The organism is Pseudomonas sp. S3_B08 (assembly GCF_054667725.1).
Window position 1 is genome coordinate 1,867,049 of sequence record NZ_CP162750.1, and the last position, 55,914, is coordinate 1,922,962.

Annotated in this window: 55 protein-coding genes, 1 tRNA gene and 1 pseudogene (2 of these 57 only partly in view); 37 read left to right on the forward strand and 20 right to left on the reverse strand. The window is 58.5% G+C overall.

Features of this window, described 5'->3' with window-relative positions; all coding sequences use genetic code 11:
* The 3 genes from AB4N73_RS08610 to AB4N73_RS08620 form a co-directional block, all read left to right on the forward strand.
* Positions 1-258, forward strand: partial view of a FecR domain-containing protein gene (locus AB4N73_RS08610; protein ID WP_460143262.1) — the end only. 693 nt of this gene lie to the left of the window's left edge; only the last 258 of its 951 coding nucleotides appear in the window; its start codon lies off the left edge, out of view; its stop codon occupies positions 256-258.
* A gap of 66 nt (positions 259-324) precedes the next feature.
* On the forward strand, positions 325-2,727 hold the full coding sequence (locus tag AB4N73_RS08615; protein ID WP_460143263.1) for a TonB-dependent siderophore receptor: 2,403 nt from the start codon (positions 325-327) through the stop codon (positions 2,725-2,727).
* Positions 2,728-2,830: 103 nt separating this feature from the next.
* Entirely contained in the window at positions 2,831-3,346 is a 516-nt protein-coding gene (locus AB4N73_RS08620) for a cupin domain-containing protein (protein WP_460143264.1), read from the forward strand.
* Positions 3,347-3,536: 190 nt separating this feature from the next.
* Here AB4N73_RS08620 and AB4N73_RS08625 read toward each other — a convergent pair whose 3' ends face one another.
* From AB4N73_RS08625 to AB4N73_RS08640, 4 genes are all read right to left on the reverse strand, one after another.
* Positions 3,537-5,858 carry a hypothetical protein gene (locus AB4N73_RS08625; protein ID WP_460143265.1) on the reverse strand — a complete coding sequence of 774 codons (2,322 nt, stop codon included), beginning with the start codon at positions 5,856-5,858 and terminating at the stop codon, positions 3,537-3,539.
* Between the two features lie 25 nt (positions 5,859-5,883).
* Positions 5,884-5,958: transfer RNA gene (locus AB4N73_RS08630), tRNA-Lys, on the reverse strand.
* A gap of 224 nt (positions 5,959-6,182) precedes the next feature.
* A complete protein-coding gene (locus tag AB4N73_RS08635) occupies positions 6,183-6,896 on the reverse strand; it encodes a nuclease domain-containing protein (protein ID WP_460143266.1) in 714 nt (237 codons plus the stop codon).
* On the reverse strand, positions 6,790-7,047 hold the full coding sequence (locus AB4N73_RS08640) for a DUF2357 domain-containing protein (protein WP_353956547.1): 258 nt from the start codon (positions 7,045-7,047) through the stop codon (positions 6,790-6,792). Before AB4N73_RS08640 ends, AB4N73_RS08635 begins: the two co-directional genes overlap by 107 nt.
* A gap of 215 nt (positions 7,048-7,262) precedes the next feature.
* Between AB4N73_RS08640 and AB4N73_RS08645 the strand changes: the two genes are divergently transcribed.
* Both AB4N73_RS08645 and AB4N73_RS08650 read left to right on the forward strand, forming a co-directional pair.
* Positions 7,263-7,610: a helix-turn-helix domain-containing protein gene (locus AB4N73_RS08645; RefSeq protein WP_052392211.1), complete on the forward strand. Its 348-nt coding sequence runs from the start codon at positions 7,263-7,265 to the stop codon at positions 7,608-7,610.
* A gap of 126 nt (positions 7,611-7,736) precedes the next feature.
* On the forward strand, positions 7,737-8,849 hold the full coding sequence (locus AB4N73_RS08650; RefSeq protein ID WP_236168815.1) for a hypothetical protein: 1,113 nt from the start codon (positions 7,737-7,739) through the stop codon (positions 8,847-8,849).
* Between the two features lie 120 nt (positions 8,850-8,969).
* On the opposite strand, the gene AB4N73_RS08655 is transcribed toward AB4N73_RS08650, so the two are convergent.
* On the reverse strand, positions 8,970-9,596 hold the full coding sequence (locus AB4N73_RS08655; protein WP_236168814.1) for a dTMP kinase: 627 nt from the start codon (positions 9,594-9,596) through the stop codon (positions 8,970-8,972).
* Between the two features lie 102 nt (positions 9,597-9,698).
* Between AB4N73_RS08655 and AB4N73_RS08660 the strand changes: the two genes are divergently transcribed.
* From AB4N73_RS08660 to AB4N73_RS08705, 10 genes and pseudogenes are all read left to right on the forward strand, one after another.
* Positions 9,699-10,760: an SDR family oxidoreductase gene (locus tag AB4N73_RS08660; protein ID WP_460143267.1), complete on the forward strand. Its 1,062-nt coding sequence runs from the start codon at positions 9,699-9,701 to the stop codon at positions 10,758-10,760.
* A gap of 374 nt (positions 10,761-11,134) precedes the next feature.
* On the forward strand, positions 11,135-11,650 hold the full coding sequence (locus AB4N73_RS08665; protein WP_256809809.1) for an HvfX family Cu-binding RiPP maturation protein: 516 nt from the start codon (positions 11,135-11,137) through the stop codon (positions 11,648-11,650).
* A gap of 61 nt (positions 11,651-11,711) precedes the next feature.
* A complete protein-coding gene (locus AB4N73_RS08670) occupies positions 11,712-12,131 on the forward strand; it encodes an organic hydroperoxide resistance protein (RefSeq protein ID WP_460143268.1) in 420 nt (139 codons plus the stop codon).
* Between the two features lie 113 nt (positions 12,132-12,244).
* Positions 12,245-13,129: an HvfB family MNIO-type RiPP peptide maturase gene (locus AB4N73_RS08675; protein WP_460143269.1), complete on the forward strand. Its 885-nt coding sequence runs from the start codon at positions 12,245-12,247 to the stop codon at positions 13,127-13,129.
* Entirely contained in the window at positions 13,122-13,913 is a 792-nt protein-coding gene (locus tag AB4N73_RS08680) for an HvfC family RiPP maturation protein (RefSeq protein ID WP_460143270.1), read from the forward strand. The genes AB4N73_RS08675 and AB4N73_RS08680 overlap by 8 nt, the downstream gene beginning before the upstream one ends.
* Before the next feature lie 252 nt (positions 13,914-14,165).
* Positions 14,166-14,633 (forward strand): HvfA family oxazolone/thioamide-modified RiPP metallophore, encoded by a 468-nt coding sequence (locus AB4N73_RS08685; RefSeq protein ID WP_041480354.1) that lies wholly within the window; start codon positions 14,166-14,168, stop codon positions 14,631-14,633.
* A gap of 210 nt (positions 14,634-14,843) precedes the next feature.
* Positions 14,844-15,059 (forward strand): tautomerase family protein, encoded by a 216-nt coding sequence (locus AB4N73_RS08690; RefSeq protein WP_024012974.1) that lies wholly within the window; start codon positions 14,844-14,846, stop codon positions 15,057-15,059.
* Positions 15,056-15,712 carry a DsbA family oxidoreductase gene (locus AB4N73_RS08695; RefSeq protein WP_236168809.1) on the forward strand — a complete coding sequence of 219 codons (657 nt, stop codon included), beginning with the start codon at positions 15,056-15,058 and terminating at the stop codon, positions 15,710-15,712. Before AB4N73_RS08690 ends, AB4N73_RS08695 begins: the two co-directional genes overlap by 4 nt.
* A gap of 97 nt (positions 15,713-15,809) precedes the next feature.
* Positions 15,810-16,838 carry a D-cysteine desulfhydrase family protein gene (locus AB4N73_RS08700; RefSeq protein ID WP_236168808.1) on the forward strand — a complete coding sequence of 343 codons (1,029 nt, stop codon included), beginning with the start codon at positions 15,810-15,812 and terminating at the stop codon, positions 16,836-16,838.
* An 84-nt stretch (positions 16,839-16,922) separates the two neighbouring features.
* Positions 16,923-17,553: pseudogene (locus AB4N73_RS08705) on the forward strand (cysteine hydrolase family protein).
* A gap of 186 nt (positions 17,554-17,739) precedes the next feature.
* Here AB4N73_RS08705 and AB4N73_RS08710 read toward each other — a convergent pair.
* Entirely contained in the window at positions 17,740-18,621 is an 882-nt protein-coding gene (locus AB4N73_RS08710) for a LysR family transcriptional regulator (RefSeq protein ID WP_460143271.1), read from the reverse strand.
* A 108-nt stretch (positions 18,622-18,729) separates the two neighbouring features.
* On the opposite strand from AB4N73_RS08710, the gene AB4N73_RS08715 reads away from it, so the two are divergent.
* Positions 18,730-19,731 carry a zinc-dependent alcohol dehydrogenase family protein gene (locus AB4N73_RS08715; RefSeq protein WP_460143272.1) on the forward strand — a complete coding sequence of 334 codons (1,002 nt, stop codon included), beginning with the start codon at positions 18,730-18,732 and terminating at the stop codon, positions 19,729-19,731.
* 273 nt (positions 19,732-20,004) lie between these two features.
* Here the strand turns inward: AB4N73_RS08715 and AB4N73_RS08720 are convergent, their stop codons facing one another.
* The gene (locus AB4N73_RS08720) at positions 20,005-20,841 is read right to left on the reverse strand and encodes an MliC family protein (RefSeq protein WP_460143273.1); all 837 of its coding nucleotides are present in this window, start codon (positions 20,839-20,841) and stop codon (positions 20,005-20,007) included.
* Between the two features lie 365 nt (positions 20,842-21,206).
* Here AB4N73_RS08720 and AB4N73_RS08725 point away from each other — a divergent pair, with 365 nt between their 5' ends.
* From AB4N73_RS08725 to AB4N73_RS08740, 4 genes are all read left to right on the forward strand, one after another.
* The gene (locus tag AB4N73_RS08725; protein WP_460143274.1) at positions 21,207-22,343 is read left to right on the forward strand and encodes an NAD(P)/FAD-dependent oxidoreductase; all 1,137 of its coding nucleotides are present in this window, start codon (positions 21,207-21,209) and stop codon (positions 22,341-22,343) included.
* A 222-nt stretch (positions 22,344-22,565) separates the two neighbouring features.
* Positions 22,566-23,084 (forward strand): sigma-70 family RNA polymerase sigma factor, encoded by a 519-nt coding sequence (locus AB4N73_RS08730; RefSeq protein ID WP_460143275.1) that lies wholly within the window; start codon positions 22,566-22,568, stop codon positions 23,082-23,084.
* Complete coding sequence (locus AB4N73_RS08735; RefSeq protein WP_460143276.1) at positions 23,071-24,051, forward strand: FecR domain-containing protein; 981 nt, start codon at positions 23,071-23,073, stop codon at positions 24,049-24,051. The genes AB4N73_RS08730 and AB4N73_RS08735 overlap by 14 nt, the downstream gene beginning before the upstream one ends.
* Positions 24,052-24,172: 121 nt before the next feature.
* Positions 24,173-26,563, forward strand: a complete 2,391-nt coding sequence (locus AB4N73_RS08740; RefSeq protein WP_460143277.1) for a TonB-dependent siderophore receptor — start codon at positions 24,173-24,175, stop codon at positions 26,561-26,563.
* Between the two features lie 71 nt (positions 26,564-26,634).
* Here the strand turns inward: AB4N73_RS08740 and AB4N73_RS08745 are convergent, their stop codons facing one another.
* A complete protein-coding gene (locus AB4N73_RS08745; RefSeq protein ID WP_122507382.1) occupies positions 26,635-27,015 on the reverse strand; it encodes a hypothetical protein in 381 nt (126 codons plus the stop codon).
* Positions 27,016-27,425: 410 nt separating this feature from the next.
* Here AB4N73_RS08745 and AB4N73_RS08750 point away from each other — a divergent pair, with 410 nt between their 5' ends.
* The gene (locus AB4N73_RS08750) at positions 27,426-27,911 is read left to right on the forward strand and encodes a DUF6130 family protein (protein WP_252867629.1); all 486 of its coding nucleotides are present in this window, start codon (positions 27,426-27,428) and stop codon (positions 27,909-27,911) included.
* 58 nt (positions 27,912-27,969) lie between these two features.
* Here the strand turns inward: AB4N73_RS08750 and AB4N73_RS08755 are convergent, their stop codons facing one another.
* From AB4N73_RS08755 to AB4N73_RS08765, 3 genes are all read right to left on the reverse strand, one after another.
* Positions 27,970-29,424: a TrkH family potassium uptake protein gene (locus AB4N73_RS08755; RefSeq protein WP_252867630.1), complete on the reverse strand. Its 1,455-nt coding sequence runs from the start codon at positions 29,422-29,424 to the stop codon at positions 27,970-27,972.
* Positions 29,425-29,708: 284 nt separating this feature from the next.
* The gene (locus AB4N73_RS08760; RefSeq protein WP_122706234.1) at positions 29,709-29,999 is read right to left on the reverse strand and encodes a hypothetical protein; all 291 of its coding nucleotides are present in this window, start codon (positions 29,997-29,999) and stop codon (positions 29,709-29,711) included.
* Positions 29,996-30,814 carry an NAD(P)H-dependent oxidoreductase gene (locus AB4N73_RS08765; protein WP_252867631.1) on the reverse strand — a complete coding sequence of 273 codons (819 nt, stop codon included), beginning with the start codon at positions 30,812-30,814 and terminating at the stop codon, positions 29,996-29,998. Before AB4N73_RS08765 ends, AB4N73_RS08760 begins: the two co-directional genes overlap by 4 nt.
* Before the next feature lie 89 nt (positions 30,815-30,903).
* Here AB4N73_RS08765 and AB4N73_RS08770 point away from each other — a divergent pair, with 89 nt between their 5' ends.
* The gene (locus tag AB4N73_RS08770) at positions 30,904-31,863 is read left to right on the forward strand and encodes a LysR family transcriptional regulator (protein ID WP_050977893.1); all 960 of its coding nucleotides are present in this window, start codon (positions 30,904-30,906) and stop codon (positions 31,861-31,863) included.
* 169 nt (positions 31,864-32,032) lie between these two features.
* On the opposite strand, the gene AB4N73_RS08775 is transcribed toward AB4N73_RS08770, so the two are convergent.
* A complete protein-coding gene (locus tag AB4N73_RS08775; RefSeq protein WP_130927275.1) occupies positions 32,033-32,344 on the reverse strand; it encodes a hypothetical protein in 312 nt (103 codons plus the stop codon).
* Between the two features lie 353 nt (positions 32,345-32,697).
* Here AB4N73_RS08775 and folE point away from each other — a divergent pair, with 353 nt between their 5' ends.
* From folE to AB4N73_RS08800, 5 genes are all read left to right on the forward strand, one after another.
* Positions 32,698-33,255, forward strand: coding sequence for a GTP cyclohydrolase I FolE (folE, locus tag AB4N73_RS08780; RefSeq protein ID WP_136493318.1), 558 nt, complete (start codon positions 32,698-32,700; stop codon positions 33,253-33,255).
* A gap of 45 nt (positions 33,256-33,300) precedes the next feature.
* A complete protein-coding gene (locus AB4N73_RS08785; RefSeq protein ID WP_122746185.1) occupies positions 33,301-33,843 on the forward strand; it encodes a DUF3833 domain-containing protein in 543 nt (180 codons plus the stop codon).
* Positions 33,840-34,550, forward strand: coding sequence for an SDR family oxidoreductase (locus AB4N73_RS08790; RefSeq protein WP_125927069.1), 711 nt, complete (start codon positions 33,840-33,842; stop codon positions 34,548-34,550). Before AB4N73_RS08785 ends, AB4N73_RS08790 begins: the two co-directional genes overlap by 4 nt.
* Before the next feature lie 14 nt (positions 34,551-34,564).
* A complete protein-coding gene (locus AB4N73_RS08795) occupies positions 34,565-34,870 on the forward strand; it encodes a DUF6482 family protein (RefSeq protein ID WP_016774774.1) in 306 nt (101 codons plus the stop codon).
* Positions 34,871-34,996: 126 nt separating this feature from the next.
* On the forward strand, positions 34,997-35,800 hold the full coding sequence (locus AB4N73_RS08800; RefSeq protein ID WP_110645324.1) for a DUF1206 domain-containing protein: 804 nt from the start codon (positions 34,997-34,999) through the stop codon (positions 35,798-35,800).
* Positions 35,801-35,842: 42 nt separating this feature from the next.
* Here AB4N73_RS08800 and AB4N73_RS08805 read toward each other — a convergent pair whose 3' ends face one another.
* Positions 35,843-37,135 carry an Nramp family divalent metal transporter gene (locus tag AB4N73_RS08805; RefSeq protein WP_460143583.1) on the reverse strand — a complete coding sequence of 431 codons (1,293 nt, stop codon included), beginning with the start codon at positions 37,133-37,135 and terminating at the stop codon, positions 35,843-35,845.
* A 278-nt stretch (positions 37,136-37,413) separates the two neighbouring features.
* Between AB4N73_RS08805 and AB4N73_RS08810 the strand changes: the two genes are divergently transcribed.
* Positions 37,414-38,544, forward strand: coding sequence for a lactonase family protein (locus tag AB4N73_RS08810; RefSeq protein WP_460143278.1), 1,131 nt, complete (start codon positions 37,414-37,416; stop codon positions 38,542-38,544).
* A 118-nt stretch (positions 38,545-38,662) separates the two neighbouring features.
* A complete protein-coding gene (locus AB4N73_RS08815) occupies positions 38,663-39,904 on the forward strand; it encodes an MFS transporter (RefSeq protein ID WP_460143279.1) in 1,242 nt (413 codons plus the stop codon).
* A 1-nt stretch (position 39,905) separates the two neighbouring features.
* Here the strand turns inward: AB4N73_RS08815 and AB4N73_RS08820 are convergent, their stop codons facing one another.
* Entirely contained in the window at positions 39,906-40,133 is a 228-nt protein-coding gene (locus AB4N73_RS08820) for a DUF2790 domain-containing protein (RefSeq protein WP_258706714.1), read from the reverse strand.
* A 30-nt stretch (positions 40,134-40,163) separates the two neighbouring features.
* On the reverse strand, positions 40,164-40,739 hold the full coding sequence (gene rclC, locus AB4N73_RS08825) for a reactive chlorine resistance membrane protein RclC (RefSeq protein WP_252886228.1): 576 nt from the start codon (positions 40,737-40,739) through the stop codon (positions 40,164-40,166).
* A gap of 125 nt (positions 40,740-40,864) precedes the next feature.
* Between rclC and AB4N73_RS08830 the strand changes: the two genes are divergently transcribed.
* Both AB4N73_RS08830 and AB4N73_RS08835 read left to right on the forward strand, forming a co-directional pair.
* Positions 40,865-41,770, forward strand: a complete 906-nt coding sequence (locus AB4N73_RS08830; RefSeq protein ID WP_056786101.1) for an AraC family transcriptional regulator — start codon at positions 40,865-40,867, stop codon at positions 41,768-41,770.
* A 155-nt stretch (positions 41,771-41,925) separates the two neighbouring features.
* Entirely contained in the window at positions 41,926-42,702 is a 777-nt protein-coding gene (locus AB4N73_RS08835) for an alpha/beta fold hydrolase (protein ID WP_252884245.1), read from the forward strand.
* A 27-nt stretch (positions 42,703-42,729) separates the two neighbouring features.
* On the opposite strand, the gene AB4N73_RS08840 is transcribed toward AB4N73_RS08835, so the two are convergent.
* Positions 42,730-43,650 (reverse strand): LysR family transcriptional regulator, encoded by a 921-nt coding sequence (locus tag AB4N73_RS08840; RefSeq protein WP_252884246.1) that lies wholly within the window; start codon positions 43,648-43,650, stop codon positions 42,730-42,732.
* A gap of 370 nt (positions 43,651-44,020) precedes the next feature.
* Positions 44,021-44,650 carry a glutathione S-transferase family protein gene (locus AB4N73_RS08845; RefSeq protein WP_252886230.1) on the reverse strand — a complete coding sequence of 210 codons (630 nt, stop codon included), beginning with the start codon at positions 44,648-44,650 and terminating at the stop codon, positions 44,021-44,023.
* Between the two features lie 284 nt (positions 44,651-44,934).
* Between AB4N73_RS08845 and AB4N73_RS08850 the strand changes: the two genes are divergently transcribed.
* Together AB4N73_RS08850 and AB4N73_RS08855 are read left to right on the forward strand one after the other, a co-directional pair.
* Complete coding sequence (locus tag AB4N73_RS08850) at positions 44,935-46,986, forward strand: 2Fe-2S iron-sulfur cluster-binding protein (RefSeq protein WP_310216071.1); 2,052 nt, start codon at positions 44,935-44,937, stop codon at positions 46,984-46,986.
* A gap of 18 nt (positions 46,987-47,004) precedes the next feature.
* A complete protein-coding gene (locus tag AB4N73_RS08855; RefSeq protein WP_041480326.1) occupies positions 47,005-47,217 on the forward strand; it encodes a hypothetical protein in 213 nt (70 codons plus the stop codon).
* On the opposite strand, the gene gabP is transcribed toward AB4N73_RS08855, so the two are convergent.
* Together gabP and AB4N73_RS08865 are read right to left on the reverse strand one after the other, a co-directional pair.
* Entirely contained in the window at positions 47,214-48,620 is a 1,407-nt protein-coding gene (gabP, locus tag AB4N73_RS08860; RefSeq protein WP_460095367.1) for a GABA permease, read from the reverse strand. The genes AB4N73_RS08855 and gabP overlap by 4 nt on opposite strands.
* 235 nt (positions 48,621-48,855) lie before the next feature.
* Positions 48,856-50,982: a TonB-dependent siderophore receptor gene (locus AB4N73_RS08865; RefSeq protein ID WP_460143280.1), complete on the reverse strand. Its 2,127-nt coding sequence runs from the start codon at positions 50,980-50,982 to the stop codon at positions 48,856-48,858.
* 266 nt (positions 50,983-51,248) lie between these two features.
* Between AB4N73_RS08865 and paoC the strand changes: the two genes are divergently transcribed.
* Complete coding sequence (gene paoC, locus AB4N73_RS08870; protein WP_460143281.1) at positions 51,249-53,459, forward strand: aldehyde oxidoreductase molybdenum-binding subunit PaoC; 2,211 nt, start codon at positions 51,249-51,251, stop codon at positions 53,457-53,459.
* A 25-nt stretch (positions 53,460-53,484) separates the two neighbouring features.
* Positions 53,485-53,817, forward strand: a complete 333-nt coding sequence (locus AB4N73_RS08875; protein WP_041480322.1) for a hypothetical protein — start codon at positions 53,485-53,487, stop codon at positions 53,815-53,817.
* Positions 53,818-54,108: 291 nt separating this feature from the next.
* Here the strand turns inward: AB4N73_RS08875 and AB4N73_RS08880 are convergent, their stop codons facing one another.
* Positions 54,109-54,693 (reverse strand): TetR/AcrR family transcriptional regulator, encoded by a 585-nt coding sequence (locus AB4N73_RS08880; RefSeq protein WP_460143282.1) that lies wholly within the window; start codon positions 54,691-54,693, stop codon positions 54,109-54,111.
* A 211-nt stretch (positions 54,694-54,904) separates the two neighbouring features.
* Between AB4N73_RS08880 and AB4N73_RS08885 the strand changes: the two genes are divergently transcribed.
* Both AB4N73_RS08885 and AB4N73_RS08890 read left to right on the forward strand, forming a co-directional pair.
* Complete coding sequence (locus AB4N73_RS08885) at positions 54,905-55,582, forward strand: type 1 glutamine amidotransferase domain-containing protein (protein WP_460143283.1); 678 nt, start codon at positions 54,905-54,907, stop codon at positions 55,580-55,582.
* A gap of 102 nt (positions 55,583-55,684) precedes the next feature.
* Positions 55,685-55,914 carry the beginning of an alkene reductase gene (locus AB4N73_RS08890; protein WP_122880591.1) on the forward strand. The gene runs 892 nt beyond the window's last position, so 230 of the gene's 1,122 nt are visible here — the first part of the coding sequence; its start codon is at positions 55,685-55,687; its stop codon lies off the right edge, out of view.

Genomic DNA, 55,914 nt, shown 5'->3' on the forward strand with positions numbered 1-55,914 from the left:
TTGATGCCCGGTTGGCGCGACGGTGTGGTGATGGCGCAAAACCAGCCGCTGGGTGATTTCCTCCGCGAGCTGAGTCGCTACCGCTCGGGCGTGCTGCGCTGGGATCCGGCGCTGGAATCGCTGCGCGTCACTGGCAGCTTTCGCGTCGACGATACCGATCAAGTGCTGGCACTGCTGGCAGCCAGTTTGCCCGTCGATGTGCATACGCGAACGCGATTTTGGGTGTCACTGGTACCGCGTGCAGAAAAAACTGGCTGAAGCCTGTCCCTTTTTTCGCCTCACTGGTCATTCCAGGCAAGTGAACAAAATCGAGAGCTTCTTCCAATGCCCGCAGTATTTCCAGGTCGTTTGCGTCCGTTGTTGCAGTTGAGCCTTTTGCTGAGCCTGAGTGCCAGCCCCGTGTTGATCCAATCGAGCTGGGCCGACGATGGCAGTCGCCGCAGTTATCAGGTGCCGGCCGGTAGTCTGAGTACAGCGCTGACGCGCTTCGCCGGTCTCGCCGGCGTCAATCTGTCGGTGGATCCGGCACTGGTCAGCGGCCGCAACAGCAATGGTTTGTCCGGTGAATATGGCGTGGAGGAGGGGTTCAGCCGGTTGTTGCTGGGTTCGGGTTTGCAGCTGCAACCGGTCGGCGATCAGGCTTATACGCTGGTGCCCGCAGCGCAAGGCAGCACCTTGCAACTTGCGCCGACATCCATTCTCGGCGCGAGCGGTTCAGCGGATGCCGACGTGTTTGCTGGCGGTCAGGTCGCGCGGCGTGGCTCGCAAGGGTTGTTGGGTTCCAGGGATTTCATGGAAACCCCGTTCAGCATGACCACCTACACCAGCGAAACGGTGAAAAACCAACAGGCGCGCACGCTCGGCGATCTGATCAGTACCGACCCTTCGGTACGCGCCACCAACCCGGCCGGTGGCCGCTATGAGCAATTCACCATTCGTGGTTTCAGCTTGTTCAACAGTGATGTTGCCTACAACGGCCTCTACGGTGTGTTGCCGACTTACACCATCGACATGGAAATGGCCGATCGCGTCGACATCCTCAAAGGCCCGAGCCAATTGATCAACGGGATTTCGCCACGGGGCAGTGTAGGAGGGGGGATCAACGTCGTGCCGAAACGCGCGACCGACAAGCCGATCACCTCGCTGACAGCCAATTACGCCTCGAACAATCAAGTCGGCGGCGCGGTGGATGTCGGACGGCGTTTTGGCGAAGACAATCAATTCGGGGTGCGCTTCAACGGGGTCAAACAGTCCGGTGATACAGAATGGGATCATCAGAGTGTCGATCGCGACATGGCAGTACTCGGTCTGGATTTCCGTGGTGAACGCTTGCGACTTTCCACCGATATCGGCCACACCGAACGCGACACCGACGCACCGCAGGAACGCGTGCAAGTCGCGACCAACGCCAAGGTGCCGAACGCCAATGATGTGCGCGACAACTATGCGCAACCCTGGAGCCGGGCGCGAACCAAAGACACTTTCGGCACGCTCAACGGCGAGTTCGATGTCAGCGATTCGGTCATGCTGTATGGCGGCGTCGGCGCACGCAAAAGCAATCACGACTTCTTGCGCCACGCGGTGTCGGTGACCAATGACGCCGGCGACTTCAGCGTCCAGCCGCGCGACTTCACTCGCGACGAAAACGTTCGCACGGCTACCGCTGGGGTGCGTAACTGGTTCCAGACCGGACCTGTCAGCCATGAAGTGAACCTGGCGGCCAACTACTTTTATATGGACTTCGAAAACGGCGGCGCCCGTTACGCAGCCGGGCGCAGCAATCTCTACGACCCGGTGGAAATAGCCAGACCCGGCACGCCGACCCGCAATGACGCCAAGGTCTATACCGAGAACCGCTTCAGCGGCGTGGCGTTGTCCGACACGCTTGGCTTCTTCGACGATCGCCTGTTGCTGACTTTGGGGGCGCGCTGGCAGCGAGTCAAAGTCGATGACTGGAGCGACGGCATCAAGGGCGACACGGCTTACGATGAGGAAAAAGTCTCGCCGTCGGGCGGCATTCTGTTCAAGGCGACGGACAAACTCTCGCTGTACGCCAACTACATGGAAGGCCTCAGCCAAGGCAAAATCGCGCCATCGACATCTATCAACGAAGACGAAATCTTCCCGCCATTCATCAGCCGTCAGGTTGAAGTCGGCGCCAAGTACGACGCGGGCTCATACGCCCTGACGGCAGCGGTGTTCCGCATCAAACAACCTGCCTACGAAACCAATGCGACCACACGAGTCTTCGGCCCGAACGGCAAACGCGAAAACAACGGCGTAGAACTGAGCGTGTTTGGCGAACCGCTGAAGGGCTTCCGATTGCTGGGCGGTGTGATGTACATCGATAGCGAACTGACCCACACCACCAACGGCACATTCGACGGCAACCGCGCACCGGCGACACCGAAATACAACGTCAACCTCGGCGCGGAGTGGGATGTGCCGACTGTGCAGGGTTTGACATTGACCAGTCGTGCGATCTATTCGAGTTCGCAGTATCTGGATCAGGCGAACGACAAGGAAATCGACTCTTGGGAACGATTCGATGTAGGCACGCGCTATGCTTTCAAGCTGGACGAGAAAACGATCACCTTGCGCGCCAATGTCGAAAACGTGCTGGATAAACGCTATTGGAGCTCGGCGGGTGCATCGGATGATAGTGAGCCGGGGTTGACGCTTTCTACGCCGAGGACGTATCTGCTGTCGGCGGCGGTAGACTTCTAACGGAGCAGGGTAAGTGCGTCGATCGTCGTCGAAAATACGTTAACTACACTAAATGACCGTTTAGTTGAGCTAACAAAAAACCGTACCTGCAACGGAGAAGGCCATGATTCAGCGCAAGCCGAATGCTACAGATGTGATTGCTGCGCTGAATCTACAGCCCCATGTCGAGGGCGGTTATTACCGCAGAACCTATCAAGCCGATCACCGTGCCTGCCTCGAAACGCAGCAAGGCACGCGATATCTGCTGACCTCGATCTACTATCTGCTCACTGAGCAATCGCCGGCGGGCCAGTTTCATTTCAACCAATCCGACATCCTGCATTATTTTCAGTTGGGCGACGCCATCGAATACAACCTGATCTACGCCGACGGCTCACTGCAAACGCTGGTGATGGGCAGCGATGTTTTGGCTGGTCAGCAACTGCAATTGCACGTACCGGGTGGAATCTGGAAAGCCTCTCGATTGCTGGAAGGCTCGAATGGCTTTGGCTTGATCAGCGAAGCGGTTTCGCCTGGGTTTGATTTCGCGGACATGGAAGTCGGTAATCGCGCAAAACTCACGGCACAGTATCCGCAGCATGGAGCGCTGATTGAAATGCTTACGCGCGGTGAAGATTGAGAGTTGTAGATTGGGACAAATGCAGTTTGCAGGGAAAGCTGGTTTTGAAGCGACCGCGCAGATTCAAATCTCTCGGGCAACCACGCTAACCCTGTAACATCTTGTTACGTGTAATGTATATTATGTTAAATCGTGGATGCGAACGGCCTCAGGCTTTAGATATCAGATCCACCACTCCCAACCTCTCAGTCTAAGCAACGCCATTCGTTTGCAGCTTCAACAACCAATGTCTCTCGGTAGTCCATCCGATAAAAACCTGAGCACCTTCGCTTGCTTGGCGAGCCTCGGTCAACGGTGCACCAGAAGCCGCTACTCGCAATCCTCTAATCGCCGGCAGGAACCTTTCACGAAATGCACTAGGCTGAACCGCGAAATGAGCTTCGATACGTTCAATCGCGAAACGCATTTCTGCCTCATCAAGCATCGCTAGATAAAAGACCATTTGCCGCCAGGCATAAGCCGTATTTTTGATCACCACTAGGCTGGAGTGATAAAACCGCAACTTCATCTGCTGGCGTACGCATATCCATCTGAAGCATTCCTCGGCCATCGAAGCCAGGCGATGCTGCAACAGCGCCTTCAACCCGAGCTCACCAAACAACAGCGCAAGGTTTTGCGTCGTCAGGATCTGTTGTTGCTCGATGATTTTCCCGTTAGTCGCCGGTCGCCATGTCCCCAGGCCCGCATCAGCCCGCTGGGAGCACAATCTGGCCAATGCGTCCCTGGAACTAGCGTCAGGTCTGGAGAACCTTTTCCGCCTGGATTTCGGTTGATCAGGAAGCATCGCCAATTGGCTTGCATCAATGTCGTAGTAATTGGCGTATAGCGTGCCACCTGTCAAAGATGCTGCCTGCCTGGCAGCTCTTATGTACTTGTTCGAGAAAGCGCCCATGAAAATGTCCGAGGCGACCTCTTCCACAAAAGGCAGATCCAGCTTGGCCATCGCACCAAGCGCAGCAAATTCCTGAATGAGTTTGTTGGGCAGGATCGCTTGAGGAAAAGCGCAAAGAGTCATTGCTGCGGATTGGATCAGGGACTGTTTCGCTGCCTCAGCGACCACCGCGTCCGTTTCTCGCTGGTCCTCAACAGCCGCCACCCACGGCAATTCATTCATCCTGACCTGACTTTCCAGATCCAACAGCAACAATGAGCGGCGTTGTCGAAAGGCGCGATAGGTTGCTACAGAGAGCATCCGCAGCGACATATCGCGAAATCCTGCACTGCAGATCTCAGCCGTTATCGCTGGCAGCAGCCGCGCCACGGTATCCCCGGATGTAATCAATCCCTTATCGATCAACTCGGCAATTGTGCCCGTTCGACACAGCTCGACGCGTCGACGAATATCAGTAGGAATGCCGATACCTGTTAACAGCGAATATGCGGTCGCTTCTTCGCAGGTAACGGGTTGCAGCAGAGATGAAAAGTCGGAAACTCCGTCCGAACCGGGATACCTGCTCAGACGTGCGGCAACCGCTTTAGCAAATAGATGGTGCCCGGGTGAGGACACGTGACTGCGTTGAGACTCTCTGTGCTTTTGATGAGATTCGGATTCGGGATGACCATGCTTGCGTACGAAATCGTCGACGATCCTGCGAATTCGTCCGACTTGCCGTCCCGTAAGCGACGCCGCATCGCTAGCGCAACTCCCCAGCAATGCAAACAACTCCCCTGCCCGATCCCTTGAGCTTTCAGCTTCACCTGAAGCGCTGGGGCAAGAAGCATCGAACTGCCGCTTCAGAATATTCGCCTGCTCAAACCAGCCCTCGGGGTACCGGCGACAAGGCCAATCATCCTGATACGTCAAAAGGAAAAGCGACACCGCCGCATCGTAGAGCGGCAAGCGAGTCTCGACGACATGTTTTTGCGCTGCCAGACGCGTCTGTGCTGGGCGGTTTGAAAGCACGGTTCTGACATCACCGACAGTAAAAACCTGCACTTGCCCTGCTGAAAGCGGCGAACCGTCAGAAGCCATCGGAAAGAATCGCAGCTCTTCAAAGAAAGGCGCTATCGCTTCAACCAGGTCCCATGCGTTCTCTGTACGTTGTTGGCCCAGCAACCAGGCCACCGTCAGCAGTGCAGCTTCTTCTGGCACCTCGATTCGATAATCCCCGCTCGCCAGCTTCGTTTGCAGTACCTCAATCCCCTCCTCCGTAAGGTGCCAAGTGTTGAGATCGAGTCGCTCGAAGCCAGGACGGATACCAGGAATCGAAGCAGCCAAATGTCGCTCGTACTCGGTCAGTGCGCCACCGGCCATGTACTGCCCAGTGGCGAAACCTCCCGTGACGACTTCCAGCGTGACCCACTCAGGCACATCCGCGAATGGAGTTCGTGAGCCATACGACGCAGATCCCTGCAATATGTGCTCGATTACATTGCGCCAGCGCTCGATGCGCTTGCTCGTCTGTCCGTTATCGTCGAGGCCCGATGCAGCGAGTGCCCGAGACAGTTGAAAGGCTGCATAGCCGGCACCTATGCCGGCATTCGCATTCGATTCCCTATCGTCCCTGAGCATGAGTCCTTCCGAGCCTGCGATGTTGTGGGTCCGGGGGCTGGATTCGAACCAGCGCCCACCCGGTTAAGAGCCGAGTGTTCTACCGCTGAACTACCCCGGAACAGAGCGCGGATTGTCCACCAGCGCTGAACGATTGTGAAGATCGAAAACATTGCCGCTTGTGAACCTGAACGTAATCAGGTGATCTCGGGAAGAGTCGTCAAGACCAGCGCAGTTTGATCGAGTCCTTTGCACCGGCGTCGCGAACCAATACGCCTGGAGCCCGACGACTTTATTTCGGGTTGCGGGATTGTCAGCGAGTTTAGCGCTACTGTGCGTAATCGATTACTTCGCCGTTCCAATAGCAATTGTACGGGCTGGAGCGGCCGCGATTGGTATTGCACTCAGAATTCGTTTGAGTTCGATCCCCAGTGCCTCCCCTTCTGATTCTGCACTGATTTGCCAGGCTCCGACCCCATAGTCCGCATGATAGGTCGGGCTGATAAGCGCCGTTACTTTGTCTGCCCTAGGTATCAGCAGCAATGAAACGTCAGGCTTGATGCCCTTCCACTGGAGACTGTCGTGATAAATGTGCGCTGACTCCATTGCATCCAGGACGCTGGCGCGGGCGCTGCGATACTTCGCATCGAAAACCAAGAAGCGCTTCGTCGAAGGCGAGTCCAACGTCACGACGATGTCCGGATATCGCTCTCGCGATAAGCTTTGAAAACCGCGATGCGCAGGTTGATCAATCGCTGGGCATCGGACTTGGTAACATGCCTCAACGGTCACATCAGCCGCTATTCCCCGCCACACGATTTCTTTTAAACCCATCGATCGATATTCACGACTCCAGACGAGTTCAGGAAACTGACGTTGCAGCTGTGAGACTACAGTTACAAAGCACCACCGCTCATAAACCTCCCATGTTGGGCTGACCCACAGCGTCTCATCAGGATCCTTTCCCAACCAACCTGAACGCAACGCGTACCAACCAAACCGATAAGCTCGCGCGTATGCAGACGGATGCGGAGTCCAACCGCTTGACCGTGTGCGCACTCACCGACGTGCGATCACTCTTCAAGGTTGTTAACGGCCGCTGAGATATCTGTTTGAGCGCGCGGTGAAACCGATCCCCATAGCGCCTCAGCCTCGCAAACCAAGTCGTTGGCTGGCGCTCAGGCCATAATCGCTCGAACCAGAAAATCACCTTGGCCGGACACCTACCTGAGCTCTCAGTCGGCAAAGTTCATATCACTGCACATGAGTTCGTCTTTAGCATGGACGAGAGCAATCGTTGGCGCGCTGCCATGTGCCTCTCACCACACTCGATTCGCTCTTGGGGGCTTCACCCGCCTTAAACCCGGAGAGGCTGCGGACTTCTGAAGCTTTCGATGCCTCTCCGAGTAAAGGACGAAGAAAGATATGGAAATGCATGGCATCAAAAGCTACGGCGAGAGACTTCAGTTCGCATATACCCTTCGTGGGTTTCCAAAACTCTACGCGCTGTCACACCGAATCGGTGTGACGGACAGCGCCCTCAGTCGGTGGTTTCGTTCAGAGCCAATCAGTATGGAGAACTTCGCCAAGCTGTGCGTCGAGCTGAACGTCAATGCCGATTGGCTTCTGCTCGGCCGTGGACAGCACTCGCTCGGCGCCATGCATGACGCGCCGCATCGCAAAACGCTCGCGGACGTGATTGAAAGAATGGCCGACAACGATGTTCGTAACCTCGCCAAGTTTCTTGATGAAGTGACTACTCCAGCACCTTGAGCGCCACGCAATATTTTCAGGGCAATTCGTGAGCCCTGCTCAACCGACTGAGCTTCACGAAGGGGCCGATATTGATAACTTCTAGATGCCCAAGCAATGACGCCTGGGTATGAGCTGGAGATCATCATGTGCACTAAGGAATCTGCAAAAGCTGATGTAGAAGTGAAGTTCGAGTCCCAGAAAACGTTCAGCCTTTTCGGTCGGAACATCTCAACTTGCCAAGCGGCCCTGGGGGCTGGTGCTCACGTGCAAGTCACCAACACAGAAGGCCTGAACTACCATCTGAATGTTTTCGCGAAATGCGAGTGCGACGGGCTTCTGAAGAGACTCAACGTGGCAATCGACAAGTCCATAGGTAACCCTCCCGAAGGCTTGCGTGACGTCCCTTTCACTATCGACCGCACTTCCCATCCCGACTGGCGCTCTCGTCAAGCCTATCTTCGCGATGGTGTGGGGTTTACGAGCAGGATCATCACCTGCGCTTGGCCTGCCCTTGCGCCGCCGAAGCTGGGCAGCGTACTAACCGGTGGAACTACGACGACAATCGACGCCACAGCCATCGACTCGCAGTTGGTTTATGCCATGACCGATGCTACCCCGGAGCAGGTCAGCGCATACTCCCACCTGAACCTCTACGCACAGGGGGCTGCGCGCGCCGTCCTGAAAAACAAGGGCGTGGACATCACCAATACGGACTATCTGCAGACGAAGCAATGGTTCGATGCTGTGGTTTACCAACTGACCGATCTGGGCTTTACCGTAAAGGCAGCGAGTGGCGGCCAGGTCAGGCAGGATGTCTCTTCAGGTGACGTGGACATCGGTAGTTTGCTGACCACCATCGTTGGCACGTATCTGGGAGCGACGGAACTCGAGAGTTTCAAGCAGCTCGCGACGCTCTTGGCCAAGGATCCCAACGATTCGGGCACCCACGACTTCATGACCTTCTGGTGGAACAAGGCAAGCACTAAGGACGGCCGCACGACTGTCGCCTTTGGCCCCATCAAGAACGATCAGGGCATGGCTTCGGTGACGGTGGTTTACCTCGTGTTGGATGTGGAATTCACAGACTGGCACTCATTGTTTGTCAGCTATCACCATGAAGGTGTATTGATCCGCAGCGCTGCCATTACCCTGGATCTCGACATGGAGGTCTACAGCAACAATGAAAAAGCAATCTTCGACGCCATCTCTGGCGCAGTGGCCAATCACATCAAGACTCAGGAACTGAGTTTCGACTGATAGCCCATAAATACGGGGCTCCAGCACATATTCGCAACGCTGGAGCCCCGTTTTTTTGTGCAATGGCACTTTCCGCGCTGCCTGTCTTAGTCGACCGTGATCTGCCTTGAGGGACTGGCGCTAAGGAACGCGCAGGCGGCTCATCACCCGATTAATCTCCCCTACCACCCGCCCCGTCGCCTCCTCGATCGTTCCCTCATTCCGACACAAAAACCAACCCTGATCGGCAGCGGCTTGCTCAAAAGCCTGGGTACAAGCTACATGCTCCTCCAGACCGCGAAGCACAGTACTGCTCAAGCCACGCCGGCGTGCCCCTGCCCTCGCCCACGAAATCTCCGCCGTCGTGACCACGCCAACATGCAGGTCTGGCACCTGAACGTTGCGATCACGGTTTAATTGCAGGATTTCAGCAAACGGGACTATCCGGCGAAACGCCGCATCGGATGGATACCAGCGATCGATCAGGATGATGCTGTCGGTGGGTTGTCTGGTCAGCACGTTTCGGGAAATCCAGCTGCGGCTATCAGCGAGGCGTTGGCAGACTTCCAGTTCCAGATCCCGGTCAGGATGTCGGACGAGTCGGTTCACCAGATGCATTGTCTCGCCCCTGAACGGGTCGCTTTTTTTCTCGCACAGTCGGATGACTTTCTGGTTGTCTGCCCTCAGGACTTCAGTGATGGCCTCCAACAGCGAGGTTTTGCCGACGCCTTTGGGGCCATCAAGGGAAACAAACAGCGGACGAGTCATTGTTCACAGGCTTTAACGGGAAGTGGTGAACACTCTAACGGATTTTCAGGTTGAACCTCTTCTGCTCAGGCGGACTCCCAAACCTGAATTCAGGAGAAACCTATGACCCAGACAGCTCTAGTCGTGGGCGCCAGCGGCATTGTCGGCAGCGCCATCACCCAGTTACTTATCGACAACCAGTGGCAGGTCGCCGCGCTGTCGAGGCATCCATCTCAAGTTCAAGGCGTGATGCCTGTCGCGGCAGACCTTCAGGATACTGCTTCTCTGGAACAGGCGCTGAGGGATGTGAAACCCACGCATGTGTTCATTACCACATGGTCGCGGCAAGCCACGGAGGCCGAAAACATTCGCGTCAATGCCGCCATGGTGCGCAACGTGCTCTCGGCCATTCGCCCAGCGAAAAGCGTCAAACACGTAGCACTGGTTACCGGCCTGAAACACTATCTCGGCCCTTTCGAAGCCTATGGGAAAGGCAGTCTGCCGCAGACGCCGTTTCGCGAAGAACAGGGTCGTCTCGATGTCGAGAATTTCTATTACGCTCAGGAAGACGAACTCTTCGCCGCTGCTGAACAGGACGGTTTCACTTGGAGCGTTCATCGCCCGCATACCGTCACTGGGGTGGCCGTGGGCAACGCGATGAACATGGCAACCACCCTCGCCGTCTATGCCTCGATTTGCAAACACACCAATCGCCCTTTCGTATTTCCAGGATCAAAAGTGCAGTGGGACAGCCTCACCGACATGACCGATGCGCGGCAGTTGGCGAAACAACAACTGTGGGCGGCCACCACGCCGGCTGCGGCGAATCAGGCATTCAATATCACCAATGGCGATGTATTCCGGTGGAAATGGATGTGGGGCCGCATTGCCGAATACTTCGACCTGCCTGCTGCCGATTATCCCGCTTCAGTCTCACCCCTTGAAAAGCAGATGGCTGACGATCAAGCCGTATGGACGCAAATAGTCGCGGAGCACGGTTTGAAAGAGTCCGATATCAATCGCCTGATTTCTCCATGGCATACCGATGCCGACCTTGGTCGCCCCATCGAAGTGGTCACGGACATGTCGAAAAGCCGCCTGATGGGCTTCACTGCCTATCAGGCGAGTGATCAGGCATTTTTCGACGTGTTCGACAAACTGCGCGAGATGCGCTTGATCCCCTAGGCGGTTCCAGACAGATAAGGTGGGCACCTGGCGTGTCCCCTCATTCAACAGTAATTTCCACGCCCTCGCCCCCCACATCTGCGACTTTCATTCGCCCTGTGAAATCCTCCTGCCTGTCACCGGCAGAACGCAGCCAATCGTATAGCCCAACTCCAAAATAGCGCCTTCGACAGGCACTGCTCTGTATCCAAGTGTGTACGGACGCAAACACGTTACACAACATTGATCTTCCCGCCCCCTCAGACACAAGCGAGATACACCAGCACGATGAACTGCGCCCACGGCCAGCGCAGTTGCTCCTGTGCCTGAAACCTCTCATCAGGAGCACCTGAACGGCTTCCACTTTCTTGACGACAAGTCGGAGGATTAAACCCATGCAAACAAACGCGTCATCGGTCTTGAATCGGCTGCAACTTAATCTCGATCGCGCTGGGGACTGGATCGCCCCTTTAAGCCTGCGCGTTTTTCTGGCCTGGGAGTTTTTTGAAGCGGGATGGGAAAAGTGGAACGGTGAGAACTGGTTCCCGAGCATTCAAGGGGCATTTCCTTTTCCCTTCAATCAACTGCCGGCTACGTTCAATTGGCAATTATCCATGTGGGCAGAACTGCTCTGTTCCATCGCTTTGCTTGTAGGTCTGGGAACACGTCTTTCGGCACTGATCCTCATAGTGGTCACCGTCGTGGCAACTGCCGCAGTTCACTGGCCAGCAGAGTGGTCGACGTTGAGCGAACTGGCTATGGGCTACTCCATCAGCAACAAAGGCTACGGCAATTTCAAACTTCCTTTGATCTACCTCGTAGCCCTTCTGCCACTGGTGTTCACAGGCGCCGGCAAGCTGAGCCTGGATGCATGCATCGGTCGGTATCTCAAGCGTTTGAATGCACGCTGAGTGTTATCGCGTCACCAAGGGTATCGCTCTCAACCCCCACTAGTTAATCAGGAGTTTCACCATGACCCATATTGATAAAGTGCTGTACACCGGCAAAGTCCATACCTCTTCGGGTGGACGCAATGGCACCGCCCTCAGTGACGATGGCCGACTGGATATAAAGCTGTCGTCGCCTGGCACCTCTGGCGCCGGTACCAACCCAGAGCAGTTGTTCGCCGCTGGTTGGTCGGCCTGTTTTATCGGCGCGATGGGGATTGCGGCGAGCAAGCTGAAAGTCACCCTCCCGGGTGACCTTGCCGTCGACGCCGAAGTGGATCTAGGCACAACCGATGGTGCGTATTTCCTCCAGGCTCGCCTCAATGTCTACCTTCCCGGGCTGGATCGAGAAGTCGCTCAAGACCTTATCGATACCGCACACCAGACATGCCCGTACTCCAAAGCGACGCGGAACAACATCAACGTGGTGATCAACCTCGTTTGAGCAGAACCGTGGCGGGTTTCAACCGCCCGATCCATGCCCGCCCGGCTGCCATAGGTGACCGTGGAGGTGGCGTGGATCGGGCGTTTCAGACGTCGAATCGGAGTATTTAGCTCATGCAAACGAACACTTCATCATCAACGCATTTAGATCCACAGCTTCCCCCTGCGGCGACCGTCGGGCTCGGGTTGCGCCGTGCGCTGCTCAACACGCTTCGTGACGCTCCAGTCGGTGATTTCGATTTTCTAGAGGTTGCTCCAGAGAACTGGATCGGCATCGGCGGCGCGCATGGAGCGGCCCTGCAGATGCTAGCTGAACGTTATCCGCTGTCATGCCATGGTCTGTCACTTTCGCTGGGTGGCAGTGCGCCGCTGGACGAGTCTTTTCTTGAGCAAGTCCGCGGGTTTCTCGATCGCTTCAACGTGCCGTTCTATAGCGAACACCTGAGTTACTGCAGTGACGATGGCCATCTCTACGACCTGCTGCCGTTGCCATTCACTGAAGAGGCAGTTCATCACGTTGCGGCGCGCATCCGTCGTGCACAGGACATTCTCGGCCGGCGTCTTGCTGTAGAGAACGTCTCTTACTACGCCGCTGCTCATCAGGACATGGACGAACTTGCTTTTACCAATGCAGTGCTTCGCGAGGCCGATTGCGACCTGTTGCTCGACGTAAACAATGTGTACGTCAACTCAGTGAACCATCGCTTTGATCCAGCGGTTTTCCTCGCCGGCCTGGAACCAGAACGCGTAGTTGCCATGCATGTGGCTGGACATTATGACGAAGCCGAGGACCTGATCATCGACACCCATGGTGCGTCGGTCAAACCGGTAGTCTGGTCATTGCTGGGACAGGCTTATGACCTTTTCGGCGTGAAGCCGACCCTGCTGGAGCGCGATTTCAACTTTCCGTCCTACGACGAACTGGTGGCTGAGCTGAACACCATCAGGCGCTTGCAACGCGACGCCAATGCTTTGGTGCGGGTGACCGTCGATGGCTGACTCCCCTTCAAGTTTGCACAGTCAGCAGCTCGCGCTGACCCGGTACCTGCGTGACCCGGACAGTTATGCGCCGCCTGCGCAGATGAATCCCGCAAGAGCGCAGGTCTATCTCAACCTGGTGTTGAACAATCTGTTGGGGTTGCTGGGTGGGACGTTTCCGGTGCTGGTTGCCGTGCTGGGTGATGCCGGTTGGCGTGCGCTGGTACGACGTTTTTTGCGTGACTACCGCGCGCAAACACCACGCTTCGGAGAAATTGCTCGTGAGTTTGTAGACTTCGTAGCGAGCCTGGAAGACTCGCCCGGTCACGAACACCCTTGGTACCCGTTCTTGCCTGAATTGGCTCATTACGAGTGGGTGGAGATGGCGCTGCAACAGTTGGACGCTGCGCCTTTAAAGCCCAGTGATGCGGCGCATTTACTCGATCGTCCCCTCAGGCTTTCCCCGCTCGTCTGGCCGCTGGCTTACACCTGGGCCGTACATCGTCTCGGCCCAGGCCACTTGCCTTCTGAACCGCCAGAACAACCGACGTTGCTGCTGATCAGCCGTGTGCCGAGTGGCCAGGTGCAATTCTCCCAGGTCAGCCCTCTCGCGTTCCGTTTGTTGCAGCGGATCGAGCACTTCCCTGACATGGATGGACGAGCGCAGTTGCACGCTTTGGCTGCGGAGGCTGGTGCATCAGACGTGACCAGCTTCGTCGCTGACGCACTGGTGCTGCTGCGCCAGCTGCATGCGCAAGCTGTTGTCGGGGTAGCAGCGACACCCGTTTTAAAGCTGTTGTCCTGACTGACGCGCAAAGGCTGAGGTCGGTTTTTGTATCTCTATGTACCCAAACGCGAAGTCTTGGGATTGGCTTACAAATGCTCCGCTCGCCGATACATCGCCGATACATGACTCCCGCTAAATAGGCCTGCCCGAATAAGGTCGCTCTGTCGAAGTGGACGACGCGTGCGCCCTTCGCCTTGAGCTTCCTTGAGGGTCTATCCGCCCTGTGGCATGAACCGCGGCCTCGCCGCGCAAAGCATCTGGAGAAGCACTATGTACCGTAAACCAATGTCGAACAAAACCAGTCTCGGCCTGGCCGCAATTGCTTTAGCCGGTGGCATGAGCCTGGCATCGTCTGCCGCTTTTGCTGTTGAGCCATTGCCCCAAGGCTACCAACTGGCATCGGCCGATAAAACCGGCGAAGGCAAGTGTGGTGAAGGCAAATGCGGCGCCAGCGAAGCCAGCGACAAGTCCGCTACTGCCGAGGGCAAATGCGGTGAAGGCAAATGTGGGGACGACTCTTTCGCTCGCACAGATACCGACCATGATGGCCTCGTCTCTCTTAAAGAGCTGCTGGCTGTGGCACCTCAGGGCGGTGAAGAATTCAAAGCGATGGACACCAACCACGATGGTTTTCTTTCGGAAGGTGAGGTCTACAAGTTCAGAACCAACCAGTACATCTCCAATGGCAAAAAAGTCCCAACCGAGCTATTTACCCGCATGAGCAAAGCGCAGAACTGATTCCTCCCGCCGTAGCATTCGCCCTCCCCGCGCCTGCAGCCAGGGAGGGCGATCTACTTTCTGCAAAGCGCTCAATGTTAAATGCGGATTGATTACACAGCGTTATAAGTGATGTTCTCCGCCCCTGATTTATCCCCTGAACGCAACACTCTAAAGTCGATCCCACTGCTCCCCTTCATATCGATGGGGTGCCTACAGGAGACTTATCCCATGCCTTTCATCAGCGTTCGTATCACTCGCGACGGCGTTACCAAAGAACAGAAATCCCAAGTCATCGCCGAGATCACCAAAACCATGCAAACCGTCCTCAACAAGGACCCGCACCTCACCCATATCGTCATTGAAGAGGTCGACACCGATAACTGGGGCTATGCCGGAATTACCACCACCGAGTACCGCCAACAGCTGGCGGAGTCGAAGAAATGACTTTCCCCGTCCGTATCGACTTTGTGTCGGATGTGGTGTGCCCCTGGTGCGCACTCGGCGCCACAGCGCTGGAACAAGCCATCGCGAACGTTGCCGGCGAGGTTGCCGTAGAACTGACCTTCAAGCCGTTCGAACTGAACCCGGACATGCCGGCCGAGGGCGAGCACGCCATCAAGCACATGATGCGCAAATACGGGCGCAGCGCCGAAGAAGTCGCCTCGCGCAATGAAATGATCGTCGCGCGTGGCAATGCCATCGGTTTTCAGTTCGACCTGGACAAGCGCAGCCATTTCTACAACACCTTCGATGCCCATCGCCTTCTGCTCTGGGCCGTGCAGGAAGGCCGCCAGGTCGCGCTGAAGAAAATCCTGATCGAGGCTTATTTCACCAATGGCGAGAACCCCAGCGACCACGAAACACTGGTGCGCCTGGCCGGTGAAGCTGGACTTTCAACCACCCGCGCCCGCGAGATTTTGACTAGCGAGGCGTTCGCTCTCGAGGTCCGTGAACTTGAGAGCTTTTACCTTGAGTGCGGGATTAACTCGGTCCCGGCCATGGTGCTGAACGGTCGTCAGTTGGTGTCCGGATCGCTATCCGTCAAGGAATACGAACAAATCCTCAGGCAAGTGGCACGAGAGTCCGCCACTGCCTGACAAAGCGACTTAACTGCAATCTCAGTTATTAAGCATTTCGCCGGGGCTTGTTGAAGTGACCGCCCCACTTCCTTCCATCAACGTCAAGTGAACCGTCATGCCTCACGACTTGAATCAACTGGAAACTGCGCTGGCTGCTTACCCCCGAGTGGCGCTGCTGGAAGGCCCGACACCGATTCAGAAGCTGTCCCGCCTGAGCCGGGCCGCCGAGCTGCATGGCTGCGATCTCTACGTCAAACGCGATGACCTGATGGGCCTCGGCGGCGGTGGCAACAAACTGCGCAAACTCGAATTTTTGCTTGGCGAAGCATTGGCCGAAGGCGCGGACACACTGGTTACCTGGGGTGGTTTTCAATCCAATCATGCCCGATTGACCGCCGCCGTCGCGGCCCGCCACGGCTTGGCCTGCGAGCTTATTCTGACTCCGTCTGCGGTGCGCAGCGATGATGATTTTTGTCATAACGGCAACGTATTGCTCGATGGCCTGTTTGGCGCAAAGGTCCATCGACTGCCGCGCGGTTTGACGCCCGATAGCTACGCTGGTGAATTGCTTAGCGCGCTCAAAAGCCAGGGCAAAAAACCCTTCCTCATACCATTGGGCGGCTCCAGCCCCAGGGGCAGTCTGGGCTACGCCGCTTGTGCGGGAGAGATCCTCCGCCAGGCAGACGCGCTCGGCGTTCACTTCGAGCGGATCATCATCCCCAACGGCAGCGCAGGGACCCATTCAGGACTGCAGGCCGGTCTGGCACTGGCTCGATCATCAACCGAAGTTATCGGCTATTCGGTATTGGCAACTGAGGAGCAGGCCACGGCCGCGACCCTGGGAAAAACTCGGGAAACCTTGCAGCTCCTGGACCCGTCCGCAACCCTTCTGCAAAGCGCAATCACTGTGGATGGCAGTCAACGTGGCGACGCCTATGGCGCCCCCACCGAATCGATGCTCGAAGCGGTCCGGCTGCTGGCCTCCTTTGAGGGCTTGCTGACGGATCCGGTCTACGGTGGCAAGGCCTTCGCCGGGTTGCTCGCTGCCGTGCGCCGGGGCGACTACCCGCCAGGAAGCAATCTGCTGTTTGTGATGACCGGCGGCTTGCCCGGCCTCTTTGCCTACCGCAGCGCCTTCAACTGACTTGAGCTTTTTCGTCGCCATAAAAATCTGATGCCCGGGCGAGCCCACGGCATCGGTCATTCAACTTGCGTGGAGTACATTGTCATGTCGAACGCCCCTTATCCGCTGAACCGCACCGCTTATCTGCTGGTCGATCCGTACAACGATTTTCTCTCGGAAAACGGCAAGGTCTTCCCCTTGATCAAGCCGATTGCCGAGCAGGTCGGGCTGCTCGACAACCTGCGAGCCCTCGATCGCGCCGTACGGGCGCAGAACATTCCGGTGGTCATCGTGCCGCACCACCGCTGGGAACATGGCGACTACGACGGCTGGGATCATCCAACACCGACCCAATGCAAAATCATGCACATGCACCACTTCGCACGCGGTGAATGGGGCGGCGAATGGCATCCCGATTTCGCGCCGAAGGACGGCGACATTGTCGTGCAGGAACATTGGGGCTCCAGCGGCTTTGCCAATACCGACCTTGATTTTCGTTTGAAGCAGAAAGGCATCACCCACGTCATCATCGTCGGCCTGCTCGCCAACACCTGCATCGAAGCGACCGCCCGCTACGCCTCGGAACTGGGCTACCACGTCACGCTGGTGCGGGATGCGACCGCCGCTTTCCGTGCGGAAATGATGCACGCCGCCCACGAGTTGAACGTGGCCGACTTTCGCTCATTCAATCGTGACCACCCAGGAATTGATTGAGGCGCTTGCAGCGCAGGTGTAATGGCGAGGAACCTCACCGATTTCGCCAGTTTGCCGTAGCGCGCTCACTCCAAGGACAACTCAGCGCTTGATCGACCGCCAATAAGAGCTGTGCAGAAATCAGCTTGAGCCACCTGTTCTTGTCGGCTTCAATGGCAGGAAAATTCGCTGATGGTCGATGTAGATCCGTCTTCCCGGCGAAACGCTTCTACAACATTTGCTCGCGTAGAAAATCGATGAACGCCATCGTCCGCGCTGAACGTCGTCGCTCGCGGCTGAGTACGGCGCTGACAGGCAGCGCGCTGGTCTGATAGCTGTCGAGTACGGTACTCACCCTGCCCTGCTCGACGTCAGCTGTGAACAGCCATTGCGGTGAGAGAGAAATACCCAAACCGGAGAGCACCATTTCGCGGATGGCCTCGCTGCTGTTGCTGGTGACGTTACCCTGAATGGCTACATCGAGTTCTTCGGCGCTGTGGGTAAAGTGCCAACGGTCGTAATGCTCCAGCAACGTGAAGCCGATGCAGTTGTGATCGGACAGTTCGCTTGGCTCAAGTGGCACGCCGTGCAGAGCCAGGTAACCGGGCGCGGCATAGACACGCCGTGGGCTATTGCCCAGTGGCAGTGCTACCAATCCCTCGCTCTTCACCGCGCCAATGCGGATAGCCAGATCGATGTTTTCCTTGAGCAGGTCTTCATTGTGGTCACTCAGCCGCAGATCAATCCGCACATCAGGATGGCGTTGCAGGAAAATCCCTATGAGCGGTGCGATGCATAACCTTCCATAACTGACCGGGGCGGCGACTCGTAAAGGGCCGGCGATCTGCTCCTGGCCACTGGTAAAGCTCCGTGTAGCAGTTTCGACGTGGCCGAGAATTTCCTGGCAGTGGTCGTAGAAGCGTTGACCTTGGTCGGTCAGGGCCAAATGCCGAGTGCTGCGTGCGAACAATGGCCCACCCAGATACTGCTCCAGCGCGCGCACTTGCTTGCTCACTGCCGGCTGCCCCATGTTCAGTTCACGGGCGACCGCCGAGAAGGACCCGCGCTCCACGACGCGAACAAAGACATGCATGCTGTCGAACAGATCCATCGACGATTGGTTCTCTTTGCGGAATAAGTCATATGCGAATTGGGTTTCTTATCGGAATGATTAAAGCGCGGCAATCTGTAAGCGTCCATCCCAACACAGGTTCCCGTCATGAAACATTCCATGCTTGCCGCCATCGCCGAGTCCGCTCAATCCCCTCTGGCCATCCGTCACATCGATCGCCCTGTTGCCGGTAAGGGGCAAGTATTGGTCAAGGTTCACGCCGCAGGGGTCAATCCGCTCGATACCAAAATTGCCGCCGGCGCAGGGGCTCACGCCCGCCAACCGCTGCCGGCCGTGCTCGGCCTTGACCTCGCCGGTACGGTCGTCGAAGTGGGCGAAGCGGTCGACGGGTTCACCCCGGGCCAGGAAGTCTTCGGCATGCCCGGCGGGATCGGCGGTGCCCAAGGCACCATGGCCGAGTACATTGCCGTGGATGCCCGGCTGATCGCGGTCAAGCCACACACCCTAAGCATGCGTGAGGCGGCTGCATTGCCTTTGGTATTCATCACCGCGTGGGAAGGTCTGGTCGATCACGCCAATGTCCGCTCCGGCCAGCGTGTCCTGATTCATGGGGGCGCGGGTGGGGTCGGCCAAGTGGCTGTGCAACTGGCCAAGGCTCGCGGTGCCGATGTCTACGCCACCGGTTCGGCGGGCAGTCTGGACTTCATACGCTCGCTGGGGGCGACGGCGATCGACTATCAGGCACAGAGCGTTGAGGATTATGTCGAGCACTACACCGCCGGCGAAGGGTTCGACATTGTCTACGACACCGTCGGCGGCAGCACGCTGGATGCATCATTCCAAGCCGTGAAAGCCTATACCGGGCACGTGCTGAGCTGCCTGGGCTGGGGCCAGCACAGCCTGGCACCGTTGTCGTTCAAAAGTGCCACCTACTCGGGCGTCTTCACTCTGGCTCCGCTGCTCACCGGCAAAGGACGCGAACATCACGGCGCTATCCTGTGCGAGGCCGCTGCGCTGGCCAACGCGGATCAACTGACGATCCGCGTGGATCAACAGTACTTTGCACTGCAAGACGTCAACGAGGCGTTTCGCCAAGTCGCCGAAGGCCGCGGCAAGGGCAAGACGGTGATCGAGTTTGTGGGTGCATAGCTTCTTGTAATCTCTTCATAGCGCTAACGGCCAAAAGCGTCCGCCTTTGGCCGTTAGTTGCCACACAAGGGCAACCGCTTTCGGCCAAGAGCTGCCGCCCCCATGGTCTTTTCCAGCCCAAAACGCTGTCGCCATTTGCTGCCGAACGTATGGCACACCTACTGGCATGGGCCGCACACCATATGGATGGCAACCCGATTCCTGTAGGCGGCTCGTTTTATGAGAGATGGCCTCTCACCCATTTGTATTTACCTGGCCTGAACAAACCGCTGCTCAAGGTTTTCTTTTGCATTGCTCTTCGGGCGCACCATATCCCCAAGTGATGATGGCTTCGGCCTTATGTTCCCAAAGCGATTCATTACGCCCGACGTACTTGATGCCAATGCCACTGAGTTGCTGGTACATCAGCGATACGCTGTCGCCACGCTCGGCTATTAATGTCGGCGGATCAGTTTCGAAGAACCTGACAGTTACCTCGTTTGCAGGGTTGCCGTCGCATTCGTAAAAGACAGGCCCAGTGCCAGAGATCAGTCGGTACCGTGCTTGCAACTCAGCGATGCGGTTCTGGTATTCCATGCGCAGGCATGCACCGACGTCATCACTCTTCCAGCAATCGTCCCGCCCCTTGATCCACCCCCGCTGCTCTGCTTTGAGCATTGGTGGATGCTCGTTGGCGGCCTTAATACTGGCACTGGCATACACTGCCGAGAGTTTGCGATCGAGGGCAGATAATTCCTTGTCTTCACATGTCAATGCTTCGATACCGCCAGGCTCCGCCTTTGAGCAATCGTAAGATGGACCAGGTGACGAATTGATAGCCGACGATGTTCCCGTGCGCGCCCCGGTCGACTGTATCGCACTGATTTGCTGATCAATGTAATTGCACCACTGCTCGGAGCTTCGCTCTGGGACATCTGACCCATCTTGAACCCCCAGCTTTATCTCGATCACTGACTTCCATTCGTCAGAACCTAAATCCGGTCCGTGCCCCTGCATATCAGCCGTATGCAGAACCTTATCGACCGATTGATACCACGTGTTTGAGCATTGAGATTGCGCCTTGGCAACGCCTGTGACGCCAATCAATAGCAAGACCAAATATTTGCGCATGTGCGGTTTCCCTGGATTTACGCAGTCGCCAACCACTCATCTTAGCCGGTCTCATCCGCTAGCGATCGGTGAGTCAATAGTGATTGCAGCATAAGAAGTCCTCGCTGCGCAGGCACGCCTGATGCGTCTAGGCCTTCAGCACAGTTCGGGTTTGCTCAGCAATTTCCAGATGTCGATATTTGGCGATTGTGTATGTATATGGTGGTGCCCTCCACGTGGGTGAAGGACCGGGGTGGATCAGTCGCACGGCACCGTTGTCGGACTCGGCCAGAAGCAGACACTTAAATAGCTCAACGATCAGGTTCTCATGTCATGAAATCATCCGGCTGCCGTACCATCGGCACATCGACAATACGGAGGTTGATATGGGAAATGGTCAGGGCAAAAAGGTCGTTGTCATTGGGGCAGGCATCGTTGGCGCGTCATTGGCGTATCACTTGGCAGGTAAAGGCGCGAATGTCACTTTGCTAGAAGCTGAAGATATAGCTTCGGGAGTGACTGGCAGCTCATTCGCCTGGCTCAATGCCTCACACTCCGAACCCGACCCAATCGCGCAACTGCGCGGTTCTGCCATCAAGGAGTACCGCCGACTCGAAACGCAGCTGCCAGGTCTGGAGATAAGATGGACAGGTGCCTTGTCTTACAGTGCGATGGCGATTGAGGCGCTGCCGATCTCAGGTCACCAGGCTTCGGTAAACCAGGTGTCTCGATCGCAGATTCTCGACTTGGAACCAAATCTCAAGAACCCTCCCCAGTCTGCTCTGTATGCGGCTGAAGAAGGAGCGCTGGACGCAGTAGCAGCTACGCATGCGTTGATCGCAGGTGCGCAGGCATATGGGGCGAAGATTCTCACTCAGACGCGAGTGCTCGGTTTGGTAACCCAGAGTGCAACGGTGACTGGAGTCGAAACAACGATAGGCAGCCTCGATGCCGATATTGTCGTACTGGCAGCCGGGGCAGGCATCACGAAACTGACAGACATGCTTGGAGTGTCCCTGCCAATAGAGGCCTCCCCTGCCATTTTCATCCGTTACAAGTCACAACCCGACCTCGTACACACCCTCATATCCAGCCCTGAAATGGAAGTGCGGCAAAGTTCGGATGGTGCGTTGCTCGCGGCGGAAGATTATCTGAACGATGCCGTGGAAAATCAGCCGGCAGCGATAGCGCTTCGCACTGCCAAGACAATCCAGAACGAACTCCATGGTGTCGTCTCCATAGAACTGGAACGGGCTTGTGTCGGCCTCAGGCCCATGCCTGCCGATGGCATCCCGATCATCGGTTATCTCCCCAAAGTAGGTGGCGTCTACGTTTGTGCAATGCACCCTGGAATTACTCTGGCGGCGATAGTGGGACGTCTGGCCAGCGAGGAGATCATCGATGACAAGGTGTCCAGTGCCCTTTGCCCATGCCGGCCTGATCGATTTTTGCAAGCGGAGGGAGCCTCTTGTGAGGCAGAAATCGGCCAAGAGCAGACGTTCGAACCCAAGGTGATGCGATGAAGGGACAAACCAAGAATGACTGCACCTCTGACCAGTAACGCAGCAACCCAGCCTGGGCCTATTACCGGGATCGGCGCGTCAGCCTGAACTGTGGCCAATTGTCCAAGAAACCCGGGGCGTCATTTCGCCCGAAACAGACACTACGCGCGACGTATTTGCCTGATGGCCCAACGCCTGAGTAGAATGCGATTCATTATCAATCATGTATGTCCCGGGATGCCGATGCGTAGCGACGAAACACTAGGTACTGCAGATCCAGGGCTGCTCTATCGCACCCACTTCTCGTGGTTACAGGGCTGGCTGGTCCGTCGCATTGGCTGTCGCGATAATGCCGCAGATCTGGCGCAGGACACCTTTGTGCGTGTGCTCAAACACCGTCATCAGTCCGGCGCTCTGCGCGAACCACGTGCTTATTTGAGCAGCATTGCCCGAGGGTTGATGATTGATCAGTATCGTCGTCGCGAACTCGAACGTGCCTACCTGGAAAGCATCACCTTGCTGGCGCAACACGAGGTTCCATCGGAAGAAAGCCGGCTGATGATTCTCGATGCGCTCGAGCGCATAGACCGTCTGCTCGACTCGCTTAAACCAAGAGTACGCCAGGCGTTTTTATTTGCCCGTCTCGACGGTCTGACCTGCGCGCAAATCGCCGAAAAGCTCGGTGTTTCCCGCGCGACGGTGGAGCGCGATCTGGCCACGGCCCTGCAACATTGCTATCGCTTGCGTTATGTCGAGGCCTGAGCCCGAGGCGCTGGATCCGGCCATTGTCGAGCAGGCGATCCAATGGCTGGTGCGCCTTCGCTTCAATCAGGCCGATGAACAGACACAGCGCACGTTTGAGCACTGGCTGCAGCAGCGCCCGGAGCATGGATTGGCGTGGCAGCGTGTGGAAACGCTTGGCGATGAATTCGAAGGCGTGCCAGCTCAGCTGGCTCGACAAACCCTTAAGGGCGCCCAGCATGGAATGCGCCGGCGGGAAAGCCTGAAGCTACTGGGCGTATTGGCGACGGTCGGCACGGCAGCCTGGCTCGGCCGCGACTACACCCCCCTGCCCTCCATGCTTGCACAGCAGCGCAGCAGCACCGGCGAGCAACGACGTTTCCAACTCGACGATGGCAGTCTTATCCAGCTCAATAGCGATAGCGCCGTCGACAGCGATTTCGACGCCCAGCGACGCCTGATCATCCTGCGCCGAGGTGAAATCATCGTGAATGTCGGTGCGGATCAACACTCGCCGCGAGCGCGACCATTGTGGGTGCAATCACGCGACGGAATGATGCGAGCCCATAGCTCGCGCTTTCTGGTCCGCGAGCGTGACGACGGCACTCTGGTCGCGGCCCAGGAAGGATCAGTCACGGTGTTCCCCGGCTCCAGTCAAACGCCTGCGAGCCGCAACGTCCTGGCAGGAAACCAACTGCTGTTCACCCCAAGCGGCACCCGAACGTTCAGGGACAACGGCCTTGATCCATGGGGTTGGGGTGACGGAGTGATCAGTGCGAACCACATGCGCCTTGGTGACTTTATCGCGGAGTTGTCGCGTTATCGCCCGGGAGTCTTGCGCTGCGCCGAAGAGGTCGCTGATCGACGCGTTTCCGGCACTTTCCAGCTCGCCGACAACGATCGGGTCCTGGCATTGATCGCGCAGTCACTGCGCCTGCACATTGATTACCGAACCCGTTATTGGGTGACCGTAACCGCTGCCACCTGAGTCCACCTGAATATTTTTCTGCTATCTGAAAAATAATGAGGTGGTTTCTCATTCTCGTTCGACCTCTAAGGAAGGCCGGAATACAGGCCAGTCTGCCGATGTCCTTTCTTGGAGCGAGAAAATGAGTTCGTCCCCGGTTTCACAGCGCCATCCTTTGAGTCGTGCCTTGCACGGTGCGATTTTGGGTTTGATCGTGAGCAGCTATGCATTGCCATCGCTGGCGCAAACCTCGGGCGCTGACCACAGCGATCAAGTCAAACAGTGGAATATCGCCCCCGGCCCACTGGCGCCGGCGCTTGACCGTTTTGCGCGTGAGGCTGGCATCAGCCTCTCCTTCGACGCCTCGAGTGTGGCGAACCGCACCACGGCTGGCGTGAATGGCACGCTCGATACATCGGCAGCGCTGTCATCCTTGCTCCAGGGCAGCGAGTTGCAGATCGAACAGCAAGGCCCGAATGCTTACCTGCTGACCCCTCAAGCAAAAACCGCCGGCCCGCTGGAGCTCGATGCAACGGCCGTCGAGGACTACCGCCTCGCCCCGCTCATCATCAATGCCAAGGTTCGGGTCAGTGCCGACGACGACGCCAACTCGGTGGTCGCCAAGGAACTCTGGGTTGGCGGCAAGGTGGCCACCAGCATTCTCAATACACCGGCATCGGTGTCGGTGGTGACCAACAAGGAAATGCAGCAACGCAGCGTCAGCACTACGGAAGAGGCGCTGCAATATACGCCGGGCGTGGTCAGTGACTTTTATGGTACGGATGATCGTAACGACTATTTCCAGATCCGCGGCTTCCAGGCCACCACCTACCGTGACGGCTTGACCCTCAGCTCGATGCGCGGCGTACGCGAAGACCCATTCGCCTATGAGCGCATCGAGATTCTGCGTGGCGCCAACTCCACGCTGTTTGGCCCTGCGGACCCGGGCGGTTCGGTAAATTTCGTGACCAAACAGCCGCGCTTCGAGAAGTTTGGCCAAGGCTATGTGACCTACGGTTCGTTTGACCATGTCGAGACCGGCATCGATGTCGGCGATGCGCTGAACGACGAGAAAACCCTGGCCGGCCGTTTTACTGCCAAAGGCCAGAACAGCGACCGCGAGTACGATCACTCGCAGGACGATAACCAGTTGTTTATGGGTGGCCTCACCTGGGCACCGACGGATTACACGTCGGCTACGATGATTCTGGATTACCTGAAAACCGAAAGTTCGCCCAACAGCGGCGGCTATCCGCTGGATCGGGAATACGACCGCAGCAAGTTTTATGGCGAGCCCAGCTACAACTTCCACGATGTCGAGCGCACCAGCCTCAGCGGTAACGTCACCCATGATTTCGACAACGGTTTCGTGCTGCGCAGCAATCTGCGTTACAGCAAGTTGACCGATGATTTCGGCTACGTGTACCTCAGCGACAGCGCCGCGCGTGTCGGTACCACCGTTGATCGATACCTGTTTGGCACCGACACCGAAGCTGACCAGTTCAACGGCAATCTGATGCTGCAATACGATGCCCGCTTCGAGAACATCGACAGCAGCAGCCTGGTGGGCGTGGAGTATCTCGATTCGACCACCAAGGAAAGCTCGGTCTACGCCCTGACAACCCCGATCGATATTGCCAACCCTGTGTTTACTGGCGTTCCACGCTCAATCGCGCCGTATGCCGTCAACAAGCGAGAGGCGACCACCAAGGCCGTCTTCCTTCAGCAGAACCTGTCGTTCTACGAGCGTTTCATCGTCACCGGAGGCGTGCGCAACGACTCGATGGACCTGACCAGCAAAGGCTTGCAATCCACTGAAAAAGACAACTTCTCCGAAACCTCCTACCGAGGTGCGTTGACCTATATCGTCAACGATGAGGTGTCCACCTACGTGAGCATGGTCGAATCCGTCTCGCCGCCGCAGGTTGGCGTGACACCGCAGACAGGCAGGCAGTACGAAGTGGGCGTGAAGTATGCGCCGATGGGAATGGATGCACTGTTCTCCGCCGCCGTGTATGACCTGACCCAGGAAAACGTCACCATCGCCGTGGTGCTGCCGAGCGGCATCATCGAGCAGCAGACAGTGGGCGAATCGCGGGCGCGTGGCCTCGACCTGGAGGCCAAGGCGCAGGTGACGCAAAACCTGAGCCTGATCGGTGGTTATTCCTACATGGAGTCCGAGGTACTGCGCGGTTCGTTGTACGACGGCAGCTCGCTGAAGGGTAACGAATTCGCCACGGCACCCAAGCATTCAGCTTCGCTGTGGAGTTACTACGACGTACCCGCCACTGATGTCAGCGTGGGCCTGGGTGCGCGCTACGTCGGCGCTTATTACTTCGATGCAGCCAACTCCGGCAAAAGCGATGGCACTACCCTGTTCGACGCCGCCTTCAACTACAAGATCGCCAAGGGCACCGACCTGGCGGTGAACGTCAGCAACCTGCTGGATGAGCAGCACGTGGTCGGCTCCGGCACCGCGAACTTCTACAACCCGGGCCGCGAGATTACCGCCAAGCTGAGCTACAACTGGTAAGCAGACGGGTCAGCGTTTTCCCCACACAGAAAACGGTGCCCGCGTTACCGCGGGCACCTTCGACTTGGTTGTTAGCCGCCGACCTCACGCAAAATTCTCTCAAGCTCAGGACGGGTCCACCTCTCCCAAGGGAATACCTCCCGGTCATCGCCGCTGTGCCAATACTCGCCCGCATCAAATGCCTGATAGATCGAAAATGCCGGCTCGGGCATCTCTGCGTACAAGGACAGATCGACGATATCGCTGATGACAATATTCATCACCTCATCACAGTAGTGAAAATCGCGGCCGCCGGTGATAAACAGTCTTGCCACTGAGATCGCCAACTGATTGAGAAGATCGCGGCTGTCGATCTGCAGGTGCTCACACATAACATTTAATTCGGTGTTTGGGGCTTTCTCAATCATCCCCAGTACGTAATCAAGCTCGGCATCACTAAGACCTGTGGCCATATGATCAAAGTACTCGTGAGTTCGGTTTTGCGATGGATTCAGGACAAGCCTGTTAGAAAACATGTTGGCAGATTTGCTGTTAAGCGACAGCTATGGTTCGAAAGCAGCTTCTGATTGGGTGGTCCCGTTTTCCCCCGGGGCTTATTCGGCAGAGGTCGACTTGGACTGTCATCAGATAAACGTGACAAAGCGGGTATCGAGACCCGCGCTCACTGGCGCTAGCGAATTGAGATAGTACACAAACACAAGGGTGGCCGCTTTTGGGTATTTGGCGATCCGTGACACGGAGATCGGCCAGAAGCGGCCAGTCAGTATCGATGAGATACGTTGGATGATTCCATTTTCAAATGAGCCGCGGGCAATACCCAGGTTGATCTACGCTTGAATGAAATCACGCGGAGAAACCGATCATGTCCCTCGCTCCCGGAAGTCTATTGGCCCTGGCTTTGGGTGTCTGCTTTTGCCCATCCGTGCTCGGACAAGGGGCAGCAGACAGCGATTCTCCGCTGGCGATACTGCCCTTGGCATCCGAGAGTGCGCCGAGACTCATTGCCTACCCGCCGCTTGCCGAGCCACTCGCCCGCGGAGTGGTCATCATCCAGTTTCGAACAGAGCACGCCAGGATCATGCCGGTGTTTGGCAAGGTGGCTGCGCAGGTATCACCACGCTTAGGTCACCTTCACGTGACCGTCGATGACTGGAAAGGTACGTGGGCGCACACCAGTGAAGACCCGATTATCCTGGTCGGGCTAACGCCCGGTCCTCACAAGGTTCTCTTGGAAGTGGCCGACCCGACGCACCAGATCATCACCAGTACGACAGTGAGTTTTACAGTACCGGAGAATAAACCGACGGACGCTCCCCGTACTGACGATCATCACGCGGTAAAACCATGACCGCCGTGCTATCACCGTAACAGGCAACAATCGGCGTCTCTGCCAGCGATTGACTGGCTCAATATCTCCAGAAGACCGGGGTCACGAGCACCAACACCGTCAGGATTTCCAACCTGCCTAGCAGCATGCCAACGGTGAGTAGCCATTTGGCCGCATCCGGCAGTGACGAGAAATTACCTGCCGGCCCGATGATTGTGCCCAGGCCGGGGCCGACGTTACACACCGCCGTAGCGGCACCGCTCAGAGCGGTAATCCAATCAAGCCCGATCAGTGCCAGGCCCAAAGCGATGGCGGCAATCGTGATGGTGAAAAAAAACGAGAAGGTCAGCAGCGAACGGACGATCTCCTCGTCGATGGGATGGCCGTTGTATTTTTTCTGAATCACGGCCCGAGGGTGAATCAACTGCTTCAAGCTGCTGACCAGAAGCGCGGCAGCCACCTGAAAACGGAAGATTTTCAGCCCGCCTGCCGTTGAGCCGGAGCAGCCACCGACGAAGGTCAGATAGAAAAACAGCAACACAGCGAAGCTGCCCCACAAGGTGTAGTCGCCAACCGCAATTCCGGTGGTCGTGACGACCGAGGTCACATTGACCGCCACGATACGAAACGCGTCCCACCATCCGTAGTCGCTGTGAAAATACAGCCAGGTACCTACTGCCAACGATGTGACGAGCAGGAATCCAATAAACCCGCGTACCTGGTGGTCCCTGATCAGCGCACGCCGATTGCCCCGACAGGTTGCGACGTACAAGGTGAATGGCAGGCTGCCCAGGATCATGATGACTACCGCCACCCAGTGGATTGCTGGCTGCTCCCAGTGCCCGAGGGAGGAGTCCGACGTCGAGAACCCGCCGGTAGAGATCAACGACATTGCGTGGTTGATCGCTTCGAATGGGGTCATTCCTGCGAGCCAGAGCGCCAAAGTGCCGATACCCGTCAGGCCCAGATAGAGCAAAAGAATGTACTTGGCTGCGACATGAGAACGTGGTGTCACTTTCTCCGACCAGTCCGAGGACTCTGTCTGAAAAAGACGCATGCCGCCGACTCGCAAGAGCGGAAGAATCGCGACAGCCATTCCGATAAAACCGATGCCGCCTAACCAGTGCAGCATGGAACGCCAGATCAACAAGCCGGGAGAGGCGATATCCAGACCGGTGAGTACCGTCGAGCCAGTGGTGGTGATGCCCGACATCGTTTCAAAGAACGCATCGGTGTAGCTGATATCACTGATGAAAACCATGGGTAACGCTGCGAAGGCGCACACAACAACCCAGCTAGCGGTAGTCAACAGGTACATGTCCCTGGGCCGAAGATTGCCAGTCTCCGGACGCCCTCGCACGATCAACAGCAGACCACAGATGAAGGTAATCAGACTCGACCAGAGAAAGGCCGACAGTTCGTCGCTATGCTCATAGATCACCAGCGTCATCATGGGTATAGCCATGCTTACCGCCAGGGTGATCAAAAAAATACCCAAAATGAAGCCGATAAGCCGAATTGCTGCGAGGGACATCACGATACCGTTCCAAATTAGCGCCGCGCAGTATCGGATGCCCTCAATAAAGACTGCGTAAATTCTCCGTAAAATTTTGACCTGCAATCAGTCAGGCTGCGGGAGTCAAAGCGTGGCTATGAGTCAATTACAGGCCTTCGCAACAGGCCGGAAACGGCAGAAGCCGCCAGTGCCAGCCCTCTTCGCATCAAACGAGTCCCGGCCTGACGCTGCATGTTGCGCGTAAAATCTGGCTGCAGCATGCAGCGCCGTGCAAACGGGAGTTGATCTGCGCTGATCGCTCATCAGGAGGAAACGAGTTTCTCGTAATCAGAGAAGGGCTTGAGCGCGCAGTACTGCACGTGTAGCAGATTCCCTTTGACGTAAGGCAGCGCCTCGATGTAATCACGCGCCTCTTCGAAGGTGACGGACTCCAGTTCAAACGCGGCACCGGGACCATCGGCCAGCCCATGAACTGCGCGCACGATACCGCCAGCGAAGCCTTGCCAAACGTGCACTACCTCCGGTTTCGCCAGCCGCTTGAAGTCTTCTGCCGCTCCATCAGCACGGCGAGTCAGAATCACGAAGGTTTTCATGTCACCTCCTCCGTTTTCAGCTGCTTGCGCTGGATTGTTTCACCATAAGCAACGTGCGCCATTATGCCGCTCTGGCCCACGGCCACATTCGGTTTAAGCTCATTGCGGGGAGTGTAGTCCCCACCGTTTTGGGGCCGGAAGGGTATTGGCGCATCTGTGAACAAATCCTCGAGTCGGGTGCGCCAAGCCTCTTTAGCTGCGACGGCATCTGCGGCGGTCAAGTTGCCAGTGCCGTATATGGCGAACGTCGGCAGCACATCGAACCCAGGAAAGTAGAGCGAGCCGTGCGTGATCGGAAACAGCAATTGCTCGAGTGGTCCGTTGATGCCGCGCGGCGAGTAGTCTTCTGCGGGGCCGCCGACAGCGACTGACAACATGGCCCGCTTGCCTTTGAAAGCGCCGTCACCATAGCGGTAGGCGTTGCCAGCGTCCTTGTAGCCGTGGGCGAGTCCGGCTGCCCAGACGCGATCTATCCATCCCTTCATGATGGCAGGCATGCCGTACCACCAGAGCGGAAACTGGAAGATGACTACGTCTGCCGCTAGAACCTTGTCTTGCTCCGCCGCCACGTCAGGGCTTTGGCTGCGATGACGATAGGCGTGGGCGGACTCTGCTCCGAACGAGAGCCGCTGAGGGTTGGCCCGCTGAGGAAAGTCGTGCTCGTCGAATATCGCTTTCCAGCCCATGGCGTATAGATCGGATTGCAGGACCTCGTGTCCTTGCGCAGTCAAGCATTCAACAGACACATCCACCAGTTGCCGCGTTAGCGACGAAGGCTCGGGATGGGCATAGATGATCAGTACTTTTTTCGACATGAAGGACGGCTCCGCTGTGATTTCGAAGGAGTGTCGCGGGGCTCGGGCCATCTGTGAAATCGCAAAATTTTGCTGCTAACATAAGATCGATGGATACCAGACGCCTTGATCTAAATCTGCTTGTGACGTTGGAGGCCCTTCTCATTGAGCAGAACGTGACCCGGGCTGCCGCTCGTCTGCATTTGAGCCAGCCAGCAGTCAGCGCTCAGTTGAGCCGTCTGCGCGACGTCTTCAACGACCCTCTTCTGATCCCCGCGCAGCGTGGAATGACGCCCACCGTCAAAGCCTTGGAGCTGCTCGTGCCGCTTCGCCAGGCACTTGACCAGGTAAGGGCGACCGTCACTACTCATCTGAATTTCGAGCCCGCGACGGCGAGCCTGACGGTATCAATCGCCTGCACGGATTACGTGCAGGCGGTTTTGATCAAACATCTCGTTGTCGCCATGCGACGCGAAGCGCCGGGTGTCCGCATCGCACTGCGCGTCCTGGACGTACCACAGCTGGAGCTGCAGATGACCCGCGGCGAGGTGGATCTGGCCGTGATAAACATGAACGGGGTTCCGCCCGCACTGCACTCGCAACACCTCTATGATGAGAGTTACGTGCTGATCGGGCGTCGTGGGCATCCAAGCCTGCGCGCGGGCCTGACCGTGGATGAGTTCGCGCAGCTGGAACATGTCGTGGTGTCACTGCGCGGCGGAGGCTTCTCTACCTCGGTGGATCACGCCTTGGTAGCGCACGGGCTGCGGCGTAACGTCGTTCATTCAGCGTCGTCATTTCTTCCAGTACCGGAGTTGGTCGCGCAGTCGGATTGTGTGGCCCTGGTTCCAAGTCGTCTTGTAGACGGTCGCAGCGAGCAACTGCTGTGCGTAGCCCCTCCCTTGCCGGTGGAAGGTTTTGCGATTGGCTTGTTCTGGCATGAGCGGTCGGATGGGCACGCCGGCTTCAAATGGGTACGTGAGTTCATCACTCGCGTGGCCGATTCTCGTGCATCCGATTATGGCAACCCAAGAACTCTGACAACCTTAAAACCCGTCCAGACAAGCTAGCGTGTCGAGTACTCGATAGGTCAAAGGCTCGCTGGTTGGCTCGCTCTTGCAAGCTCGCTGAGGCAATAAATTTCCATCCATCTACGTATGGCCGATTATGGTTTTATCGGCATACCTGAATGACTGTTTTTGGCCGGAAGCTGCCTCCCAGGCAGCGAACCGTGAATGGTCACTCGTCAAACAAGGTCCAGCCATGGCAAATGCCGGCAAAGTCTTTTGCCGTAAAAAATAATGTCAGTTCCTTTGGGTCAAATTCTTTGTAGAGCCAATGCCCAGGAATGGGGCCTCTCGTTATCGCGTATTCCAAGCGGTATTTTTGAACAGGTCCAAAACCGATGGAGCGTGAGTTCAACTCAAACCTGTCACCTCTGTTGAGCGCCCATAGCTTTTCAACAAGGCAGTCATCAAGCACCACCTCTCCCGCTACCTCAATGAGATACTTTGAATGAAGTTTCTGTTGAAGCCTAATGCTTCTGGCCATGCATCAACCTACCTATGAATAGTCCGAGCATCGACGCAATAATACTTGAACATGATGACGAGCGCTTTGGGTTGAAAAAAGTTCGCTGGGCGTACGCTCTGGCCGATAGCTGCCATCCGCCACCGGCAGCTATGAGCTGAGACGCCCGCACATCGGCGCCACGCAAGCCGCTCACCAAACCTGACCCCAGGTTTGTCCTGCCTGAAATCCCAAACCCGCACAAAAAAATCACCGATTCATTGTCAGTTGATTTTTTTCGGCCTATCTTGAATAAAACCTATACAGCCAACCTGTATGCGTACAACCTTTTCACCCGACTGTGTCCTTAACCCGCACCGCCACGAGTAACCCGAATGAGCCCACTACTAGCCAGCCATTACCGTGAAATCCTCGTTGGCGTCGGTGAGAACCCGGAACGCGAGGGTTTGCTGGACACGCCCCAGCGCGCCGCCAAGGCGATGCAATACCTGTGCAACGGTTACGCGATGAGCCTGGAAGACGTCACCAACGGTGCGCTGTTCGAGTCGCAGGGCGATGAGATGGTGATCGTCAGCGACATCGAGCTCTATTCGCTGTGTGAGCACCATATGCTGCCGTTTATCGGCAAGGCGCATGTGGCGTATATCCCCACTGGCCGGGTGTTGGGGCTTTCGAAGGTGGCGCGGGTGGTCGACATGTTCGCGCGGCGCCTGCAGATCCAGGAAAACCTTACTCGGCAGATTGCTCAGGCGATCCAGCAGATCACCGATGCTGCCGGTGTCGCGGTGGTTATTGAAGCCAGGCACATGTGCATGATGATGCGCGGTGTCGAGAAGCAGAATTCGATCATGACCTCCTCGGTCATGCTCGGTGCCTTTCGCGACAGCTCGACGACGCGGCAGGAATTTCTCCAGCTCATCGGCCGGCGCTAGGCCTATACACAGCCTGTTAACTGTACAAGCACAAGGAGTAGGAAGATGACCCGATTTCTGCTGCTGTTAGGACTGGCGCTCAGCATTGCAAGCTGCGGCAGTGTCGATGTTGCTCGTTATGCGGATCAGCAACCGGCATTGAGTCTGGAGCAGTTCTTCAGCCAGCCCGTCAAAGCCTGGGGGATGTTTCAGAAACGCAACGGCGAAGTGGTCAAGCGTTTCGAGGTTGATATCGCCAGCCGTCGTGAAGGTGAAAACCTGATCCTCGACGAGCGCTTCCGTTACAGCGACGGCACCCGTGAACGCCGAGTCTGGACCCTCACTCCCGGGGGCAATGGTCAGTGGAGCGGTCGCGCGCATGATGTGGTCGGAGTTGCTCAGGGCCAGATCGCAGGCAACACCTTCCACTGGCGTTATCGCCTGAACCTGCCAGTTGATGATTCGACCTACGAGATGAGCATGGACGACTGGATGTACCTGGTCGACGAAGACACGTTGATCAACCGCACCCGTATGTCCAAGTGGGGTTTCGAAGTCGGTCAGGTGACGGTGTTCTTCCGGCGCCAGAACGCTGGAGCGAACCCATGAGCAGTGGGTTGACCCTGGCCTCGTTCGGCGACGGTTATCGCGCCTTGGTGATCGGCGCCAGTGGCGCCCTCGGCACGGCGTTTTGCCAACATTTGAAGCAGGATCCACGCTGCGCCAGCGTCCGTACGCTGGGACGCAAAACTGTGCCGAAGCTCGACCTCGAGCAGCCCGAAACGATCGCCAGCGCCGCCGCCGAACTGGCAGGCGAAGCGCCCTTTCACCTGATCATTCACGCGGCCGGCCTCCTCCATCGTGACCGGATCAAGCCGGAAAAAAGCTACAGCGCAATCGAAGCCGAGTCGCTGCAGGCCGTGTTTCAAGTCAACACGCTGGGGCCTGCATTGCTGCTGCGCGACTTTCTGCCATTGCTTGCACCTCAAGGCGCGATGGCGATGCTTTCGGCAAAAGTCGGCAGCATCGGCGACAACCGTTTGGGCGGCTGGTACGCCTATCGCGCCTCCAAGGCTGCGCTGAACATGCTGATCAAGACCGCCGCCATCGAGCTTTCGCGCACGCGACCGCAGAGTCGCTTGCTCAGCCTGCACCCGGGCACGGTGGTCTCGCCGTTGTCGCAACCTTTTCGCGGAGCCGCAAGCGCCCGCCCGGCAGACATTGCCGCTGCGCAATTACTGAGTCTGATTGACACGCTGACGCCGGCCGATAGCGGCCATTTCTTCGCCTACGATGGAGAACGCCTGCCCTGGTAGGCAAGGAGTGAAGCATGAATCTGCAAACCCTCACCGAACGTGCGGCCAACAGTGAAGTTCGCGAACTGGAGCTGCTGTCACTCGAAGGTGGTTTTTATCTGGCGAGGATTCGCGTGGATCAAGGCCAGTTCACCTTGCTCGATGACGCGGCCAAGCCAATGCACCTGCGTTCGATCACCCACCTGCGCGACTTGCTGCAAACCGTGCCGGCGTTTCCCTGCGTACTGGTGCAACAATGCGTGCACGACGAAATGTGCGGTCGGGATTCAGGGCCGGTTGAAGAGCTGCGCATTCCGTTTTCGCTGACCACGCCTTTATGAGGCTCAAGCGCGGCGAGCACTGAATGGCAGGCTGATAAGGCGCGCGTCGCCCAAGGGCGACGCATTTATCGAACCCCTGTCCCGTCCACGGGTCTGCTTCACATCGATTCCCTGGAAGTAAACCCCATGTCCACTCAACACACGCTTGTCCTGCTTGCCCGAGGCGGATACGCCGCGCGCGGTGTTCTGTATCTGATTATCGGTATCTTCGCGCTGTTGGCAGCGCACGACTCCACCAAACCGAAAGACAGCCACAAGAGCCTCGAAGCATTACTCAGTCAGCCATTCGGCTATGTGCTGATCGGTGTTGTGGTCGCCGGCCTGCTGGCCTTCGCCGCGTGGCGTGCGTTGCAAGCGATCCGCGATGTCGACCACCACGGCAGCGAGTTCAAAGGTCTGGTCATTCGCGCAGGTTTGCTCGCCGGCGGTCTGGTCAACGCGGCGCTGGCCTTCTTTGCCTTGGGCCTCTTGGTGAGTGGCCTCAGGAGCTCGGGCGGTTCCGGGGATGGCAAGACCAAGGATCTGCTTGCGCAGCTGCTGTCGTTCGAGCATTCGAACCTGTTGATCTACCTGATCGCGCTGATCCCGCTGGGTGTCGGTATCGCCCACATCATCAAAGGCTGGAAGGCCACGTTCGAGAAATACTTCGAGGCAGATGACGAAGTGATGCGCTACGTGCGCCCGGTGTCGCGCTTTGGCTTGATCGCCCGAGGCGTGGTGTTTATCGAGATTGCGCTGTTGATGGCGGTCAGTGGCTCGGTTTATCAAGCGACCAATCCACCCGGCATGAAGGAAGCGCTGGATGCTTTGCAGAATCTGCCGGCAGGCGGTGTGCTGTTGATGCTGATGGCCTTGGGGCTGATCGCGTTTTCGGTGTACAGCTTTTCCGAAGCGGCCTGGCGCCGGATCGAAATGGATGTGCCGTTGTAAGCGGCGATTCGAGGGGGCGTGTGCCCCCTCGACTTTTCGTCATCAAGTGAACAGATCAACGCCCAACTGAAACGCTACCCAGAGCGCCAGCCCGGTGGCAAACAACAGCGCGATGTTTTCAAACAGGTTGTTGCGGTATTGCTTGCCCAGCAACGATTTCTGGTTGGACATGATCAGCAAGCCTAGGGAAATCACTGGCAAACCAATGATGTTCAACGCGCTGACACCGATGGTCAGGGTGACGAAATCCGGCATGCCCGGCATCGACCAGATCAGCGGCGTGACCAGGATGAACAGCATGAACCACTTGTGCATCGGGTCGTGATGGAACTCTTTGCCGTACTTCTCGCGGCGCTCAGGACGAACATGCTGGAAGGCATCGGTGATCAGCATCGGAAACGCCGTGGTCTTGCCTGAAATACTGGCAAACAAGGTCGCGAACACGCCGATGAAGAACACGTACCAGCCGATCGGGCCGAAGAAGATTTCCAGCGCCTTGCCCAGATCGCCCAAGGTTTTCACCTCGATGCCGTTGGGCCGCAGGATTTCCGCGCCGACAATCCAGATCGCCAGGTTGATGATGATCCCGACGAACACCGCAAACAGCAGATCGTTACGCTGAATGCGCTTGTGCTGCGGCCCGGTCCAGCCTTTCTGGCGCATGACATAGGGGTGCACGAAGTTGGCGATCGAGCCGGCGACCGCGCCGATTACCGAGACCGCCACCAGCAACGCGCCATGCACGCCTTCGTCCGGCGGAATGCTGAAGCCGATGGTGCCTTTGATGATGCCGCTGACATCCGGGCCGGACATCACCGCCAGGGCGATGAACGCCAGGGTCATGATCGCCAGCAGCAGCTTCATCACGCCTTCGATCATCGTGTAGATGTTGCGCCCGACCAACATCCACACCGCCAGCACCACCGCCACCGAGCACAGCAATGGCTGATCGATCTTGAACAGCATCGCCAGCGACTCCCCTGCCCCCTTGATCATGTAGGCGTTCATCAAGTGCCCCATCAACAGGGCATAAACCAGCATGAACCAGGCAAACACTGGGTTGAGCTGGGCGTAGCCTTGCAGAATGGTCATGCCCTGGTTATTGCACAGCTGGAAACGGGCAATGATGTTGACGATCAGGTACCTGAGCAACAGCGAGACCGCCAGCACCCACATCATGGCGTAGCCGTAGTTCGCACCGGCCACGGAGGATGTGATCAGGTCACCCGCACCGAGCCACGACAGCACGGCGATAATGCCGGGGCCGAGCAGTTTCAGCGTTCGCAGGAACAGGTTTTGCGGTTTCGCAGCGGCCTGATGATCGAGTGGAGCCATGCTCGTCATAGGGGTATCTCCGTTATTGTTTTTGTGAGAATTGATGCAGTGCGCACATTAGGTAGGATGTCGTACAACAACGCTAACAGGAGAGTATGTAAAAATGTTTCACAACTCGCTGATTACCGTACTGCTCGATCATTTCTGTTGATCAACATCCTCTAATACGCGTCTATAAAACTAGGCTAAGCGACGTTCCAGCTCCATGAAATAGACATTGAAGCCTTAGCCAATCACTCATAGGATGACTGATCACAACAACAATAAGGCCGGAAATGATGAAAAGAACCATCGCAATCGCTGCGCTCGCTTCAACCCTGAGCGTGACGGCCAATGCCGCCACCTATGCCTACATCTCAAGCCCCGGTGACGGTCTGATCTCGCAGTATCGCCTTGATCAGAGCAATGGCGCGCTCACCCTCGTTGAGCAGATTCAGGCCGGTGATCAGGTCAATCCCATGGCTCTCTCCCCGGATGGCAAGGTGCTGTTTGCAGCCTTGCGCGTCAAACCCTTTCAGGTGCTGGGTTACCGGATCGATCGCCAAAGCGGTCGCCTGACAAAATTCACCCAAGCGCCCCTGGCAGAGAGCATGGCCTACCTGTCGACCGATCGAAAAGGTCGCTACCTGCTCGCCGCGTCCTACGGCGCCGACACCCTCAGCGTTCAGAAGATCGGCGAGGATCAGCAACCTTCCGCCGATATCGTTCGCTACAAGACCGGCCTGCATGCCCATTCGATTCGCACCGAGCCGAGCAATCGCTTTGCCTACGCCGGCAACCTGGGCACCGACAAGGTGCTGCAATATCGCCTGGATGCCAAGACTGGCGAGCTCAGCCCGATCGGCAACGGCTCGGTCAGCGTCCCGGACAACACCGGCCCTCGGCACCTGGCGTTCTCGCCGAACGGCAAATTCCTTTACGTTGTCGGTGAAATGAGCGGCACCGTGACCGCGTTTTCAATCGACGACGCCAGCGGCGCGTTAACGCAAATCGCTGTGGCCAACGGCATTCCCGAACGTTTGCAACTGGCCCACGGCGAAGTCCGTGATGCGCGCAACAACGACCTCAAAGACGACCCGACCCCGCGCATCTGGGCTGCCGACCTGCGCATGTCGCCGGATGGAAAACTGCTGCTGATGAGTGAGCGCACCAGCAGCAGCGTTTCGGCATTTGCCGTGGATCCGGCATCAGGAGGACTCACGTTTCACGACAACTACCCCGTGCAAGAACAGCAACCACGCAACATCGCCTTCTCCCCCGATGGCCACTGGCTGCTGGTGACGGGCGAGAAAAGCGCCAAGGTCGGTACGTACGCGGTGAGCAAGGATGGCGCGCTGAAGCGTGTCGGTGAAGCGGCCTCCGGCAAAGGCGCGTTATGGATCGAAGTCCTGCAAACGCCTGACGCATGAATATCTGCGGAGCAGCAACTGCTCCGCCGTTCTGCAACTAATCCCCCGCCGCTTCGGTCATTAGGTTTGCCGAGGTTGATACATTTTCGCAGACCTCACTTTCAAGAGACTGCCCCCCGTGATCAGCCATCTCGATCGCCGCAACAACCGTTCGCTGGACAGTCTGAATTTCTTTCTCGCCGATGTCCGCGACGGCCTCGGGCCGTACCTCGCCATCTACTTGCTCGCCGTGCACCACTGGGACCCGGCCAGCATCGGCGTGGTCATGACTCTCGCCGGTATCGCTGCACTGATCACGCAGACACCGGCCGGTGCACTGGTTGACAGCAGCCGGGCGAAACGTGCGCTGGTCATCATCGCCGCGCTGTTGGTGACGGCGAGTTGCCTGGTGCTGCCGTTCATTACTTCATTCAGTCTGGTGGCGTTGACCCAAGCCTTGAGCGCGGCGGCAGCATCTATTTTCGCCCCGGCCATCTCCGCGATCACCCTGGGCATCACCGGCCCGCGAGCATTCACCCGGCGCACCGGTCGCAACGAGACGTTCAACCACGCCGGCAACGCGTGCGCAGCGTTGTTGGCCGGTTTGTTTGCCTATCTGTTCGGTCCGGTGGCGGTGTTTTATCTGATGGCGGTCATGGCGCTGGCCAGCGTGATTGCCGTGCTGTTCGTCTCGGCCGAGGCGATTGATCATGACGTCGCACGCGGGTTGCAGCCTGGCGATCAAAGCCATCAGCCGTCCGGCTTCAAGGTACTGCTGAGCAATCGTCCGTTGCTGATGTTTGCCCTGTGCTGCGCGCTGTTCCACTTGGCCAACGCGGCGATGCTGCCGCTGGTGAGCCAGAAACTCGCCCAAGCGAATTTGCACCTGGCCACACCGCTGACGTCGGCGTGCATCGTAGCCGCGCAACTGGTCATGGTGCCAATGGCGTTGCTGGCCGGCGCGAAAGCCGATGTCTGGGGGCGCAAACCGTTATTGCTGGCGGGTTTTCTGATCCTGCCGCTGCGTGGCTTGCTCTACACCTTCTCGGATGATCCGTACTGGCTGGTCGCCGTGCAGTTGCTCGACGGTGTCGGCGCTGGTTTGTTCGGCGCGCTGTTCCCGGTAATGGTCAAGGATCTGACCCTCGGCTCCGGGCATTTCAATGTCAGCCTTGGCGCGCTGACCACAGCGTTTGGCCTGGGCGCGGCGCTGAGCAACGGGCTGGCCGGTTTTGTCGTTGAGGCCGCCGGTTACAGCGAGGCATTCCTGACCCTCGCCGGAGTCGCAGCGGCAGCGTTCCTGCTGCTGTTGATCGGTGTCCCGGAAACGCTGCAGCGGACTGAGAAAATCGAGTCCGCTGCGGTTATGGGCCAAACCTGAGCTAATCGCCACCGCAGCCATTGCCTAAAACGCTGTAAGTGGCGACATGCCGCTGACCGTGGCTGTCTTCATAGACGACCTCCACCGGAACAATTCCGCAGGCGGCGCTGGTGTCGGTGATGCTGATGGTTTTGGCGATGTCCAGTGGCACGCCGGTCTGTGCAGGTTCGGTGGCGGCGAACACGTTGCCGGCGAGGATGGCCAGGGCCAAAGCAAAAAACGGTTTCATGGTGTGATCTCTCTATAAAGGATGGGGAATTCAGGCCTGACGTTCAGTCAGCAATTGGCGCGCGGAATCGGCCATCATTGGCAGCGCTCCGGCGAGCATCAGGACGTCCTTGAGCACCAGGCGTCCGGCACCGGACAGATAGGGAAAACCGTGCTGACCATCACCCAGCGCAGCGACCCAGGCTTCAGGCGTGGTAACCAGAAAGCTCAGGGTCACCAGCGGCGTAGCGAACGCCAGCGCGCCACCGAGCAGGCCGGTACGGCGAGAAAGCGGATTGGACAGGACCAGCAGACCGATGAGAATTTCCACCACGCCAAGCCCGGTGGAAAAGCCGTAGGTGTTGTTCGCGGTCTGCCAGGCGCGCTTGTCGGCGTTCAGCTCGCCCTCATGGGTCAGGTGCGCCTTGTAGTCCTGCGGGTGTTCGTAGAAGAACGACATCACCGGGCTGTTGGCGACGAAAGGCGTAATGCTGTCGGCTTCGTACGGGACGAATTTCAACGCGCCGATCCACAGGAACACGATGGCGATGGCCACGCGCATCAGCGGGATGCCGAGGCGATCGAGTTTGCCGAGCTGTTGTAGTCCGGCGTTGATTGAGGTGAACATGCGACGTCTCCAGATCAATGAAAGTGGAGTCAGTCTGCGGTGCTATCGAATCGCGCTTTTGTCGGTCATGCTCAACGTCTTGCTCAATCGTCTCAACTTTGCGGATTCCTTCGTGATGGGTGCCAATGAACTCGCTCGATAAGCTCATCAGCCTGGCCAACGTGCGCGGCAGTCTTGATCTGCGCTGCCAGTTCCAGGGCGACTGGGCGCGCGATCATCAACAGGAAGCCTTGGGCAAGGCGCCCTATCACGTCGTGCTCAAAGGTGAGTGCCGGGTAGAACTGGCCAGCGGACAACGCCTGGCGATGCGCGCCGGCGATATTCTGTTGTTGCCACGGGGCACGCCGCATGTGCTGCACAGCGGCGGTAAAGATGTAGCGCCAATGCTGCCAACGCTGATTCCCGGCGGGGTGTTGCCGATCTATCGGCTGGGTGGCGCGAGCGCCGATCTGGACATGCTTTGCGGTGGCTTTCATTACAACCGCGCATCGATGCTGTTCGCCGCCCTCCCCGATTACCTGTTGATTGCCAACGATGGCTTACCGATTGATGCGCCGCTGACCGCCCTGATTGCGCTGTTGCGCAGCGAAGCCGACAGCGAACAGCCGGGTGCACGGTTCCTCCTCGACTCACTGTCCCAAGCGTTGTTCACCTTGATCCTGCGTGCGCACCTGGCGCGTGCCGATCACGACAAAAGCACCCTGGCGCTGCTCGGCGACCAGCGCCTCGGCCGCACCTGTCAGGCGATATTGGCCGACCCGGCGCACGAATGGACCATCGAGGCCATGGCCGACACCGCGAACATGTCCCGCGCGACGTTCATGCGCACCTTCGCCCGGGTCGCTGGCGTGTCGCCGTGGGTGCTGCTGACTCAATTGCGCATGGAGCTGGCGTTCAGTCTGCTCAGCCATTCGCATCTGGGCCTGAATGACATTGCCGTGCAGGTCGGCTATCAGTCGCAGGCTGCCTTCAGCAAGAAATTCAAGGAAATCTACGGCGAGGCCCCGGGCAAAGTCCGCCGCGCGATCTGATTGAATGGATCGCTTTGTATCAGCGTGTAGCTTTCGCCGCCCCAGATACACACTCATGCGAAGTTCGGCCGTGCGCACACACAACTGACACATTTAGCGCGCTAAATACCACTGTCGCTTCCATTCATGCCCCACCCAATCGACAGGACATCACCATGAACAAAGTCTTCGCAACCCTCGCCCTTACCGCCGCCATGTTCGGCGCCACCGCTGCGTTCGCCGCGCCGGTCAAACCCACCGTGGTGCTGGTGCACGGTGCCTTCGCCGATTCGAGCAGCTGGAACGGCGTGGTCAAGATTCTCGAGAAGGATGGCTATCCGGTGATCGCCGCTGCCAACCCGCTGCGCTCGGTCAAGGGTGATGCGCAATCGGTGGCGGATGTGCTGGCCAGCGTGAAAACTCCGGTGGTACTGGTCGGCCACTCCTACGGTGGCCCGGTGATCAGTGAAGCCGCTTACGGCAATGCCAATGTCAAAGCGCTGGTGTACGTCGCAGCTTTTGCACCGGAAAAGGGTGAAACCGCCGCTGAGCTGTCCGGGCGTTTCCCTGGCAGCACCCTTGGCCCGACCCTGTCGGCCCCGGTTGAGCTGGCCGATGGTGGCAAGGATTTGTACATCCAGCAGGACAAATTCCATGAGCAGTTCGCAGCCGATGTTTCCCCGGCAGATGCGAAGTTGATGGCCGCCACCCAGCGCCCGGTGACCGTCGCCGCGCTCAACGAAGCCGCCACCGAGCCTGCATGGAAAACCGTGCCGTCGTACTTCGTCTACGGTGACCAGGACAAGAACATCCCGGCGCAAGCCTTGGCGTTCATGGCCGAGCGCGCGCACTCCAAGCAGACCGTCGTGGTCAAAGGCGCTTCGCACGTGGTGATGGTGTCCAACCCGAAAGCCGTTGCCAGCCTGATCGAAACCGCTGCGGCCGGGAAGTGATCCAGCGCTGAGTTGAACCTTGAAGCCTTAGCCGTGAACCCTGTTCACGGCTTTCAGCGCTGGGTGGTGTTGCAGCCGCTCGCTGAGAAAATCCACAAACGTGCGCACCTTCGCCGGTACGCGCGGATGTTTCAGATAGACCAGTTGCACCGGTAATGCCGGCGGCTCAAATGCCTGCAACACCAATTCCAGTTCACCGGCCGCGACCTGGCTGGCGACTTGATAAGACAGCACCCGGGTAATGCCCCAACCGGAACTGGCGATGTTGATCGCCGCCTGATTCGCGGTGACCACCAGACGCGGCTCGAAGCGAAAACTCAACGGGCCATCGGCATGGGCGAATTGCCAATCGCTGAGCAAATGACTGGCGGACGACATGACGATATTGGCGCGGTTCAGCTCGTTCGGATGTTGCGGTCGGCCATAGCGGGCGAAGTAATCGGGGGTGCCGCAGATGACCTGACGGACCTCGCCGACCTTGATTGCATGCTGATTGTTCTCGTGCAAATGGCCGATGCGCACGGCGACATCGATACCCTCTTCCGCCATATTCACCACGCGATCAACCAGCAAAGCCTTCAGATGCACCGAAGGAAACGCATCGACGTATTGCGCCAGCAACGGCGCGATGAACAACTCGCCAAACAATACCGACGCGGTCACGCTCAAGTGCCCGCACGGCACCCGGTAACTGCCGGCGGCCGCCTCTTCGGCTTCGTCGACGTCGCACAGAATTCTTCGGCAATCGTCCAGATAACGATGCCCGGCTTCGGTCAGGTGCAGGCTGCGCGTGGTGCGCGACAACAGACGCGTGCCGATGCGTTGTTCCAGCGCGGCAATGGCGCGGGTGACGCTGGGGGGCGAGGTGTTCAAGCGCCGGGCCGCCGCCGCAAAGCCGCCCTCCTCGGCCACGGCCAGGAACATGCGCATTTCCTGAAAACGATCCATAGCTGGGGACCTGTAAAAAACCTCGAAAACACAGTGAAATCATGTGGGAGCGAGCCTGCTCGCGAAAGCTTTCCGTCAGTCAACATCACCGTTGCATGACACACCGCTTTCGCGAGCAGGCTCGCTCCCACAGGGTTTGGTGTACAGAGTTAAATTTGGGCAATGCTTCAACTCCCGCCAGTACGCCCGCACATTCGGATATTCCTCCAGCGAGACAGTGTCTTCCAATGCATGGATGGGACAGCTGACGCCAAACCCGTGGGAGCGAGCCTGCTCGCGAAGGCATTCTGTCAGTCAACATCACCGTTGAATGACCCACCGCTATCGCGGGCAAGCCCGCTCCCACAAGGTTTTTTGGCGTGCGCTGATATCAAGCGCTTTGCAGGCCCACCGCTGTGCGCTGCATACCGACGAATTTCGGCAGCGCCTCGACCCGCCCGAGCCACGCCCGCACATTCGGGTAATCCTCAAGTGAGACATTGCCTTCCGGTGCGTGGGCGACGTAAGTGTAGGCGGCCACATCGGCGACGGTTGCCTTGTCGCCGGCAAGGAATGCGCTGTTGGCCAACTCGTCTTCCATCACCTGCAACAACGCATGGGAACGCTTGATCGCATCAGCTGCGTCGTAACCGGCGCCGAACACCGTGATCAAGCGCGCCGTGGCCGGGCCGGAGCTGATCTGCCCGGCAGCTACCGATAACCAGCGTTGCACCTTGGCTTGTTCGACCGGATCGCTCGGCAGCCACTGGCCGTTGCCGTATTTGCTCGCCAGATAAACAAGAATGCCGTTGGAATCAGCGAGCACCGTACCGTTGTCGTCAATCACCGGCACTTGGCCGAAACGGTTGAGGGCGAGGAATTCAGGGGTTTTGTGTGCGCCCTTCATCAGGTCGACGAACACCAGTTCGGTCGGAACATCCAGCAGGGACAGCATCAACTCGACGCGATGCGAGTGGCCGGACAACGGATGACGATACAGTTTGACGGCTGACTGAGACATGACGTGCTCCTGGATTTTTTGAGGTCGACCCGCTGATCGTGTCGATGGGCTCATCCTGCTCCCCTGCCGCAAATCGCGGAATCCTCAGCAAATACAATCGAGCATTTCAGCCAGTGAAATAATCATCCTCGTCCTTAGGCGCGCGTAGGGATCATTTCACCGCGTGAAACAGTGGATTGCAGTTTCTGGCCATTCCCTCGCAACCGGCCGAGGGCGAACATGAGCCCACTTGAGCTTCAGCCCCTGGCGGCTCACCGGCCCGTTTGCACCCGAGGAGAATCGAAATGGACACAGCGTCGAAACCGCAGCCCTCGCCCTGGCATGAAGGTGAGCTGACCCTGCAACGTGCCGTCGGCGCGGTGGAAATGATGGTTGGTGTCGGCCAGCGGCAACTGGCCCGCGACTGGATGCCGGATCAGCACCGCGAGTTCTACGCGCAACTGCCCTTCGTCGTGCTCGGCGCCGTTGATGGCCAGGGCGACCCGTGGGCGACGCTGCGCACCGGTCAACCGGGCTTCATGGATTCGCCGTCGCCACAGGTTCTGAAGATCAAACTCGACGCCCAGCCTAACGATCCGGCGAATCAAGGCCTGCAGCCCGGCGACGCGATCGGCATGCTCGGCATCGAGCTGCACACCCGTCGGCGCAATCGCATGAACGGCAACATCAGCCGCCGCGCTGACAACAGCCTCGAGATCGGCGTGACACAGGCTTACGGCAACTGCCCGCGCTACATCAATCTGCGCCATTACGCGTTCGTCGACGAAACCACCGACACCGCGCTCGACCTGCCTGTCAGCGAACCCTTGGTGCGCGACATGATCACCGCCGCCGATTCGTTCTACGTGGCCACTTACGTGGTGCGCGACGGTGAGCGGCAAGTCGATGTGTCCCATCGCGGCGGCAAATCCGGTTTCGTCCATATGGACGAGGACGGCACCCTGACCATCCCGGATTTCTCCGGCAATCTGTTCTTCAACACCCTGGGCAACATCCTGCTCAACCCGCGCGCCGGGCTGACCTTCATCGATTTTGAAAGCGGCGATCTGTTGCAGATGACCGGTAGCGCGGAAGTGCTGCTCGATGATCCGCAAATCGCCGCGTTCCAGGGTGCCGAACGTCTGTGGCGCTTCAGGCCGCAGCGCATCGTTTACCGTCAGGCCGCGCTGCCACTGCGCTGGGCCGAGCAGCCGCAAGGCGACTCGCCCAATTCGCAAATGACCGGCAGCTGGGAACAGACCCGCGAGCGTTTGCAGGCCGAGGCGCTGCGCAATCAATGGCGCGCGCTGCACGTCACGCGGGTGGTCGATGAGAGTCCGCAGATCCGTTCTTTTTACCTGCAAGCCAACGACGGCTTCGGCCTGCCGCGCTTCGAACCGGGCCAGCACTTGCCGATCAAGGTCTTGCTCGACGGTCAGGATGCCGCGTCGATCCGCACCTACAGCGTGTCCAGCGCGCCGTCGGACGAGTTCCTGCGCATCAGCGTCAAACGCGATGGCTCGGTATCCTCGCATCTGCATGATCGCGTTCAGGCATTGGACTTGATCGAAGCCCGCGCGCCGCAAGGCGATTTCACCGTCGACGCCACCGAACGCCGGCCACTGGTGCTGTTGGCCGCAGGGGTTGGGGTGACGCCGTTGCTGTCGATGCTGCGCGAGGTGGTCTATCAGGGCAAACGCATCAGCCGCATGCGCCCGACCTGGGTGGTGCAAAGCAGTCGCACCGTCGAGGATCTGGCCTTTCGCGAAGAAATCGACGCCTTGGCTGCACGCGCCGGTGACAAGGTCAAGGTGCTGCGCGTGGTCAGCCAGCCGCCGCTGGAAGCAACAGCGCATGGTTACGATCATGCCGGGCGCATCGACATCGCCTTGCTGAAAAGCCTGCTGCCGCTGGATGACTACGATTTCTACCTGTGCGGCCCGGGCAGTTTTACCCAGGCGCTGTACGACGGCCTGCGCAAAATGCGCATTCCCGACGATCGCATCCACGCCGAAACCTTCGGCCCGTCGACGCTGATCCGCGATGTCGAAATCAGCACCCCGGCGCCGCCGCAAGTGCCGGTCGCGGAAGAGCCGGTCAAGGTGCTGTTTGCCACGTCCGGCAAGGAAGCACGCTGGGAACCGGGCAGCGGCACCTTGCTGGAACTGGCCGAGGCGCGTGGCTTGAATCCTGAGTTCAGCTGTCGCGGCGGCTCGTGCGGCACCTGCAAAACCCGCCTTACCAGCGGCCAGGTGCATTACCTCACCCCGCCGGCCATGCGTCTGGCGGATGACGAAGTGCTGATCTGCTGCGCCGCCCCGGCGCAGGGCAGCGACACCCTGGTGCTGGATGTTTGAATGTTGAGGAGGTGTGCCATGAAGCCGTTTGCCGAAACCAGCGTCGTTTGGCCGCAAGAGAAAACCGGACTGTCCGCCAGCGAATGCGAACGCAGCTTTTTGCTGCCGCAATTGATGGGTTCACTCGCCGGTGAAACCTGCGCGTTGACGGGCTCATTCAATCAACGTGAGCATCTGCCTTCGAGCCCGAACGGCTGGTTTTCCCGTGGGCTCAAGGCGTTGTTTGCTTAGGCTTTGCTCACCGCCGCCACTCTGCCCGCCGGCCCATGCTGGCGGCTGGTGATCAATCCGACGAAGGAAATCAGCAGCGCCAAGCCAATGGTCGAAGTCACTTCCAGGCGATGTTCAGGGGTGATCATCATCACTGCCAAAGCCGCACAGATGAAGGCGATGACCAGCCAGGTAAGCCAGGGAAACAGCCACATGCGCAGGGTCATTTCGACCTTTTCCCGTTCCAGTCGGCGGCGCATGCGCAACTGCGAAATGGCGATCACCAGATACACCAGCAAGGCGATTGCGCCGGAGCTGGCGAGCAGGAACTGGAACAGCCCGGCCGGCATGAAATAGCTGAGTAACGTCACGCCTGCGCCGATCACCGTGCTGGCGATCACCGCCGCGCGTGGCACGCCGGCCGCCGAAGTCACCTTCAATGCCGGCGGCGCATCGCCGCGTCGGCCCAGCGAATAGAGCATGCGCGAGGAAATGTAGATCGACGAGTTCATGCAACTGGCCACCGCGATCAACACCACCACGTCGACGAGGAATTTGGCGTTGGGGATGTTCATCAGTTCCAGTGCGCGCTGGTAGGAGCCGACCGAGGCGAGTTGCGGGTCATTCCACGGCACCACGGAAATCACCACGAAGATCGACAGCAGATAGAAAATGCCGATACGCCAGATCACCGAACGGGTGGCCTTGGCGATGTTCTGCGCCGGATTGTTCGATTCCGCAGCGGCAATGGTCACCGCTTCGGTGCCGATGAAACTGAACATGATGGTGATGAACGCGCCGACCACCGCCGACATGCCGTTCGGCGCAAAGCCGCCGTGCTCGGCCATCAGCGTGCTCAAGCCACTGGCTTCACGCTCGGGAATCCAGCCCATCAGCACCGCAAAGCCCAAGCCGATGAAACCGATGATCGCGATGACCTTGGCCATGGCGAACCAGAATTCGAACTCGCCGTATTTCGACACGCTGAACAGGTTGGTGATCACCAGCAGCACGATCGACAGCAAGGCGAACAACCACGCATCGACCTGGGGAAACCACTGATTGAGCACGTGCCCGGCGGCCAAGGCTTCGATGGGAATCACCAGCACCCAGAACCACCAGTAGAGCCAGCCAATGGTGAACCCGGCCCAGCGGCCAATGGCTTGATCGGCGTAGGTGGAAAACGAGCCGGTGTCGGGGTGCGCCACGGCCATTTCGCCGAGCATGCGCATCACCAGCACGACCAGCAGACCGGAGAACAGATAAGCGAGCAGCACCGCAGGTCCTGCGGCGGCGATGGCGTGGCCTGAGCCAACGAAAAGTCCTGCGCCGATGATGCCGGCAATGGAAAGCATGGTGACGTGACGCGGTTTGAAACCTTGCGCCAACTGACCGTTGGAGTCCTTGGGGTTCAGGCTAGTCATGGGTTCTTATTGTTCTCATGATCGACGTTTGGGCCACTGACTGAGCGTCAGGCGATCATCATTTCCGGTGTCGGCATCAGGCGAAAGCTGCGACGCAGACGCTTTGCCGACGAAATGATGCTTCACATTACGTGGCCCGACCGCCGCGCAACTAGCCTGAGTGCGGCATGCCGATGTCTGATTTCGACATGCCACTCTCAGGCCAGCATGGGTCGGCGGCAACCGCTGCGGCGATTTACAGCGTGTAGGAAATCCCCACCTGCACGGTTCGCGGCGCCCCCGGGTAGGCGTAAACGTTGCCGAAGGCGCCCTCTTCGTAGTCACGATCGAAGATGTTTTTCACATCGAGATTGAGGCGCACCTTGTCGTTGACCTTGTAGAAGCTCAGCAGGTCGACCACGGTGTAACTGCCCATGGAAAACGCGGTGTTGGCGGTCTGCCCGGCGCGCTCGTCGACGTATTTCAGGCCAGTGCCGAGACCCAGACCTTTAAGCGTGCCGTCCTGAAATTCGTACATATTGAGCAGGCTGAAGCTGTTCTTCGGGATGTTCAGCAGTCGGGTGCCGGAGCGCAGCGTGTTGTCCTTGGTCACCTCGGCGTCGACGTAGGCGTAACCGCCGACCACTCGCCACTCAGGGGTGAGGTTGCCGGTGACGTTGACGTCGAAACCACGGCTGCGCACTTCACCGGCGGCGACGCTGAAAGTCGAATCCACCGGGTCGGTGGTCAGCACGTTGCGTTTTTCGATCTGGTAGATCGCCGCGTCGACGCTCAACTGCTGATCCAGCGCTTCCCACTTCACGCCCATCTCGTACGACTTACCCTTCTCCGGAGCGAAGCCGCCGCCTTCGCGACTGGCGCCGGTGTTGGGCTTGAACGAGCGCGCGGTGTTGGCGTAGACCGCCAGGGTATCGGTCAAATCGTAGGTGACGCCGATACGCGGGGTGACGGCGTTGTCGCTGGCCTGCCAGCTCTTGCCGCCGGGCACGTAGGTTTCGTAATCGTGCTCGAAGCGCTCGAAACGTGCGCCGGCCAGCACTTTCAGTTTGTCGGTGAGGGCTACCTGATCCTGCACGAATGCCGCGTAGGTCTTGAGGTTTTCCTTGTCGTGAGTCGGTGTGCGGGTCAGCGCCGGGCGTGGCTGGCCGTAGACCGGATTGAAGATGTCGATCGGGTAGGCACTGACCGCGCCGCTGGAGCGCTGGATGATCGACTTGTAATCGTAATCTTCGTACTCGATGCCGGTGAGCAAGGTGTGCTGCAGACCGCCAGTATCAAAATGCCCGGTGAGGTTAAGCTGGGTGTCCTTGTCGGTCCATTCCAGCTTGCGGTAGTTGAAGTTGCGCCCCAGCGTGCGGCCGTCAGCGGCAATGCCGTTGGCCTCGATCGCATTACCCTTGAGCGAGCCGTCGAGCCACTGGAAACCGCCGCCTAGGGTCCAGTCGTCGTTGAGCATGTGCTCGAAACGCAGTTGCGCCATGTTGTTGTCGTTGTGCAGTTTGCCGACGTCTTTCTCGCCGAAGAAGGTATCGCGCGAGGCGGTGCCGATCTGCGCCGGGTAGCGCGTCACGCCACGATCGAGCGGCGCGTTATTGCGCATGAAATCGCCTTCGAAAATCAGCTTGGTCGCGTCGGTGGCCTGCCAGGTCAGCACCGGCGTGATGCCGTAGCGCTCGTTCTCGACATGATCGCGGAAGGTGTCACCGCCCTCGCCCACCACATTCAAGCGATAGGCCAGACGCCCTTCTTCGTCGAGTGGCCCGGAAGCGTCGAGGGTGCCGCGCTTCATGCCTTGGTCGTTCAACTGGCTGCCTAACGTAACGGTGCGCTCGGGCAACGGCTGTTTCGACACCACGTTGAAGGTACCGCCTGGGTCGCCACGGCCATAGAGCATGGTCGCGGGACCGCGCAGCACTTCCAGACGCTCGATGGTGTTGGCGTCGGGCATGTTCGGGTAGCCACGGTTAATCGGGAAACCGTTGCGGTAGAACTCGCCCGTAGTGAAGCCGCGCACGGTGAACGTGGTCAGGCCCTGCCCACCGAAATTGTTCGCCCGCCCGACGCCGCCGGCGTAATCCAGCGCATCCTGCAAACGCGTCGCGCCGAGGTCTTCAACGGCATCCTTGGTCACCACGCTGATTGACTGCGGGGTTTCATGAATCGAAGTGTCGGTGCGCGTGGCGCTGGCCGAACGGGTCGCGCGGTAGCCTTGCACCGGGCCGTCTGCCCTTTCGTAATCCGCTGTGCCGACTACGTCGGTAGCTTCCAGCTCAAGCGTTGAAGAAGTCGATTCGGCTGACTCAGCCCACGAGGAAGAAGACAACGCCTGCAGCACACAAATGGAAAGCAGAGTTCGACGCATGAGGTGAAAACCTTTACGAATAGGCCAGAACGAAGGGCAAAACCGCCAGTGAAAACGTCGCGCATGGTATACGGTCGCATTAGTAATTGAAACGTATTCCTATTTGTCATGTTGATCTGGATTGGTGAGCGAGATTCATCACTCCATCCTGAATCCGCGCATTATCAGTGGCGCGTCGATGGCCTAGGCTCGTAGAGATCCGACGTCAACCGATGGCTGCGCCGCGCTACGTGTGCGTCGCCAGCCTGTCTGGAAGGAATTTGCAGATGAAATTCGACACCCCGGCCGACTCCAATCCGATCGACCAGCTGAAGGTGATCGGCCAACCTGCCGACCGCATCGACGGCAAGCTGAAAACCACCGGCACCGCCCCCTACGCCTACGAGCAAAACGCAGCGGTGCCGGACGCCGCTTACGGCTATATCGTCGGCGCCGGGATCGGCAAAGGGCGCATCGCCTCGATTGATTCGACGCAAGCGCGGGAGGCGTCCGGGGTGATCGCCGTCGTCACTTACGAAAACGCCGGGCCATTGGCCAAAGGCGAGTTTTACGTAGCCAGGGCCTTGGCCGGGCCGCATGTCGATCACTATCACCAGGCCGTGGCAATTGTCGTCGCAGACACTTTTGAACAGGCGCGCGCGGCCGCCGGCTTGCTCGACATCCGCTACGTGGCCGAACCAGGTTCATTCGATCTGGCGGCTGCGAAAGACTCCGCAACCCCACCGCCACCGGCCGGTTTCGGCCCGCCGCCGCAGACCAGCGTCGGTGACTTCGAAGGCGCCTTCAACGCTGCGCCAGTGCAAATCGATCAGCACTACAGCACGCCTGACCAGGCCCACGCGATGATGGAACCGCACGCAACCATTGCCCGCTGGAGTGGCACGCAGTTGACCTTGTGGACATCGATCCAACAGATCAACTGGGGCGTGCGCGATCTGGCGAAAACCCTCGGTATCGCCAAGGAAGATGTGCGCCTGATCTCGCCGTATATCGGCGGTGGTTTCGGCGGTAAGGGCACGATTCTTTGCGACGCTGTGTTGGCATCCCTGGCCGCTCGACATGCCGGGCGACCGGTGAAAGTCGCGCTGCCGCGGCCGCTGATGTTCAACAACCTGACCCATCGTCCGGCGACGATTCAGCGCCTGCGCATCGGTGCCAACCGTGACGGCGTGATCACCGCGATCGGCCACGAGAGCTGGTCGGGCAATCTGCGCGGCGGACGCGCCGAAGCGGCCACCGCGTCAACCCGATTGCTTTACGCCGGTGCCAATCGCATGACCCGTTTGAATCTCGCCGTGCTCGATCTCGCCGAGGGTTCGGCGATGCGCGCGCCGGGCGAGGCACCGGGGATGATGGCGCTGGAAATCGCCATGGATGAACTGGCCGAAAAGCTGCAGATGGATCCGCTGCAACTGCGCATCCTCAACGACTCGCAGGTCGATCCGGAGCAACCGGCGCGGCCGTTCTCCAAACGGCAGTTGGTGGAATGCCTGAACACTGGCGCCGAACGCTTTGGCTGGCGTCAGCGCAACCCTCAACCCGCTCAGCGCCGTGAGGATGGCTGGCTGATCGGCATCGGGCTGGCCTCGGCGATTCGCGGCGCACCGACCACCGCTTCGGCGGCGCGGGTGCGTCTCGATCGTCAAGGCGTCATCACCGTGGAAACCGACATGACCGACATCGGCACCGGCAGTTACACCATCATCGCCCAGACCGCTGCCGAAATGATGGGCGTGCCGCTGGACCGTGTCGTGGTGCACTTGGGCGATTCGCGGTTTCCGGAATCGTCGGGCTCCGGCGGCCAGTGGGGCGCGGCCTCCTCCACTGCCGGCGTGTATGCCGCGTGCGTGAAACTGCGTGAGGCCGCCGCTCGCGCCGTCGGGATTGACCCGCAGCAAGCCGAGTTTGTCGATGCACAGATTCGCGCAGGCTCGCAGCAGGTTGCCTTGGCTCAGGCCGCAGCCAATGGCGAGCTGACGGGCGAGGACCGCATGGAGTACGGAGACCTTGCCCAGCGCTTCGCCCAGCAGACCTTTGGCGCGCATTTCGCCGAGGTCGCGGTCAATGCGGCGACCGGCGAAATTCGCCTGCGTCGGCAACTGGCCGTGTGCGCCGCCGGGCGCATCCTCAACCCGAAAACCGCGCGCAGCCAGATCATCGGCGGCATGACCATGGGCGCAGGAGCGGCATTGATGGAAGAGCTGGCGGTGGATCATCGAATCGGCTTTTTCGTCAATCACGATCTGGCCGGATACGAGGTGCCGGTGCATGCCGACATTCCCCATCAGGAAGTAATCTTTCTCGATGAAGTCGACCCGTATGCCACCCCGCTGAAGGCCAAAGGCGTCGGCGAGCTGGGTATCAGCGGCGCCGCGGCGGCGATCGCCAACGCGATCTATAACGCGTGTGGCGTACGGGTGCGCGATTATCCGATTACGCTGGATAAACTCATCGGCGAGTTGTCCTACCCGGTCTAAGACTCGATCGCGCAGGATATCGCCCATGTACCCCACCACCCCCGATGGCCGCTATTTTGTGGTCAAGCAACAGCTGTGGCGTTGCAGCAATCCATCACTGCCAGCCGCCGAACGTGAGGCGTTTGTAGCCGAACTCATGTCCGCGCGGCGTGCGGTCAAAGAGGCGAAGCGTGCGGAGGATGCACAGGCGTTGAAGTCGGCGAGAGCTCGCGTCAACGACGCCAAAGTCGCGCTGGGTGAACGCGGGCCGGTGTGGTGGGATGACGGCAGCCCGGACTACAACCGTTTCAAGGTGAGCAATACACCGTATGCGCAGTGGTTCGCCCAACTGCCTGAAGAGGACAGCAGTTCTGCCTGAGTTTTGAATGGCCTGCTGATCTCCAATCCCACCAATCAACACAGATCTCCTGTGGGAGCGAGCCTGCTCGCGAATGCATTGGGTCAGTTAAAGAAGATGTTGGATGTGCCGCCGTCTTCGCGAGCAGGCTCGCTCCCACAGGATTGGGGATTGAATGAAGATCGATGGTTCAGCACGAAACAGTGTAGGAGTGAGCCTGCTCGCGATTGCGTTGGATCAGGCAATGAAGATGTTGAATGTGCCGCCGCCATCGCGAGCAGGCTCACTCCTACAAGGGATCTGCGGCGAGGCTCAGACTTGCAACAACTGCCGGGTCATCGCCATCGAGGTTTCCAGCGACTGTCCGGTGCGCTGCAATTTGTTCAGCAGGCTGGCACCGAGCCAGAGCTGATACAGCGTCTCAGCCAACTTCCGCGCATCGCCCTCGGGCAGGCTTTTGTCATTTTGGCCTTGTTCGATGCATTCGGTGATGCGCGCGACGATGCGTTCGGCGCCGTCGCGCAAGGTCAGGCGCATTGATTCGGACAGGTCGGCGACTTCGGCGCTGAGTTTCACCACCAGGCATTCATCGCCGTGGCCTTCGAGGGTGCAGCGCTTCTGCCAGCCCTGCCAGTAATCCATCAAACGCTCGAAGGCAGTCAGCCCAGGCAATGTCAGGCGGCGCTCCATGTCGGCGAGGTAGTCGACGAAGTAATCCTCGAGCAGCGCCTGGCCATACAACTCCTTGGATTTGAAGTAGTGATAGAACGAGCCCTTGGGCACGCCAGCGGTCTGCAGGATCTCGTTGAGGCCGACGCTGGTGAAGCCCTTCTCGGCCATCATCCGGTGGCCGGTGTCGAGCAAGTGTTGGCGGGTGTCGTCAAAGGTCGGCTTCATGGTGAGCAAAATTCCAGACAATAGACCAGTCGTATACTTTTCAGGACCGGGAGTTTGCCATAACCGACGGGCAAAAACATTTTCTGAAAAATTACTAGACGACTGGTCTAATTGGAACCTATGCTGCGCCCCGAGACACAAATTCATGCGGTGCCGACGCTGAGCGAATTCCTCGCCCTGTGCCGATGCCTGACCAAACCAAGGGTGCTCTATGAAAATCTTGATGGTTCTGACTTCCCACGAACAACTCGGCAACACCGGCAAGAAAACCGGCTTCTGGCTGGAAGAGTTCGCCGCGCCCTACTACGCCTTCAAGGACGCCGGCGCCGACGTCACGCTGGTATCGCCTGCCGGCGGCCAGCCGCCGCTCGATCCGAAAAGCGATGAGCCAAGCGCGCAGACTGCCGAAACCGATCGCTTCCGCGCTGATTCGGCCGCGCAACAGGCGTTGGCCAACACGGGTCGCCTGGCTGATGTGAAGGCTGAGGATTTCGACGCAGTGTTCTACCCAGGCGGCCACGGCCCGCTGTGGGATCTGGCCGAAGACAAGGCCTCGATCGCGCTGATCGAAGCCTTCGACCGCGCCAACAAACCTCACGGTTTTGTCTGCCACGCACCCGGCGTGTTGCGTCATGTGGTGCGTGCTGACGGCCAGCCGATCGTCAAAGATCGCGACGTCACCGGTTTCACCAACGCCGAAGAAGCTGCTGTTGGTCTGACTGACGTGGTGCCGTTCCTCATCGAAGACGAATTCCAGCGTCTGGGCGGGCGCTATTCGAAAGTCGCCGATTGGCAGGTGCATGTGGTGGCTGACGGGCACCTGGTCACCGGCCAGAACCCGGCCAGCTCCGCCGCCGTTGCCGAAAAGCTGTTGAAGATGCTCGGCTGAATCCCTCGCTCTACCCCGATCAACGCCGCGTGCGTACCGCCCGGCGTTGTTTTTTTGCCCAGTCACTAGTCGACTGGTCTAATCAGATTCAAGGCTTACTCCATGAATAACGCTTTCTTCACGCCTGCCAAATTGGGCGCACACACCCTGAAAAACCGCATCGTCCTGCCACCTCTCACCCGCCAGCGCAGCACGCAACCGGGCAATGTCGCCAACGAATTGATGGCCGAGTATTACCAGCAGCGCGCCGGTGCCGGTTTGCTGGTCACCGAGGGCACGCAGATCGAACCGCGCGGCCAGGGTTATGCGTGGACGCCGGGCATTCATACGCC

Excerpts from the sequence above, each read along its gene's own strand:
- folE (WP_136493318.1), top strand. The coding sequence starts at position 32,698 with ATGAGCCCACTACTAGCCAGCCATTACCGTGAAATCCTCGTTGGCGTC.
- AB4N73_RS08695 (WP_236168809.1), top strand. The coding sequence starts at position 15,056 with ATGACTTTCCCCGTCCGTATCGACTTTGTGTCGGATGTGGTGTGCCCC.
- AB4N73_RS08830 (WP_056786101.1), top strand. The coding sequence starts at position 40,865 with ATGAACTCGCTCGATAAGCTCATCAGCCTGGCCAACGTGCGCGGCAGT.
- AB4N73_RS08840 (WP_252884246.1), bottom strand. The coding sequence starts at position 43,650 with ATGGATCGTTTTCAGGAAATGCGCATGTTCCTGGCCGTGGCCGAGGAG.
- AB4N73_RS08820 (WP_258706714.1), bottom strand. The coding sequence starts at position 40,133 with ATGAAACCGTTTTTTGCTTTGGCCCTGGCCATCCTCGCCGGCAACGTG.
- AB4N73_RS08855 (WP_041480326.1), top strand. The coding sequence starts at position 47,005 with ATGAAGCCGTTTGCCGAAACCAGCGTCGTTTGGCCGCAAGAGAAAACC.
- gabP (WP_460095367.1), bottom strand. The coding sequence starts at position 48,620 with ATGACTAGCCTGAACCCCAAGGACTCCAACGGTCAGTTGGCGCAAGGT.
- AB4N73_RS08670 (WP_460143268.1), top strand. The coding sequence starts at position 11,712 with ATGACCCATATTGATAAAGTGCTGTACACCGGCAAAGTCCATACCTCT.
- AB4N73_RS08845 (WP_252886230.1), bottom strand. The coding sequence starts at position 44,650 with ATGTCTCAGTCAGCCGTCAAACTGTATCGTCATCCGTTGTCCGGCCAC.
- AB4N73_RS08665 (WP_256809809.1), top strand. The coding sequence starts at position 11,135 with ATGCAAACAAACGCGTCATCGGTCTTGAATCGGCTGCAACTTAATCTC.
- AB4N73_RS08785 (WP_122746185.1), top strand. The coding sequence starts at position 33,301 with ATGACCCGATTTCTGCTGCTGTTAGGACTGGCGCTCAGCATTGCAAGC.
- AB4N73_RS08685 (WP_041480354.1), top strand. The coding sequence starts at position 14,166 with ATGTACCGTAAACCAATGTCGAACAAAACCAGTCTCGGCCTGGCCGCA.
- AB4N73_RS08880 (WP_460143282.1), bottom strand. The coding sequence starts at position 54,693 with ATGAAGCCGACCTTTGACGACACCCGCCAACACTTGCTCGACACCGGC.
- AB4N73_RS08615 (WP_460143263.1), top strand. The coding sequence starts at position 325 with ATGCCCGCAGTATTTCCAGGTCGTTTGCGTCCGTTGTTGCAGTTGAGC.
- AB4N73_RS08660 (WP_460143267.1), top strand. The coding sequence starts at position 9,699 with ATGACCCAGACAGCTCTAGTCGTGGGCGCCAGCGGCATTGTCGGCAGC.
- AB4N73_RS08740 (WP_460143277.1), top strand. The coding sequence starts at position 24,173 with ATGAGTTCGTCCCCGGTTTCACAGCGCCATCCTTTGAGTCGTGCCTTG.
- AB4N73_RS08735 (WP_460143276.1), top strand. The coding sequence starts at position 23,071 with ATGTCGAGGCCTGAGCCCGAGGCGCTGGATCCGGCCATTGTCGAGCAG.
- AB4N73_RS08650 (WP_236168815.1), top strand. The coding sequence starts at position 7,737 with ATGTGCACTAAGGAATCTGCAAAAGCTGATGTAGAAGTGAAGTTCGAG.
- AB4N73_RS08805 (WP_460143583.1), bottom strand. The coding sequence starts at position 37,135 with ATGGCTCCACTCGATCATCAGGCCGCTGCGAAACCGCAAAACCTGTTC.
- AB4N73_RS08795 (WP_016774774.1), top strand. The coding sequence starts at position 34,565 with ATGAATCTGCAAACCCTCACCGAACGTGCGGCCAACAGTGAAGTTCGC.
- AB4N73_RS08800 (WP_110645324.1), top strand. The coding sequence starts at position 34,997 with ATGTCCACTCAACACACGCTTGTCCTGCTTGCCCGAGGCGGATACGCC.
- AB4N73_RS08750 (WP_252867629.1), top strand. The coding sequence starts at position 27,426 with ATGTCCCTCGCTCCCGGAAGTCTATTGGCCCTGGCTTTGGGTGTCTGC.
- AB4N73_RS08765 (WP_252867631.1), bottom strand. The coding sequence starts at position 30,814 with ATGTCGAAAAAAGTACTGATCATCTATGCCCATCCCGAGCCTTCGTCG.
- AB4N73_RS08625 (WP_460143265.1), bottom strand. The coding sequence starts at position 5,858 with ATGCTCAGGGACGATAGGGAATCGAATGCGAATGCCGGCATAGGTGCC.
- AB4N73_RS08655 (WP_236168814.1), bottom strand. The coding sequence starts at position 9,596 with ATGACTCGTCCGCTGTTTGTTTCCCTTGATGGCCCCAAAGGCGTCGGC.
- AB4N73_RS08745 (WP_122507382.1), bottom strand. The coding sequence starts at position 27,015 with ATGGCCACAGGTCTTAGTGATGCCGAGCTTGATTACGTACTGGGGATG.
- AB4N73_RS08760 (WP_122706234.1), bottom strand. The coding sequence starts at position 29,999 with ATGAAAACCTTCGTGATTCTGACTCGCCGTGCTGATGGAGCGGCAGAA.
- AB4N73_RS08790 (WP_125927069.1), top strand. The coding sequence starts at position 33,840 with ATGAGCAGTGGGTTGACCCTGGCCTCGTTCGGCGACGGTTATCGCGCC.
- AB4N73_RS08835 (WP_252884245.1), top strand. The coding sequence starts at position 41,926 with ATGAACAAAGTCTTCGCAACCCTCGCCCTTACCGCCGCCATGTTCGGC.
- AB4N73_RS08720 (WP_460143273.1), bottom strand. The coding sequence starts at position 20,841 with ATGCGCAAATATTTGGTCTTGCTATTGATTGGCGTCACAGGCGTTGCC.
- AB4N73_RS08850 (WP_310216071.1), top strand. The coding sequence starts at position 44,935 with ATGGACACAGCGTCGAAACCGCAGCCCTCGCCCTGGCATGAAGGTGAG.
- AB4N73_RS08875 (WP_041480322.1), top strand. The coding sequence starts at position 53,485 with ATGTACCCCACCACCCCCGATGGCCGCTATTTTGTGGTCAAGCAACAG.
- AB4N73_RS08755 (WP_252867630.1), bottom strand. The coding sequence starts at position 29,424 with ATGTCCCTCGCAGCAATTCGGCTTATCGGCTTCATTTTGGGTATTTTT.
- AB4N73_RS08775 (WP_130927275.1), bottom strand. The coding sequence starts at position 32,344 with ATGGCCAGAAGCATTAGGCTTCAACAGAAACTTCATTCAAAGTATCTC.
- AB4N73_RS08710 (WP_460143271.1), bottom strand. The coding sequence starts at position 18,621 with ATGGATCTGTTCGACAGCATGCATGTCTTTGTTCGCGTCGTGGAGCGC.
- AB4N73_RS08620 (WP_460143264.1), top strand. The coding sequence starts at position 2,831 with ATGATTCAGCGCAAGCCGAATGCTACAGATGTGATTGCTGCGCTGAAT.
- AB4N73_RS08700 (WP_236168808.1), top strand. The coding sequence starts at position 15,810 with ATGCCTCACGACTTGAATCAACTGGAAACTGCGCTGGCTGCTTACCCC.
- paoC (WP_460143281.1), top strand. The coding sequence starts at position 51,249 with ATGAAATTCGACACCCCGGCCGACTCCAATCCGATCGACCAGCTGAAG.
- AB4N73_RS08770 (WP_050977893.1), top strand. The coding sequence starts at position 30,904 with ATGGATACCAGACGCCTTGATCTAAATCTGCTTGTGACGTTGGAGGCC.
- AB4N73_RS08680 (WP_460143270.1), top strand. The coding sequence starts at position 13,122 with ATGGCTGACTCCCCTTCAAGTTTGCACAGTCAGCAGCTCGCGCTGACC.
- rclC (WP_252886228.1), bottom strand. The coding sequence starts at position 40,739 with ATGTTCACCTCAATCAACGCCGGACTACAACAGCTCGGCAAACTCGAT.
- AB4N73_RS08675 (WP_460143269.1), top strand. The coding sequence starts at position 12,245 with ATGCAAACGAACACTTCATCATCAACGCATTTAGATCCACAGCTTCCC.
- AB4N73_RS08645 (WP_052392211.1), top strand. The coding sequence starts at position 7,263 with ATGGAAATGCATGGCATCAAAAGCTACGGCGAGAGACTTCAGTTCGCA.
- AB4N73_RS08725 (WP_460143274.1), top strand. The coding sequence starts at position 21,207 with ATGGGAAATGGTCAGGGCAAAAAGGTCGTTGTCATTGGGGCAGGCATC.
- AB4N73_RS08690 (WP_024012974.1), top strand. The coding sequence starts at position 14,844 with ATGCCTTTCATCAGCGTTCGTATCACTCGCGACGGCGTTACCAAAGAA.
- AB4N73_RS08715 (WP_460143272.1), top strand. The coding sequence starts at position 18,730 with ATGAAACATTCCATGCTTGCCGCCATCGCCGAGTCCGCTCAATCCCCT.
- AB4N73_RS08865 (WP_460143280.1), bottom strand. The coding sequence starts at position 50,982 with ATGCGTCGAACTCTGCTTTCCATTTGTGTGCTGCAGGCGTTGTCTTCT.
- AB4N73_RS08885 (WP_460143283.1), top strand. The coding sequence starts at position 54,905 with ATGAAAATCTTGATGGTTCTGACTTCCCACGAACAACTCGGCAACACC.
- AB4N73_RS08730 (WP_460143275.1), top strand. The coding sequence starts at position 22,566 with ATGCGTAGCGACGAAACACTAGGTACTGCAGATCCAGGGCTGCTCTAT.
- AB4N73_RS08810 (WP_460143278.1), top strand. The coding sequence starts at position 37,414 with ATGAAAAGAACCATCGCAATCGCTGCGCTCGCTTCAACCCTGAGCGTG.